The organism is Stutzerimonas sp. LR2 (assembly GCF_055755175.1).
Genome location: NZ_JBVTRR010000001.1, coordinates 1,179,135 through 1,236,308, shown reverse-complemented (window position 1 = coordinate 1,236,308; position 57,174 = coordinate 1,179,135). Strand labels below are relative to the sequence as shown.

51 protein-coding genes and 1 riboswitch (2 of these 52 running past the window's edge) are annotated in these 57,174 nt (G+C 64.1%); of the genes, 20 read left to right on the top strand and 31 right to left on the bottom strand.

The features are described 5' to 3' along the window. Nucleotides 1–362, bottom strand: the 5' portion of a protein-coding gene (nadD, locus tag ACVRRC_RS05665) for a nicotinate-nucleotide adenylyltransferase (RefSeq protein ID WP_013984174.1). 298 nt of this gene lie to the left of the window's left edge; only the first 362 of its 660 coding nucleotides appear in the window; its start codon is at nt 360–362; its stop codon lies off the left edge, out of view. Continuing rightward, nucleotides 362–1,627: a glutamate-5-semialdehyde dehydrogenase gene (locus ACVRRC_RS05660; protein WP_011914793.1), complete on the bottom strand. Its 1,266-nt coding sequence runs from the start codon at nt 1,625–1,627 to the stop codon at nt 362–364. The genes nadD and ACVRRC_RS05660 overlap by 1 nt, the downstream gene beginning before the upstream one ends. A gap of 215 nt (nt 1,628–1,842) precedes the next feature. Here ACVRRC_RS05660 and ACVRRC_RS05655 point away from each other — a divergent pair, with 215 nt between their 5' ends. Beyond that, nucleotides 1,843–3,162 carry a bifunctional DedA family/phosphatase PAP2 family protein gene (locus ACVRRC_RS05655; RefSeq protein ID WP_013984177.1) on the top strand — a complete coding sequence of 440 codons (1,320 nt, stop codon included), beginning with the start codon at nt 1,843–1,845 and terminating at the stop codon, nt 3,160–3,162. A 16-nt stretch (nt 3,163–3,178) separates the two neighbouring features. On the opposite strand, the gene ACVRRC_RS05650 is transcribed toward ACVRRC_RS05655, so the two are convergent. From ACVRRC_RS05650 to ACVRRC_RS05640, 3 genes are read right to left on the bottom strand one after another with little or no spacing between them, the layout of a single operon-like run. Then, nucleotides 3,179–3,763, bottom strand: a complete 585-nt coding sequence (locus ACVRRC_RS05650) for an LON peptidase substrate-binding domain-containing protein (RefSeq protein WP_011914795.1) — start codon at nt 3,761–3,763, stop codon at nt 3,179–3,181. Between the two features lie 10 nt (nt 3,764–3,773). Continuing rightward, a complete protein-coding gene (locus tag ACVRRC_RS05645; protein WP_472996763.1) occupies nt 3,774–4,484 on the bottom strand; it encodes an LrgB family protein in 711 nt (236 codons plus the stop codon). Between the two features lie 5 nt (nt 4,485–4,489). Then, nucleotides 4,490–4,852 carry a CidA/LrgA family protein gene (locus tag ACVRRC_RS05640; protein ID WP_011914797.1) on the bottom strand — a complete coding sequence of 121 codons (363 nt, stop codon included), beginning with the start codon at nt 4,850–4,852 and terminating at the stop codon, nt 4,490–4,492. 204 nt (nt 4,853–5,056) lie between these two features. Between ACVRRC_RS05640 and ACVRRC_RS05635 the strand changes: the two genes are divergently transcribed. From ACVRRC_RS05635 to ACVRRC_RS05625, 3 genes are all read left to right on the top strand, one after another. Beyond that, nucleotides 5,057–5,512, top strand: coding sequence for a MaoC family dehydratase (locus tag ACVRRC_RS05635; protein ID WP_013984180.1), 456 nt, complete (start codon nt 5,057–5,059; stop codon nt 5,510–5,512). A 77-nt stretch (nt 5,513–5,589) separates the two neighbouring features. Then, the gene (locus ACVRRC_RS05630; protein WP_472996728.1) at nt 5,590–7,263 is read left to right on the top strand and encodes a C13 family peptidase; all 1,674 of its coding nucleotides are present in this window, start codon (nt 5,590–5,592) and stop codon (nt 7,261–7,263) included. A gap of 19 nt (nt 7,264–7,282) precedes the next feature. After that, on the top strand, nt 7,283–7,924 hold the full coding sequence (locus ACVRRC_RS05625; protein ID WP_011914800.1) for an oxidoreductase: 642 nt from the start codon (nt 7,283–7,285) through the stop codon (nt 7,922–7,924). Nucleotides 7,925–8,030: 106 nt separating this feature from the next. Here ACVRRC_RS05625 and orn read toward each other — a convergent pair whose 3' ends face one another. Both orn and ACVRRC_RS05615 read right to left on the bottom strand, forming a co-directional pair. Further along, nucleotides 8,031–8,573, bottom strand: a complete 543-nt coding sequence (gene orn / locus ACVRRC_RS05620) for an oligoribonuclease (protein WP_011914801.1) — start codon at nt 8,571–8,573, stop codon at nt 8,031–8,033. A 28-nt stretch (nt 8,574–8,601) separates the two neighbouring features. Further along, nucleotides 8,602–9,408: a class I SAM-dependent methyltransferase gene (locus tag ACVRRC_RS05615; protein WP_013984183.1), complete on the bottom strand. Its 807-nt coding sequence runs from the start codon at nt 9,406–9,408 to the stop codon at nt 8,602–8,604. A 123-nt stretch (nt 9,409–9,531) separates the two neighbouring features. Here ACVRRC_RS05615 and rsgA point away from each other — a divergent pair, with 123 nt between their 5' ends. After that, a complete protein-coding gene (gene rsgA, locus ACVRRC_RS05610; protein WP_013984184.1) occupies nt 9,532–10,563 on the top strand; it encodes a small ribosomal subunit biogenesis GTPase RsgA in 1,032 nt (343 codons plus the stop codon). A 12-nt stretch (nt 10,564–10,575) separates the two neighbouring features. Here the strand turns inward: rsgA and motB are convergent, their stop codons facing one another. After that, nucleotides 10,576–11,586, bottom strand: a complete 1,011-nt coding sequence (motB, locus tag ACVRRC_RS05605) for a flagellar motor protein MotB (protein ID WP_017246541.1) — start codon at nt 11,584–11,586, stop codon at nt 10,576–10,578. Nucleotides 11,587–11,595: 9 nt separating this feature from the next. Then, on the bottom strand, nt 11,596–12,447 hold the full coding sequence (gene motA, locus ACVRRC_RS05600) for a flagellar motor stator protein MotA (RefSeq protein ID WP_011914805.1): 852 nt from the start codon (nt 12,445–12,447) through the stop codon (nt 11,596–11,598). Nucleotides 12,448–12,611: 164 nt separating this feature from the next. Here motA and ACVRRC_RS05595 point away from each other — a divergent pair, with 164 nt between their 5' ends. The 6 genes from ACVRRC_RS05595 (at nt 12,612) to ACVRRC_RS05570 (ending at nt 21,223) form a co-directional block, all read left to right on the top strand. Continuing rightward, nucleotides 12,612–14,135, top strand: a complete 1,524-nt coding sequence (locus tag ACVRRC_RS05595) for an HDOD domain-containing protein (protein ID WP_472996727.1) — start codon at nt 12,612–12,614, stop codon at nt 14,133–14,135. Between the two features lie 47 nt (nt 14,136–14,182). Further along, a complete protein-coding gene (locus tag ACVRRC_RS05590) occupies nt 14,183–14,998 on the top strand; it encodes a rhodanese-like domain-containing protein (RefSeq protein ID WP_472996726.1) in 816 nt (271 codons plus the stop codon). Nucleotides 14,999–15,009: 11 nt separating this feature from the next. Continuing rightward, entirely contained in the window at nt 15,010–15,903 is an 894-nt protein-coding gene (gene asd / locus ACVRRC_RS05585; RefSeq protein ID WP_011914808.1) for an archaetidylserine decarboxylase, read from the top strand. 144 nt (nt 15,904–16,047) lie between these two features. Then, nucleotides 16,048–17,889, top strand: a complete 1,842-nt coding sequence (locus ACVRRC_RS05580; protein WP_011914809.1) for a hypothetical protein — start codon at nt 16,048–16,050, stop codon at nt 17,887–17,889. Nucleotides 17,890–17,950: 61 nt separating this feature from the next. Then, nucleotides 17,951–20,017 (top strand): GGDEF/EAL domain-containing response regulator, encoded by a 2,067-nt coding sequence (locus ACVRRC_RS05575; RefSeq protein WP_014597845.1) that lies wholly within the window; start codon nt 17,951–17,953, stop codon nt 20,015–20,017. A gap of 132 nt (nt 20,018–20,149) precedes the next feature. Next, a complete protein-coding gene (locus ACVRRC_RS05570; RefSeq protein WP_472996725.1) occupies nt 20,150–21,223 on the top strand; it encodes an NAD(P)-dependent alcohol dehydrogenase in 1,074 nt (357 codons plus the stop codon). A gap of 48 nt (nt 21,224–21,271) precedes the next feature. On the opposite strand, the gene serB is transcribed toward ACVRRC_RS05570, so the two are convergent. Next, the gene (gene serB, locus ACVRRC_RS05565; RefSeq protein WP_026006670.1) at nt 21,272–22,486 is read right to left on the bottom strand and encodes a phosphoserine phosphatase SerB; all 1,215 of its coding nucleotides are present in this window, start codon (nt 22,484–22,486) and stop codon (nt 21,272–21,274) included. A 192-nt stretch (nt 22,487–22,678) separates the two neighbouring features. Here serB and ACVRRC_RS05560 point away from each other — a divergent pair, with 192 nt between their 5' ends. Beyond that, the gene (locus ACVRRC_RS05560) at nt 22,679–24,208 is read left to right on the top strand and encodes an AhpA/YtjB family protein (RefSeq protein WP_043942271.1); all 1,530 of its coding nucleotides are present in this window, start codon (nt 22,679–22,681) and stop codon (nt 24,206–24,208) included. A gap of 154 nt (nt 24,209–24,362) precedes the next feature. On the opposite strand, the gene ACVRRC_RS05555 is transcribed toward ACVRRC_RS05560, so the two are convergent. The 9 genes from ACVRRC_RS05555 to ACVRRC_RS05515 form a co-directional block, all read right to left on the bottom strand. After that, a complete protein-coding gene (locus tag ACVRRC_RS05555; protein WP_017246547.1) occupies nt 24,363–25,070 on the bottom strand; it encodes a PqiC family protein in 708 nt (235 codons plus the stop codon). 182 nt (nt 25,071–25,252) lie between these two features. Beyond that, nucleotides 25,253–27,505 (bottom strand): DNA topoisomerase IV subunit A, encoded by a 2,253-nt coding sequence (gene parC, locus ACVRRC_RS05550; protein ID WP_472996724.1) that lies wholly within the window; start codon nt 27,503–27,505, stop codon nt 25,253–25,255. Next, nucleotides 27,502–28,029, bottom strand: a complete 528-nt coding sequence (locus ACVRRC_RS05545) for a retropepsin-like aspartic protease family protein (protein ID WP_472996723.1) — start codon at nt 28,027–28,029, stop codon at nt 27,502–27,504. The genes parC and ACVRRC_RS05545 overlap by 4 nt, the downstream gene beginning before the upstream one ends. After that, on the bottom strand, nt 28,026–29,009 hold the full coding sequence (locus tag ACVRRC_RS05540; protein WP_472996722.1) for an esterase-like activity of phytase family protein: 984 nt from the start codon (nt 29,007–29,009) through the stop codon (nt 28,026–28,028). The genes ACVRRC_RS05545 and ACVRRC_RS05540 overlap by 4 nt, the downstream gene beginning before the upstream one ends. After that, a complete protein-coding gene (gene parE / locus ACVRRC_RS05535; protein ID WP_045633170.1) occupies nt 29,006–30,892 on the bottom strand; it encodes a DNA topoisomerase IV subunit B in 1,887 nt (628 codons plus the stop codon). Before parE ends, ACVRRC_RS05540 begins: the two co-directional genes overlap by 4 nt. 138 nt (nt 30,893–31,030) lie before the next feature. After that, a complete protein-coding gene (locus ACVRRC_RS05530) occupies nt 31,031–31,636 on the bottom strand; it encodes a YqiA/YcfP family alpha/beta fold hydrolase (RefSeq protein WP_017246552.1) in 606 nt (201 codons plus the stop codon). A gap of 116 nt (nt 31,637–31,752) precedes the next feature. Further along, complete coding sequence (cpdA, locus tag ACVRRC_RS05525; RefSeq protein ID WP_019405421.1) at nt 31,753–32,568, bottom strand: 3',5'-cyclic-AMP phosphodiesterase; 816 nt, start codon at nt 32,566–32,568, stop codon at nt 31,753–31,755. Nucleotides 32,569–32,720: 152 nt separating this feature from the next. Next, complete coding sequence (locus ACVRRC_RS05520) at nt 32,721–33,167, bottom strand: DUF1249 domain-containing protein (protein WP_011914821.1); 447 nt, start codon at nt 33,165–33,167, stop codon at nt 32,721–32,723. Then, nucleotides 33,164–33,781: an NUDIX domain-containing protein gene (locus ACVRRC_RS05515; protein ID WP_017246554.1), complete on the bottom strand. Its 618-nt coding sequence runs from the start codon at nt 33,779–33,781 to the stop codon at nt 33,164–33,166. Before ACVRRC_RS05515 ends, ACVRRC_RS05520 begins: the two co-directional genes overlap by 4 nt. A gap of 215 nt (nt 33,782–33,996) precedes the next feature. On the opposite strand from ACVRRC_RS05515, the gene ACVRRC_RS05510 reads away from it, so the two are divergent. Then, complete coding sequence (locus ACVRRC_RS05510) at nt 33,997–34,734, top strand: RsiV family protein (protein WP_472996721.1); 738 nt, start codon at nt 33,997–33,999, stop codon at nt 34,732–34,734. A gap of 65 nt (nt 34,735–34,799) precedes the next feature. On the opposite strand, the gene thiC is transcribed toward ACVRRC_RS05510, so the two are convergent. Further along, the gene (gene thiC / locus ACVRRC_RS05505) at nt 34,800–36,683 is read right to left on the bottom strand and encodes a phosphomethylpyrimidine synthase ThiC (RefSeq protein WP_472996720.1); all 1,884 of its coding nucleotides are present in this window, start codon (nt 36,681–36,683) and stop codon (nt 34,800–34,802) included. A 96-nt stretch (nt 36,684–36,779) separates the two neighbouring features. Further along, nucleotides 36,780–36,886, bottom strand: a riboswitch (TPP riboswitch). Nucleotides 36,887–37,061: 175 nt separating this feature from the next. Here thiC and ACVRRC_RS05500 point away from each other — a divergent pair. Next, entirely contained in the window at nt 37,062–38,516 is a 1,455-nt protein-coding gene (locus ACVRRC_RS05500) for a TolC family outer membrane protein (protein ID WP_045633175.1), read from the top strand. A gap of 118 nt (nt 38,517–38,634) precedes the next feature. On the opposite strand, the gene waaA is transcribed toward ACVRRC_RS05500, so the two are convergent. Beyond that, nucleotides 38,635–39,903, bottom strand: coding sequence for a lipid IV(A) 3-deoxy-D-manno-octulosonic acid transferase (gene waaA / locus ACVRRC_RS05495; protein ID WP_472996719.1), 1,269 nt, complete (start codon nt 39,901–39,903; stop codon nt 38,635–38,637). 112 nt (nt 39,904–40,015) lie between these two features. Between waaA and ACVRRC_RS05490 the strand changes: the two genes are divergently transcribed. The 4 genes from ACVRRC_RS05490 to ACVRRC_RS05475 all read left to right on the top strand — a co-directional run bounded on the left by ACVRRC_RS05490 (nt 40,016) and on the right by ACVRRC_RS05475 (nt 43,358). Next, nucleotides 40,016–40,348, top strand: coding sequence for a DMT family transporter (locus ACVRRC_RS05490; protein ID WP_472996718.1), 333 nt, complete (start codon nt 40,016–40,018; stop codon nt 40,346–40,348). Between the two features lie 55 nt (nt 40,349–40,403). Next, on the top strand, nt 40,404–41,579 hold the full coding sequence (locus ACVRRC_RS05485) for an NAD(P)/FAD-dependent oxidoreductase (RefSeq protein ID WP_019405427.1): 1,176 nt from the start codon (nt 40,404–40,406) through the stop codon (nt 41,577–41,579). Then, nucleotides 41,576–42,385, top strand: a complete 810-nt coding sequence (locus ACVRRC_RS05480; protein WP_019405428.1) for an aldo/keto reductase — start codon at nt 41,576–41,578, stop codon at nt 42,383–42,385. Before ACVRRC_RS05485 ends, ACVRRC_RS05480 begins: the two co-directional genes overlap by 4 nt. Nucleotides 42,386–42,470: 85 nt before the next feature. After that, nucleotides 42,471–43,358 (top strand): hypothetical protein, encoded by an 888-nt coding sequence (locus ACVRRC_RS05475; RefSeq protein ID WP_048330039.1) that lies wholly within the window; start codon nt 42,471–42,473, stop codon nt 43,356–43,358. A gap of 34 nt (nt 43,359–43,392) precedes the next feature. Here ACVRRC_RS05475 and hldE read toward each other — a convergent pair whose 3' ends face one another. The 4 genes from hldE to msbA form a co-directional block, all read right to left on the bottom strand. Further along, nucleotides 43,393–44,814 carry a bifunctional D-glycero-beta-D-manno-heptose-7-phosphate kinase/D-glycero-beta-D-manno-heptose 1-phosphate adenylyltransferase HldE gene (hldE, locus tag ACVRRC_RS05470; protein ID WP_017246577.1) on the bottom strand — a complete coding sequence of 474 codons (1,422 nt, stop codon included), beginning with the start codon at nt 44,812–44,814 and terminating at the stop codon, nt 43,393–43,395. 79 nt (nt 44,815–44,893) lie between these two features. After that, nucleotides 44,894–46,288, bottom strand: a complete 1,395-nt coding sequence (locus ACVRRC_RS05465; protein WP_472996717.1) for a PIG-L deacetylase family protein — start codon at nt 46,286–46,288, stop codon at nt 44,894–44,896. A 3-nt stretch (nt 46,289–46,291) separates the two neighbouring features. Next, the gene (locus tag ACVRRC_RS05460; protein WP_207238576.1) at nt 46,292–47,188 is read right to left on the bottom strand and encodes a GNAT family N-acetyltransferase; all 897 of its coding nucleotides are present in this window, start codon (nt 47,186–47,188) and stop codon (nt 46,292–46,294) included. Continuing rightward, on the bottom strand, nt 47,188–49,005 hold the full coding sequence (gene msbA, locus ACVRRC_RS05455) for a lipid A export permease/ATP-binding protein MsbA (RefSeq protein ID WP_472996716.1): 1,818 nt from the start codon (nt 49,003–49,005) through the stop codon (nt 47,188–47,190). The genes ACVRRC_RS05460 and msbA overlap by 1 nt, the downstream gene beginning before the upstream one ends. A 35-nt stretch (nt 49,006–49,040) precedes the next feature. Here msbA and ACVRRC_RS05450 point away from each other — a divergent pair, with 35 nt between their 5' ends. Next, a complete protein-coding gene (locus ACVRRC_RS05450; protein ID WP_061372931.1) occupies nt 49,041–49,682 on the top strand; it encodes a lipopolysaccharide kinase InaA family protein in 642 nt (213 codons plus the stop codon). Then, complete coding sequence (locus ACVRRC_RS05445; protein ID WP_472996715.1) at nt 49,645–50,490, top strand: BUD32 family EKC/KEOPS complex subunit; 846 nt, start codon at nt 49,645–49,647, stop codon at nt 50,488–50,490. Before ACVRRC_RS05450 ends, ACVRRC_RS05445 begins: the two co-directional genes overlap by 38 nt. A 31-nt stretch (nt 50,491–50,521) precedes the next feature. Here ACVRRC_RS05445 and ACVRRC_RS05440 read toward each other — a convergent pair whose 3' ends face one another. From ACVRRC_RS05440 to ACVRRC_RS05415, 6 genes are all read right to left on the bottom strand, one after another. Next, on the bottom strand, nt 50,522–51,259 hold the full coding sequence (locus tag ACVRRC_RS05440) for a glycosyltransferase family 32 protein (RefSeq protein WP_081104856.1): 738 nt from the start codon (nt 51,257–51,259) through the stop codon (nt 50,522–50,524). Between the two features lie 123 nt (nt 51,260–51,382). Further along, nucleotides 51,383–52,561: an O-antigen ligase family protein gene (locus tag ACVRRC_RS05435; RefSeq protein ID WP_081104855.1), complete on the bottom strand. Its 1,179-nt coding sequence runs from the start codon at nt 52,559–52,561 to the stop codon at nt 51,383–51,385. Further along, nucleotides 52,558–53,694, bottom strand: coding sequence for a capsular polysaccharide export protein, LipB/KpsS family (locus tag ACVRRC_RS05430; RefSeq protein WP_472996714.1), 1,137 nt, complete (start codon nt 53,692–53,694; stop codon nt 52,558–52,560). Before ACVRRC_RS05430 ends, ACVRRC_RS05435 begins: the two co-directional genes overlap by 4 nt. Beyond that, on the bottom strand, nt 53,691–54,938 hold the full coding sequence (locus ACVRRC_RS05425; protein ID WP_472996713.1) for a capsule biosynthesis protein: 1,248 nt from the start codon (nt 54,936–54,938) through the stop codon (nt 53,691–53,693). The genes ACVRRC_RS05430 and ACVRRC_RS05425 overlap by 4 nt, the downstream gene beginning before the upstream one ends. Before the next feature lie 7 nt (nt 54,939–54,945). Then, nucleotides 54,946–56,082 (bottom strand): glycosyltransferase, encoded by a 1,137-nt coding sequence (locus ACVRRC_RS05420; protein WP_472996712.1) that lies wholly within the window; start codon nt 56,080–56,082, stop codon nt 54,946–54,948. Next, on the bottom strand, nt 56,069–57,174 hold the 3' portion of the coding sequence (locus ACVRRC_RS05415; RefSeq protein ID WP_061372926.1) for a carbamoyltransferase family protein. Its footprint extends 649 nt past the window's final position; the window shows 1,106 of its 1,755 coding nt (coding positions 650–1,755); the start codon falls outside the window, past its right edge; it ends in the stop codon at nt 56,069–56,071. The genes ACVRRC_RS05420 and ACVRRC_RS05415 overlap by 14 nt, the downstream gene beginning before the upstream one ends.

Below are 57,174 nucleotides of genomic sequence, written 5' to 3'. Positions count from 1 at the left end.
GTCGGCAGCCCGCAGAAGGCATCCCAGCCCACCACCAGCAGCAACTGGTCATCCGCCGCCAGTTCGGCGCGCAGCGACATCAGCGTATCGATGGTGTAGGACGGCTTGTCCCGCTCCAGCTCGCGGGCATCGACGCACAGCGGCGGCAGATCCTGCACCGCCAGGCGGACCATTGCCAGGCGATCCTGCGCCGAGCAGTTGGGCGTATCGCGGTGCGGCGGCCGCGCATTGGGAATCAGCCGCAGCTCGTCGAGCCCGAACATCTCGGCCACTTCCAGCGCGCCGCGCAGGTGACCGATGTGCACCGGATCGAAGGTGCCACCAAGTATGCCGATGCGCCGGGCGCCGCCTGCGTGATTCATCAGGTACGGACGTGACCGTCGCCGAAGACCACGTACTTCTCGCTGGTCAGCCCTTCCAGGCCGACCGGACCGCGGGCGTGCAGCTTGTCGGTGGAGATGCCGATCTCCGCGCCCAGCCCGTACTCGAACCCATCGGCGAAGCGGGTCGAGGCATTGATCATCACGGACGCCGAATCCACCTCGGTGAGGAAGCGGCGGGCATCGGTGAAGTTCTCGGTGACGATCGCATCAGTGTGCTGCGAGCCGTAACGATTGATGTGTTCGATGGCCTCGTCCAGCGAGTCGAGCATGCGGATCGACAGGATCGGCGCGTTGTACTCGGTGGACCAGTCCTCTTCGCTGGCCGCCAGCACTTCGTTGCCGAGCAGGGCGCGCGTGCGCGGGCAGCCCCGCAGCTCGACGCCCTTGTCGCGGTAGATGGCGGCCAGCGGCGGCAGCACCTGCTCGGCGATGCCCTGGTGCACCAACAGCGTTTCCATGGTGTTGCACGGCGCGAAGCGCTGGGTCTTGGCGTTGTCGGCGATGCGGATGGCCTTGTCCACATCCGCCGCAAGGTCGACATAGACGTGGCAAATGCCGTCCAGGTGCTTGATCACCGGAACCCGGGCGTCGCGGCTGATGCGCTCGATCAGGCCCTTGCCACCACGCGGCACGATCACGTCGACATAATCCGGCATGCTGATCAGCGCGCCGACTGCGGCGCGGTCGGTGGTATCCACGACCTGCACGGCAGCAGCCGGCAGACCGGCTTCGGCGAGGCCGAGCTGGATGCAGCGGGCAATCGCCTGATTGGAATGGATCGCCTCGGAGCCGCCGCGCAGGATGGTCGCGTTGCCCGACTTCAGGCACAGGCTGGCCGCGTCGATGGTCACGTTGGGCCGCGATTCGTAGATGATGCCCACCACGCCCAGCGGCACCCGCATCTTGCCGACCTGGATGCCGGATGGCATGTAACGCATGTCGCGGATCGCGCCGATCGGATCAGGCAGCGTGGCGACCTGGCGCAGGCCCTCGATCATGCCGTCGATCACCTTTGGCGTCAGCGCCAGACGATCGAGCATGGCGGCGTCCAGGCCATTGGCACGACCGCCGGCCAGGTCCAGCTCATTGGCTCGCACCAGTTCGTCGCGAGCGGCATCGAGCGCCGCGGCGGCGGCCTGCAAGGCGCGGTTCTTCTGCGCCGTGCTGGCGCGCGCGAGCACCCGCGAGGCCTCGCGCGCGGCGCGGCCCAGGCGGGTCATGTAGTCGAGTACGGACTCGGTCATGGATCTAGCTGGCCTGACTGAAGGGAAAGCGGCTGATTATAGCCACGCTGCGCGCCCGCGCACAGCGGCGCCGGGCGAAAGGCATGCGGTGGCGCACGGCATTCGTCCGCCGCGACGGCAGCGTACGCATGGCAGTCCCGGCGAGTATGCTTTGCCGAGGAAACCCCGCGCCCTCTGCCCGGGTCGAAAGGCGGTCTTGCTTCAAGGAAACCGGCATGGGCCAATGGCTCGAAACCCTTACCCAATGGCTGGCCGCCAACCCCCAATGGCTGGGGCTGGCGCTCGTGATCGTCGCCTGCATGGAGTGCCTGGCGGTGGTCGGGCTGATCGTGCCGGGGACGGTGATGGTCTTCGCCATCGCGGTGCTGGCCGGCAACGGCGTGCTGACCCTGGGCGAAACCCTGGTGCTGGGCTTCATCGGCGGGCTGCTCGGCGACCTGCTGTCCTACGCCCTGGGTCGCCGTTATCACCAGGGCATCCGCAGCCTGCGCGGCCTGCGCGACCATCCCGAGTGGCTGCTACGTGCCGAGCATTACTTCCAGCGCTACGGCGTTGCCAGCCTGCTGGTCGGTCGCTTCATCGGCCCGCTGCGGCCGATGCTGCCGATGACCGCCGGCATGCTCGACATGCCGTTCGGGCGCTTTCTGCTGGTCAGCCTGTGCGCCGCCGCCGGCTGGTCGATGGCCTATCTGCTGCCCGGCTGGAGCGCTGGCGCGGCCATGCGTCTGCCGCTGGAGGAAGGTTTCTGGAGCGAGGCGGCGGTGGTCGTCGGCGCATTGCTGACGCTGATCGCCACCACGGCCTTCGGCAGTCTGCGCCAGCTGCGCTGGGTCACTGCACTGGCGACCGGCCTGAGCATCGCGATCCTGCTCGGACTGTTTCTGGGCTGGCCGCACCTCAAGGAGCTCGACGAAGGGCTGCTTGCGGTGATCCAGGGCGAACGCAGCATCACACTCGATCGGGTCATGGTGCTGATCACACGCGTGGGCGACTTCCAGACCCAGCTCTGGGCCGGCGTATTGCTGTGCGTGCTGCTCCTGGTCCTGCGCCAGTGGCGTGCCGCGATCTTTTCCATCCTTACCCTGCTGGGTACGGCCATGGCCAACGGCGCACTCAAGGCCTCCTTCGCCCGTGTCAGGCCGGAGGTGCTGATGGAGCCGCTGAGCAGCTACAGCTTTCCCAGCGGGCACAGTTCGGCCGCGTTCGCCTTTTTTCTCACCCTGGGCGTACTCGCCGGCCGCGACCAGCCGCCGCGCCTGCGCCTCGCCTGGCTGGTGCTGGCCAGCCTGCCGGCCACGGCGATAGCGCTTTCGCGGGTTTACCTGGGGGTGCACTGGATGACCGACGTCACCGCCGGTGCATTGCTCGCGGCGAGCATCTGCGCACTCAGCCTGACCCTGGTGCAATGGCGCGCACCGATGGCGGCGCTGCCGGCCAAGGTGTGGTGGCTGATCCTGCCGGCCTGCCTGGGCCTGCTCGGTGCGTTCAGCGTCTGGGCGCTACCGACGGCGATGCAGATGTATCGCTATCAGTAGTACGACGGCTCCACCGCTACGCCCCTTCTTGCAGCTGCTCGAGCAGGTTCTGAATCTGCGCCAGTTGCAGCTCCGGGTCGTCCAGCCCAAGCAGTTCGACCTTCTGCCGGGCCTCGAACGGCAGCAGATAGGCCAGCTGGCTGGCCAGCGCGGCCTGATCGCGCACCGGGCCGCCGAGCCCCAGAGTCTTCACCATGGGGTGCTGACCGAGCGCCTCGAGCAGCACCAGCAGGTCAGCGTGTTCCTCGGCCAGCGGCAGGGCATCGCCCTCGTTGCGCCAGGCGACCTGAGCGACGGTCAGCTGATCGCGCAGCACCTCGAAGGTCTGGACGTCGAAGCGGCGCCCACCCTCGACCCGGATGCCGAGCAGACCATTGGGCAGTTGCTGCCAGTCGCGAATCAGCGCTTCGCAGCCGACGCGCGCGAAGGACGCCGGCGCCGCGCCGACCTCGCTGCCGTCGAGGATATGCACGACACCGAAGCCGTGACCAGCCTTGAGGCACTGGCTGACCATGTCGAGGTAGCGCGCCTCGAATATCTGCAGATCAAGCATGCAACCGGGGAACAGCACGGTATCCAGCGGAAACAACGGCAACTTCATGCGGACTCCATCACAGCAGCAGGGCAACCGCCAGCGGCAGCAGTACCGCCGTCATCACCCCCATCAGGCTCATGGCCAGCGCCGCGAAGGCACCGCATTCGTCGCTTTCCTGCAGCGCCTGCGCGGTGCCCACGGCGTGGGCGGTCAGCCCCAGCGCAATGCCGCGGGCCGCAGGATGCTGAACGCCAAACCGGCGCAACAGTTCCGGACCGAGAATCGCGCCGAGCACGCCGGTGATCATCACGAACACCGCCGCCAGCGCCACCACGCCGCCGATCTGCTCGGCCACCAGCATGGCGATCGGCGAGGTCACCGACTTGGGCGCCAGGGTCATCAGGATCATCTCGTCCGCGCCGAACGCCCAGGCCAGCGCCATGCCCAACGCCGTGGCGAACACACCGGCGACGAGCAGGGTGATCACGATAGGCCCGAACAGCTCGCGAATGCGCCGCAGGTTCAGGTACAGCGGCACGGCCAGGGCCACGGTGGCCGGCCCGAGAAGCAGCGTCAGCCACTGGGCGCTGATGCTGTACTCCGCATAGTCGATGCCGCACAGCAGCAGAATGCCGACCACAAGCAGCATCGATACCAGCACCGGCTGCAGGAACACCCAGCGGGTCTTCTCGTAGGCGGCGAACGCCAGCTGGAATGCCGTCAGGGTGATGCCGACGCCGAACAGCGGATGATGGATGAGCGCCTGCCAGGCCGCGTGCCAGTGCAATTCCATCATGCGCCCTCCTGGCGACGCTGTTTGCGCCGGATCAGTGCCTGCATCAGCCAGCCGGTGAACACCAGCGAGATCAGCAACGAAATCACCAGCACACCGACGATGGCCCAGAAGTCGTCGAGAATCGCCTCGGTATAAGCCATCACGCCGACTGCCGGCGGCACCAGCAGCAACGGCAGGTAGCGCAGCAGGCTGCTTGCCGCCAGCTGCAGCGATTCGCTGGCGCGGCCGCGCGCCAGCAGGCCGGCGAACAGCAGCACCATGCCGATGATGGGTCCCGGCAGCATGGGCAGCAGCAACACGTTGAGAACGGTGCCGAGCAGCTGGAACGCGACCAGCCAGGTCAGGCCTCTGAGCAGCATGGGAGCCTCCCGCAAAATGGCGACAGTATAAGGGGCAATGTGCACAGGCGCCCGCGCTGCGCTATGGCGGCCCATTCGCGCTGCCGATGCTGGTTTGCCAGGGCTGCGCGCCGTGCTGATCTAGCCCGGTGCCAGGACGCGCTTCGGCGCGTGCCGCTCCCTACAGCCATCCATGCGGGATCACAAGAACAATCCGGAGGACACATGCCACAGGTACCCGTCGCGCAACTCAAGGACTACATCGGCAAGGAACTGGGCCATTCCGAATGGCTGACCATCGATCAGCAGCGCGTGGATCGGTTCGCCGACTGTACCGGCGACCACCAGTTCATCCATGTCGACCCCGAGAAGGCCGCCCAGACACCCTTCGGCGGCACCATCGCCCACGGTTTCCTCTCGCTCTCACTGCTGCCGATGCTCTCCGGAGACCTGCTGGTCGTGCCCGAGGGCACGCGCATGGGGGTCAACTATGGCCTGGACAGCCTGCGTTTCATTCAGCCGGTGCGCGTTGGCTCGCGGGTACGGCTGGGGCTGACGCTGATCGACGCTCACGAGAAAAACCCCGGTCAGTGGCTGCTCAAAGCCCGCGCAGTGATGGAGATCGAAGGCTCGGAGAAACCGGCCTACATCGCCGAAACGCTGGCCCTGTGCATCCTCTGAGCAGCGCGCCTGCGCGGATGTCGCAGGCCGTTGGGTTTGCGGCATACTGCGGGCCTCCTGCCTGAGCGGATGCCCGCATGCTGCGCTTCGTTCCCCTGCTGTTGATCGGCCTGCTCACCGCCTGCGGTGAGGGCGAGCCATTCACCCCTGCCGATGCGGTGCTGCCCGACGGCGGCCGCTACCGCGGGGAGATCGTCGACGGCCTGCTGCAGGGCAGTGGACGTATCGACTACCCGAACGGCAGCTACTACTTCGGCGAGTTCAAGGACGGCCAATGGCACGGCTTCGGCACCTGGAACGGCGCCACCGGCGATCGCTACGAGGGCGAGTTCAAGCACGGCCTGTTCGACGGCCTCGGCCGTTTCAGCTACGCCGAAGGCGGCGTCTATCAGGGTGAATTCCATGCCGGCCGCATGCACGGTCACGGTCGCTTCAGCCAGGACGGCACCGTCTACGAAGGCGAGCTTCGCAACAACCTCTACCACGGCATGGGCCGCCTGGACTATGCCGACGGCCTCAGCCATCGCGGCCAGTTCAGCCAGGGCCAGCCGGATGGGCCGGGCATCCGCCGCGACGCCGATGGCGAGCTCAGCGGCTACTTCAGCGCCGGCAGCCTGAACGGCGCCGGCAGCTACGTGACCGGCCAGGGCGAGCGCTACAGCGGCGAGTTCGAGAATGACCAGTTCCATGGCCAGGGCCGCTACGAGGATCTCGACGGCAACCTCTGGAGCGGCACCTTCGTCCGTGGCGAGCTCAATGGTACCGGCAGCCACATCGCCAGCGATGGCAGCCGCTACGTCGGCCAGTTCCGCGGCTGGCGCTATCACGGCCAGGGCCGCCTCGATCGCGCCGATGGCAGCTTCTATACCGGCGGCTTTCGCCTCGGACGCTTCGACGGTGAAGGCGTGCTGACCGCTGCCGACGGCAGCGAAATGCGCGGCACCTGGCGCAACGACCGACGCGTCCGCGACGAACAGGGCCGTGCCCTGCCCGATCCGCTGGAAATCGCCTTGCTGGAGCAGGGCGACCTGCTCGACAGGGCCATCGACGCCCTGCCGCCGTCCACGCCGGCGGCGGAGCTCTATACGCTGACGCTCGCCGGCGATGGTCGCCAAAGCGTGTTCATGCGCGAGGCGGATTACGTGCAGCGGCTGCTGGCCGAACGTTTCCATGCCCACGGCCAGCTCAGCCTGGTCAACCATCGCGACCACCTGGCCGACCGCCCACTGGCGACCCGGGAGAGCCTGGCACGTGCCATCCGAGCCCTGGCCGAGCGCAGCGGCGAGGAAGACCTGATCTTCCTCTACTTCACCAGTCACGGCTCGGCCGAACACGAACTGGTGCTGAGCCAGCCGCGCCTGAGCCTGAACGATCTGCCTGCCCGCGACCTTGCCGGACTGCTCGCGCCGCTGGCCGGGCGCAAGACGGTGGTGGTGATCTCTGCCTGCTATTCCGGGGGCTTCATCGAGCCGCTGAAGAACCAGCAGACCCTGATCATGACCGCCGCGCGCGCCGACCGCGTGTCGTTCGGCTGCTCGGAACAGAGCGACTTCACCTACTTCGGCCGCGCGCTGTTCGCCGAAGCCCTGCAGGAAACCGACGATATCGTGCAGGCCTTCACGCTCGCTTCGGCAAAGGTTGCCGAACGCGAGCAGGCCGACGACTATCAGGCATCGGAACCGCAATTATGGGCACCTGAACCGGTCGTCCAGCGCTGGCAGGAACTGCAGCAGCGGCGCGCCGCCCAATGATCGCCACAGGAGCACAACCATGTATTTGACGCCACAGCGCATTCTGCTTGCCGGCGCCACCGGACTCACTGGCGAGCATCTGCTCGATCGACTGCTCAACGAACCCACCGTCGAGCGCGTACTGGCGCCCACGCGCAAGCCGCTGGCCGCGCATCAGCGCCTGGAAAACCCGGTCGGCGAGCTGCTGGCGCTGCTGCCGACGCTGAGCGGCACGATCGACACGGCCTTCTGCTGCCTGGGCAGCACGCTCAAGCAGGCCGGCAGCCAGGAGGCCTTCCGCGCCATCGATCATGACCTGGTGCTGGCATTCGCCCGCCGCGCCAAGGAAATGGGGGCCCGCCATCTGCTGGTGATCAGCTCGCTCGGCGCCAACCCGGACAGCTCGATCTTCTACCTCAAGGTCAAGGGCGAGATGGAAGCGGCGCTGCAGCAGCAGGACTGGCCGCAGCTGACCATCGCGCGCCCGTCGCAACTGCTCGGCCCGCGTCTGGAAATGCGCCTGAGCGAACGCATCGCCGCGCCGCTGTCGCAACTCTTGCCAGGCAAGTACCACGGGATCGAAGCCTGCACCCTGGCGCGGGCGCTCTGGCGCCTGGCGCTGGAGGAAGGCGATGGCGTGCGCATCGTCGAGTCGGACGAACTGCGCAAGTTGGGGAAATAACAGGCGGGAAGCTGCAAGCGGCGTAGCGTGGATGTCGTTTCTCGCATCGACGCTACGCCCATCAGGTTTTTTCTGCGGCTTGTGGCTTGCCGCTGAAGCGGCTCTATCAGACCTTGATGAAATGCTCGCGGTAATGACGCAGCTCGGCGATGGAGTCGCGGATGTCGTCCAGCGCCAGGTGGGTACCGCCCTTCTTGAAACCTTCCATGATCTGCGGCGCCCAGCGTGCTGCCAGTTCCTTGAGCGTCGAGACATCCAGATTACGGTAGTGGAAGTAGGCTTCCAGCGTCGGCATCTGCCGGTAGAGGAAACGACGGTCCTGGCAGATGCTGTTGCCACAGATCGGCGACTTGCCCTTGGGCACCCACTGCTCAAGGAATTCCAGGGTCAGGCGCTCGGCCTCCGCCGTGGAAATCCGGCTCTCGCGCACACGCTGGGTCAGCCCCGAACCGCCGTGCTGGCGAGTGTTCCACTCATCCATGCGGGCGAGGACTTCGTCGCTCTGGTGCACGGCGATGACCGGTCCCTCGGCCAGCACGTTGAGCTGGCTGTCGGTGACGATGGTGGCCATCTCGATGATGACGTCGTTGTCCGGATCCAGACCGGTCATTTCCAGGTCGATCCAGATCAGGTTCTGCGGGTTCTGCATGAGGGGCTCCTTGGCTGTGCGGCGCAGTTTAGCCGCTCGTGCCGGTGCCGTCAGGTGGCGGGCCGGCCGGGTACCAGATCAGCAAACGTGAACCGCGCCAGTCGTCGATCGACAGCACCTCGGCCGGTTCCACGCCGGGCACTGCGAAACTGTTGCTGATCAGCATCGCACCGGGGCGCATTTCCGCCCGCGCCTTTTCCCACAGCGCCGCCATGGGTGCCGGTGACAGGAAACAGTAGACGACATCGTATTCGCCGAGGTCGACGCGCCACAGGCTGAGCGGGTGGACCTGGCAGTTGCGCCGCGGCAGGCAGCGCAGCCAGGACAGGGCGAAGGTCAGCGGCGCGGTTTCCACCCCGACGAAGCGCGCAGCCGGATATGCCCGCGCCAGCCGCACCAGGGTACCGGCCAGCCCACTGCCCAGATCGATGAGGCGAAAATCCGTCGGCAACACCGCCAGCCGCGCGCGCAACCGGCGCTCGGTCTGCGAGCCGGTCAGGTAGAGCGGCACCCGCTCGCCGAAGGCGTTCCAGTTGAGCAGCAAGAGCAGCGCGAAGCCGCTCAGCGGCGCCCATGCAGGCACGTCCAGGTCGCGGAACAGCAGCAGACCGGGCACGAACAGCAGGTTGATCGGCAGCCACCAGACCGACAGGCCGAGTCGCGCCCCAATCAGTGCGGCCAGGGCGCCCTGCGCGAACGCCGCGAGGAGCAGTCCCGGGCGCACGGCAAAGCTCCAGACCAGGCCGAGCGACAGCAGCCAGACGAGCGGCAGCGCCAGCAGCTGGGCCAGCAGCGCGCGCAGGACGGGCAAACGAGTGAGCGTGGTGACGGACATGGCCGGCAATCATCTAACCAGGGTCACCCAGTCTAGCCGCCTACCGACGCGCCATACAGGCCGCAGCCCGCCGGGTTCGGCATGCTAGACTCGCCGACCAAAACTCCGAGACAGCCCCAACCCATGGCCAAACGCCAACTCAACCGCCGGCAAAGCTGGCGCATCGAGAAGATCCAGGAAGAGCGCGCCGCCCGTGCCGCGCGTCGCGAGAGCCGTGCCCTCGAGGAGCTGGAGGGCGGAGACCTGGGCCCGGAACAGACCGGGCTGGTCATCGCGCATTTCGGCGTACAGGTCGAGGTCGAGGCACTGGAGGGCGAACACAGCGGGCAGGTGTTCCGCTGCCACTTGCGGGCCAACCTGCCGGCACTGGTCACCGGCGACCGCGTGGTCTGGCGCCCGGGCAACCAGGGCATCGGCGTCATCGTTGCGCAGCTGCCGCGGCATTCGGAGCTGTGCCGGCCGGACATGCGCGGTCAGCTCAAGCCCGTGGCGGCCAATGTCGACCTGATCGTCATTGTCTTCGCCCCGCTCCCCGAGCCGCACGCCAACCTGATCGACCGCTATCTCATCGCCGCCGAGCACGCGGGCATCGCGCCGCTGCTGCTGCTGAACAAGGCCGACCTGATCGACGAACACAACGAGGTGGCTCTGAACCGGCTCCTGGACGTGTACCGCCAACTGGATTATCCGCTGCTGGAGGTCTCGGCCCATGGCGGCGCCGGCATGGATGAGCTGAAGGCGCGCCTGGACGGCCATGTCAGCGTGTTCGTCGGGCAATCCGGGGTGGGCAAGTCGTCGCTGGTCAACAGCCTGTTGCCGGGCGTGGACACCCGTGTCGGCGCGCTGTCGGAAATGACCGGCAAGGGTACGCACACGACCACCACCGCGCGACTGTTCCACTTCCCCGGTGGCGGCGAGCTGATCGACTCACCCGGCATTCGCGAATTCGGCCTCGGCCACGTCAGCCGCGCCGATGTGGAAGCGGGCTTCATCGAATTCCAGGAGCTGCTCGGCCACTGTCGCTTCCGCGATTGCAAGCATGATCGCGAACCGGGCTGCGCACTGCTCAAGGCGCTGGAAGACGGCCGCATCCAGCCGCAACGCATGGCCAGCTACCGGCACATCCTCAGCAGCCTGCCGGAATCGGACTACTGATAAGCGGGCTGATCAGCGCGCACCGGGTTCACTGAACTTCAGCACGCCATCCTCGAAGATGTTCAGCCGCTCGCGCAGCTGTTGCGGCTGCAACGGCTCATTGAGCGCCGGCGCGCCACCGCCACCGCCGCTTGCTGGCGGCTGAGCCGCCTCGCCCGCATCGGACTTCTGCGACGCATCGGGCTGCTCGCCCTCGATGGAGCGCTGCGCCTTCTTGGTCAGCACAAGGATATCGATGCGACGGTTCACCGGATTGAACGGGTCCTTGCGATCGAACAGCGCAGAGGATGCGTAGCCGACCACCCGCGCGATCTGCTCTTCCGGATAGCCACCGTACACCAGCGTTCGCCGGGCCGCGTTGGCGCGGCTGGCCGACAGCTCCCAGTTGCCGAAGTCACCACGCCCGGAAAACGGCTTGGCGTCGGTGTGCCCGCTGATGCTGATCTTGTTCGGCACCGCGGCGATGGTGTCCACCAGCGCCAGCAGGATGTCCTCGAAGTAAGGCTGTAGCTGGGCGCTGCCGAGGGCGAACATCGGTCGGTTCTCGGCATCCATGATCTGGATGCGCAGGCCGTCCTGGGTGATCTCGAAGAGGATCTGGTCCTTGAACTTCTGCAGCTCGGGGTTCTCGTCGACCTTGTTCTGCAGTTCCTGCAACAGCAACTCCAGCCGCTCGCGCTCGATCTGCTCGGCGAACGTCTCGGCCTGCTGGGCGTCGATCTGCGCCTCGCTCTGCGCCGGCTCCAGCTCGGGATTGAGGGTGCGGTCCGGCGAAGGCGTCGGCGTGCCGCCCAGATCGATGACATGGGGGCTGGCGCTTTCGGTGAACCCGATGGGGTCCTGAAAATAGCCGGAGATGAGTTTCTTCTGTTCCGGCGTGGCCGAACTCATCAGCCACATCACCAGGAAGAACGCCATCATCGCCGTGGCGAAGTCGGCGAAGGCGATCTTCCAGGCGCCACCGTGATGACCGCCAGCGACCTTCTTGACCCGCTTGACGATGATCGGTTGGGTATTGTCCATGGCGAACCTTTAGCTGCCACGCATGGCTTGCTCGAGCTCGGAGAAGCTCGGGCGGTGCGCCGGATAGAGAACCTTGCGGCCGAACTCGACGGCCAGGCTCGGCGGCATGCCGGACGCCGAGGCCACCAGGGTCGCCTTGATGGATTCGTATACGTTCAGCTCCTCCTTGGCATCGTGCTCCAGCGCCGCCGCCAGCGGGCCGAAGAAGCCGTAGGAGGCGAGAATACCGAGGAAGGTACCCACCAGCGCCGACCCCACCTTGTAGCCGATCATCGCGTTGTCCGCCTCAGCGAGGATGGACATGGTGATCACGATACCCAGCACCGCCGCGACGATACCCATCGCCGGCAGACCGTCGGCCACCTTGCTGACCGCGTGGGCCGGATGATCGAGTTCCTCCTTCAGGCTGGTCAGCTCCATGTCGAACAGGCCTTCCAGCTCATGGGGCGCCATGTTGCCGGAAGACATGATGCGCAGGTAGTCGCAGGTGAAGGCGGTCATCCGCTCGTCCTGCAGGAAGCCCGGGTACTTGCTGAACAGCGGGCTCGCGGCCGGGTCCTCGAGGTCAGCCTCGATGGCCATCATGCCTTCACGGCGGCTCTTGTTCAGAATCGCGTAGAGCAGGCTGAGCACTTCCAGGTAATAGGCGTGGGTGAAGCGCGTGCTGAACATCTTCAGCGACTTCTTGAAGACGATCATGGTGGTGCTGCCCGGGTTGGCCTGCAGGAAGCCACCCAGCGCCGCGCCGCCGATGATCATCACCTCGAAGGGATGGATGAGCGCGCCGATCTTGCCGCCGGATAGTACGAACCCGCCCAGCACGCTGGCGAACACGACGATGATGCCGATGATTTTGACCATAGGAGGTACGTCTGGAACCTGATTACGAGCCGTTCGGACTGCGGCAACAACTGCCGCAAAACCCCGCCGTACGGCCTTGCAGAAGGAATGTTGGAAGAATTGTTCTGGTTATCGGAACTTTTGCGCCAGACTAAAGGCCATCCCGATGAAAAGCTAGTTCGGCCATGACCACCACACCCCCGCTGCCCCGTACGCTACCTGCCTGGATCAAGGCACTCGATGACGCTCCCCTGCCCGCCTTCGCCGCCGTTCATGGCAAGGTGCGCCTGGCGCTGCGCGACGCCAGCAAGTCGATGCGGCAGATTGCCGAGCTGATTCAGGACAGCCCGGTGCTGGCGCTGCGCTTCATTCAGGAAGCCAATCGCGGCATCGGCGATGGCCAGCCAGCGGAAAGCCTCGAGGTCGCGCTCAGCCGCATCGGCCTGCAACGCGCCGAGGCGCTGCTGGGTCGCATACCGGCGATGGAGGCCCAGGACATGCCGCGGCCGCTGCGTCAGGTGGTGCTGATCAGCCGGCATGCCAGCCAGCAGGCCAACGGACTGTTCGCCGCCCGCCTCGCACGGCTGTGGCAGGACATCCACTGGGGCAGCCTGCTGTTTCTCGCCCCGGCCTGGGCGCTGGTCGGCGCCTATCCGCATCTGCTGGACGCCTGGGAGCAGCGAGTGCTGGTCAAGGGCGAGCCGGCCAGCCGCGTCGAGCGCGAACTGCTCGGCGTTTCCCTGCTGGAGCTGTGCCTCGCGCTCGCCGAGCACTGGCGCCTGCCGGACTGGATCATTCAGGGCTACCGCCTGCTGGGCGCCGACCGGCGCAGGCTGATCAAGGCGCTGCACATCGCCCACGACAACGAGCACCCGCTGCACCAGCAGCAGATGCTCGACGCCGATCCGGAATTGCGGCGCTGGCTGACGCTGCCGAGCAACACCATCGTACTGGCCAACGGCCTGGCGCTGTCGGCGCACCACAGCTGGAGCGGCATCCACAGCCTGCGCTGGCAACGCCTGGCCGGGCTGTATCTGCAGGTCCCGCTGGGGGAATTGCAGCAGATGGTGCACCAGCAGGCAGTCATCAGCGCCCGCGATTTCGGCGCGACCGATCTCTGGCACCCCGCCCAAGGGTTGCTGTGGCCGAGTGGCAGCCGCTTCCAGGTGTTGCGCGAAGTACCCGCGGCCACATCTGCACCGACGGCCGATCTGACCGAATGGCGCGAACACTGCCGCCGCCTGCTTGCCGAACCCAGCCCGTTCAGCAACGTGCTGCAGCTGACCGCCACCGCCAGCCAGGCCCTGACTAGCGCCGGCATGCAACGCTCGCTGGTATTGCTGGTGGATCGCAAGCAGAACCGCCTCGTCGCCCAGCAATGCGTCGGCCTGCCCGGCGATGCCGCACGGTTGACGCTTGCACCGGAGCAGAGCCAGGTCGTGCGTCGCCTGCTGGAAAAACCGGCCCAGCTGCGTCTGCAGCCGGCCAACATGGCACAGTTTTCCGCTCTGCTGCCCGGCGGCCTCAAGGCACTGTTCGCCGGCGAACACCTGCTACTTCGCTCACTGGGCGTCGACGGTCGGGTATTGATGCTGGTCGTGGCCGATCAGAACGGCGCGCCGCTGTCCGACGCCAGCGTGCAAACATTCGCTAAAACATCACAATGCATCGAGCGCGCTTTGAGTCTGTTCGGCAGGCGCGGGGGCTGAGCTTTTTCGCTAGACTTCGCCCCTTCAACGACTAGTCGAGGCCTGCCGTGTCCGCCTTTTCCAATCTGCCACTGGTGATCGAGCCCGCCGATCTGGCCACCCGCCTCGATGCGCCCGAGCTGATCCTGGTCGATCTGACCAGTGCCGCCCGCTATGCCGAAGGCCACCTGCCGGGCGCCCGCTTCGTCGATCCCAAACAGACCCAACTGGGCCGACCGCCCGCACCAGGCCTGCTGCCCGAACAGGCGCAGCTGGAACGGGTGTTCGGCGCGCTGGGCCATCGCCCCGATGCGGTGTACGTGGTGTACGACGACGAAGGCGGCGGCTGGGCCGGACGCTTCATCTGGTTGCTCGACGTGATCGGCCACCGGCACTACCACTATCTCAACGGCGGGCTGCATGCCTGGCTGGACGAAGCCCGTCCGCTGAGCCGGGAGATACCCGAAGCGGCGACCGGTACACCACACCTGGTCGTGGACGACGCCCCGACCGCCACCCGCCACTACATCGAGAGCCGCCTCGGCGCCAACGACCTGGTGATCTGGGACGCCCGCTCGCCGGCCGAATACCGCGGCGAGAAGCTCTTCGCCGCCCGCGGAGGCCATATCCCCGGGGCGGTCAATTTCGAGTGGACCGCCGCCATGGACCCCGCCCGCGCGTTGCGCATCCGCGAAGACATCGCCGAGCGCCTGCTGGCACTGGGCATCGTTCCGGACAAGGAAATCGTCACCCACTGCCAGACTCACCACCGCTCCGGCTTCACCTACCTGCTGGCCAAGGCGCTGGGCTATCCCCGCGTCAAGGGCTATGCCGGTTCCTGGGCCGAATGGGGCAACCTGCCTGACACCCCGGTGCAGCAATGAAAAGGACACACATGAAAGACCGCCTGTTCGTCATCAGCCAGTATGTGCTGCCGCATCACCTGATTTCCCGCCTGGCCGGCTGCCTGGCCGAATGCCGCCTGCCCTGGGTGAAGAACACGTTCATCAAGTGGTTCGTCCGGCATTTTCAGGTCGACATGCGCGAGGCGCAGATCGAGGAACCGACGGCCTACGAACATTTCAACGCCTTCTTCACCCGCGCCCTGAAGGACGGCGCCCGTCCGCTGGACAGCACGCCCGGCGCGATCCTCAACCCCTGCGACGGCGCCATCAGCCAGCTCGGCAAGATCGAGCAGGGCCGCATCTTCCAGGCCAAGGGCCACAGTTTCAGCGCCATGGAGCTGCTCGGCGGCGATCATGAGCGTGCAGCACCGTTCATGGGCGGCGCCTTCGCCACGGTGTACCTATCGCCCAAGGACTACCACCGCGTGCATATGCCGGTCAGCGGCACGCTGCGGGAGATGGTCTATGTGCCGGGCCGGATCTTCTCGGTCAACACCGTCACGGCGCAGGGCGTGCCGGAGCTGTTCGCGCGCAACGAGCGGGTCGTCTGCCTGTTCGACACCGAGCACGGCCCCATGGCGATGGTTCTGGTGGGCGCGATGATCGTTGCCAGCATCGAGACCGTCTGGGCCGGGCTGGTGACCCCGCCCAAGCGCAGCCTGAAGACCTTCCGCTACGACGAAGCGGCTCGCGCGCCTATCCACCTGGAAAAGGGCGCGGAGATGGGCCGTTTCAAACTGGGCTCCACCGTTATCCTGCTGTTCGGGCCGGACCGCGTGCGCTGGGCCGAACAGCTCGGCCCGCTGAGCCCGGTGTGCATGGGCGAGTCGCTGGGCCAGGCGGCGATCACCGCAGCCGCGAGCGAGGCCATCGAGCTTCAGTAAAAGGCGGGGCGCGACATTTCGGTAGCCCTCGGCTGCCGAATGTCGGGTAATATCATCGAGCCATCATTTAGTCCTGCCCATGCCGGCAGATATTGATAGAGTTCACATTACCCATGCCCTGAGCCGCCGCGGAGTCCGCCCGTTTTGGATAGACAGAGCCATCATCTGCTGTTGCGCGCACCCGCACCGACTCGGCAGACCCTGTCCTTCTGTGACGCCAGCGTTCGCGGTGTGACCGGCTGGCTCGCCGGCCTGCCGAAAGCCAACATCGGCGAGACCGCGCGCCAGCTCTATCAAGCGCTGATCGAGCTCAATCAACTGCGCATCGCCTCCGACACCCGCCTGCAGTTGCTCGAGCTGCTGCGTCCGGATGTCGACTTCGTCTGCAACCAGCTGGAAAAACACTTCGTCAACCAGCCGATTGTGCTCAGCGAGCGCCCGCGCAAGGTCGCCGGGCTGTGCCAGGCGCTGCAGAACCACTTGGCGGTGGGCTACAAGCTGATCGTGATACGTGTGGTCTCGCAACCCGATCGCGAGCGTCACCAGCTGCTGTCCATCGCGCTGCAGCGGGCCATCCACTGCCTTGGCGCACTGCTGATCCGCTCGACCCAGCTTTACGGGCCAGCGGCACCCGGGCTATGGCTGGAGCTGCACCAGCTCTACCAACTGGCAGTGGAACAGGGCACCGAGCGCCTGCTCATCCGCGACCCGCTGGCCCGTCATGCCAAGGGGTTGAGCGCGGAACAAAGCTATCTGGCATCCCTGCTGCTCGGCTGTGCGCGCTGCAATCAGATGCGTCAGCAGAGTATCGTCAAGCTCGCCGCCGCGCTGGAGGCCTGGAGCGGCATGGCGCAGATCCAGGCGGTCGGTGCCGCCGGCAGCCTGTTCCTGTTTTCCCCGCTGGTCGATGGGCCACCGCGCTACCGCTCGCTGTTTCCCGAGCGGGAGCAGCAGAACCTGCTCGGTATCAGCACCCAGCCACTGGTGGAAGTCATCGAGGAGCATCTTCGTCTGGCGCCGGACAATCGCCAGCTGACCCGCCTGCCCGCGGCGGCGGGGCTGGACGATGACCTGCTGCGGCACCTCTGCTCCGCCTGGGGCGCAATTTCCGAACGCACCTTTCAGCGCATCCCTGCCCAAGGCAGCCTGACCCTGTGCATCGGCATGACCGCGCTGCACTATCAACTGGCCGGCCAACGCCCGTTCAACGAAGTCCTGGAGCTGCAAGGCACCTCCAACCGTGCGGTGTTCAAGCTGCATAACGGCGCGGCGGATGTCTGGGCGAATGCCTTCGACGCGCAGAGCAGTACCGTCGAGCTGCTGCCGACCCATGACCATATCGAATTCGTCAGCCCGAACCTGACGCGCACAGCCGCCGCCGTCAAAACCGCCGCGCCCGCCAGCGCTCAACCCAGGCGGCCGAGCGAGACGGAAAACCATCCCCTGTATCAGGTGCAGCTGGTCGACCACAGCCCCGGCGGCTACTGCCTGGCATGGGAAGGCGAAGTGCCCGGCCAGCTGCAGACCGGCGAGCTGCTGGGGCTGCGCGAGGGCAGCTCGCAGAGCTGGAGCATCGCCGTGGTGCGCTGGATACGCCAGGTGCGCGGCGGTAGCACGCAGATGGGGGTCGAGCTGATCGCGCCCCAGGCCCAGCCGTGCGGGTTGCGCCTGCTGCGCAAGGATGACCAGGGCAGCGAATACCTGCGCGCCTTGCTGCTGCCGGAGATCGGTGCGATTTCCCAACCGGCCATGCTGATCGCACCGCGCCTGCCCTTCCAGGAAGGCCACAAGGTCCTGATCAAGCGTGAGGGCGAGGAACAGCGCGCCGTGCTCAATCGGCGGCGCACCGGCACCGGCAACTACAACCAGTTCGAATATCGCTCGCTCGGGCAGGTGGCGCCGGAGCGAGAGACACCTGTCACAGGCTGGAAAACCCACACGGCGGGCGGGGATGAAGATTTTGACTCACTCTGGAAGTCGCTGTAGATTGCCGACTCTCGCATTCTTGCCTGCCCGCGCCGCACCGGCGCGCACTTAAGCTGTTGCCATGGCCCTGCAAAAGAAAACCATCCGCCTGCTGATTCTCGAAGACTCGCAGAACGAGGCCGAGCGTCTGGTCAGCCTTTTCCGCAATGCCGGACAGGCGACCCGGGTGCATCGACTGACGTCCAGCGACGACCTGGCCGAAGCTCTGACGCAGACCTGGGACCTGCTGATCAATGCACCGCAAAGCGAGAACCTCGACCCCAGCGAGGCGATCGGCGCCATTCGCCGGCAGGCCAAGGACATCCCGATCATCCAGCTGACTGCCGGCAACGATGCCGAAGCGATCACCGAAGCATTGATGCTCGGCGCCCAGGATGCGCTGCCGCAGGGCGAGGATGAGTGGCTCCTGCTGGTGGCCAACCGCGAGCTGGCCAACCTGGAAGAGCGTCGCGCACGACGCTCGGCGGAAGTGGCGCTGCGCGAGGCCGAAAAGCGCTGCCAGTTGCTGCTCGACAGCTCGGTGGATGCCATCGCCTATGTGCACGATGGCATGCACATCTACGCCAACCGCGCCTACCTCGAGCTGTTCGGCTACGACGACGTGGAGGATCTGGAAGGCATGCCGATGATCGACCTGATCGCCGGCACCGACCAGAGTCGCTTCAAGACGTTCCTGAAGAACTACCAGACCCTCGAAGGCGCCGCCGAGCTTGCCTGCGGTGGTGTGCGCGCCGACGGCGACACGCTAAAGACACGGATGATCTTCTCGCCGGCGGCCTACGACGGCGAGCCCTGCATCCAGGTCGTGATCCGTGCCGAGAACGACAGCGCCGAACTGCAGAAGCTGCGCGAAATCAGCAGTCAGGACCCCGTGACCGGCCTGCTCAACCGCAACAGCTTCCTCGAAGTGATGGATGCCGCCGTCGAGCGCGCCGTGAACGCCGGACAGAGCGCCAGCCTGGCCTATGTTCGCGTCGACCGCTTCGCCGCGCTGCAGGCGGACATCGGCCTGGCCGACTCGGATGAGCTGCTCAGTCAGCTGGCCACCCTGCTGCGCGGACACTTTTCCGGCGACAGCCAGCTGGCACGCTTCGCCGACGACGTGTTCACCGTGCTGCAGCCCGGTCTCACTCCGCAGCAGGCCGAACCCGAACTGCGCAAGCTGCTGAGCAAAGTCGAAGGCCATCTGCTAGACGTCGGCGGCCGCACGGTGCAGACCACCCTCAGCATCGGTGTCGCCGGCCTCGACGAAAAGACCGCCAAGGCGCAGGACGCCATCGAGCGCGCGCACCGCTGCGCCGATGACCTGAGCGACGGCAATGCGCTGAAAATCTACAACCCGGCCGACGAGCTGGCCGCCGCCGCCAACCGCGGCGACATCATCGCCATGCTCAAGCAGGCCCTGGAGAACAACAGCTTCCGCCTGCTGTTCCAGCCGATCATCAGCCTGCGTGGCGACAGTTTCGAACACTACGAAGTGCTGCTGCGCCTGCTCGACCCGCAAGGCGTAGAGGTACCGCCCAGCGAGTTCCTCAGCGTCGCCAGCGAGGCGGGCCTGGCCACCAAGATCGATCGCTGGGTCATCCTCAACTCCATCAAGCTGCTGGCCGAACACCGCGCCAAGGGCCATCGCACACGGCTGTTCCTGCACCTGTCGGCTGCCAGCATCCAGGACGCCAGCCTGCTGGCCTGGCTGGGCGTCGTGCTCAAGGCGTCGCGCCTGCCGGGCGATTCGCTGGCCTTCGAATTGGGCGAAGCCGACGCCGTGGCCTACCTGAAGCCGGCCAAGGCGCTGGCGCAGGGGTTGGCCGGGCTCGGCTGTCGCATCGCGCTGTCCCAGTTCGGCTGCGTGCTCAACCCGTTCAACACGCTCAAGCATCTGGACGCCGAGTTCATCAAGGTCGACGGCTCCTACACCCAGGACCTCACCCGCCAGGAGAACCAGGAAGCCCTGAAGGCACTGCTGGCCGAGCTGCATGAGCAGCAGAAGCAGAGCATCGTGCCCTTCGTCGAAAGCGCCACGGTACTTGCCACCCTCTGGCAGGCCGGCGTCAGCTATATCCAGGGCCACTACCTGCAGGGCCCGAGCCAGTCGATGGACTACGACTTCTCCTCCGACGAAGAATGACCTCCGGGCTGGCCCCGCCAGCCCGAAGACTGCCTCCTGCGCCAACTCGCCCTGACTTGATCGCGGTCATCCGCCGGCTTCCACGCTGGGCTAGAGTGTCCGGACGTCTTCACTTCCAGGAGGAGTCGCACCATGGCCATGATGAAAGCCGCCGTGTTCGTCGAGCCGGGCCGCATCGAACTGCAGGACAAGCCCATCCCCGAGATTGGTCCCAACGATGCGCTGCTGCGCATCACCACGACCACCATCTGCGGCACCGACGTCCACATTCTCAAGGGTGAATACCCGGTCGCTCCCGGCCTGACCATCGGTCACGAACCGGTGGGCATCATCGAAAAGCTGGGCAGCAACGTGAGGGGCTACCAGGAAGGCCAGCGGGTGATCGCCGGCGCCATCTGCCCCAGCTTCACCTCCTACGCCTGCCAGGACGGCCTGCCCGCTCAGGATGGCGGCTGCTCCTGCCATGGCTACAAGCCCATGGGCGGCTGGCGATTCGGCAATACCATCGACGGCACTCAGGCCGAATACGTGCTGGTGCCCGATGCCCAGGCCAACTTGGCGCCGGTGCCGGACGCGCTGACCGACGAGCAGGTGCTGATGTGTCCGGACATCATGTCCACCGGTTTCGCTGGCGCCGAGGCGGCCAATATCAAGATCGGCGATATCGTGGTGATCTTCGCCCAGGGCCCGATCGGGCTGTGCGCCACCGCCGGCGCCCGGCTGCACGGCGCTGGCACCATCATCGCGGTGGACGGCGTGGATGCGCGGCTGGATATCGCGCGCAAGATGGGTGCGGATGTGACGCTCAACTTCCGCAATGTGGATGTGGTGGAGGAAGTGCTGAAACTGACCGGCGGCCGCGGCGTCGACGCCTCGATCGAGGCGCTGGGTCTGCAATCGACCTTCGAAAGTGCGCTGCGGGTGCTCAAGCCGGGCGGAACCCTGTCCAGTCTGGGCGTCTACTCCAGCGACCTGAGCATTCCGCTGGGCGCCTTCCATGCCGGCCTGGGCGACAACAAGATCGTCACCTCGCTCTGCCCCGGCGGCAAGGAACGCATGCGCCGACTGCTCAACGTGGTGGCGTCCGGCCGCGTCGATCTCGCCCCGCTGGTCACCCATCACTACGCGCTGGACGACATCGGTGCCGCCTATGACCTGTTCGCCAATCAGCGCGACGGCGTGCTGAAGGTGGCGATCAAGCCCTGACGACCTTGTGCTGGCCGGGCGCGCCGTTCGCCGCCCGGCCGGTGCGCATCACTCCGAACCCTCGCGGTCGCGGAAGCCCAGCAGATAGAGGATGCCGTCCAGGCCCAGGGTGGAGATGGCCTGCTTGGCCGACTGCTTGACCAGCGGCTTGGCACGGAAGGCGACGCCGAGCCCGGCGAGGCCGAGCATCGGCAGGTCGTTGGCTCCATCACCCACGGCGATGGTCTGCTCCAGGCACAGTCCTTCCTGCTCGGCCAGTTGGCGCAGCAGATCGGCCTTGCGCTGGGCATCGACGATAGGCTCGACCGCCACGCCGGTGACCTTGCCGTTTTCGATCTGCAGCTCGTTGGCGAATACGTAGTCGATGCCCAACTTGGCCTGCAGCTGCTTGGCGAAATAGCTGAAGCCGCCGGAGAGGATCGCCGTCTTGTAGCCCAGGCGCTTGAGCTCGGCGAACAGCACCTCGGCACCCTCGGTCAGGCGCAGGCTGGCGCCGATGTCGGCCAGCACGTTTTCCGACAGCCCCTCGAGCAGCGCCAGGCGCTCCTTGAAGCTGGCGCGGAAATCCAGCTCGCCGCGCATCGCGCGCTCGGTGATCTCCGACACCTGTTCGCCAACGCCAGCGGCCTTGGCCAGCTCGTCGATGACCTCGGCCTCGATCAGCGTGGAGTCCATGTCGAACACGGCCAGGCGACGGTTGCGCCGGTAGACCGAATCGCGCTGGAAGGCGATATCGACGTTCAGCTCCTGCGCCACGCTGAGGAACTCGGCACGCAGTGCGGCCGTGTCGGCCGGCTCGCCGCGCACAGAGAGCTCGATGCAGCCCTTGCCCCGCTCTTCGGGCATGTCCAGCGGCATACGCCCGGACAGCCGATCGATGTGGTCGATGTTGAGCCCGTACTTGGCGGTGATCGAGCTGACCCGCTGCAGCTGCTCGGCGGTGACCTTGCGCGTCAGCAGCGTGACGATGTGCCGGGCCTTGCCTTGCCCCGCGACCCAGTGCTGGTAGTCAGCCTCGGAAACCGGCGTGAAGCGCACCTGCTGGTCGTGCTTGTAGCCCATGAAGAGCACGTCCTTGAGGACCGACGAAGCGCGCTCGTTATCCGGAATCTCGATCAGGATGCCGAACGACAGCGTGTCGTGGATCACCGCCTGGCCGATGTCGAGAATGTTCACGCCACCCTGGGCGAGCACGCCGGTAATGGCCGCGGTCAGGCCCGGGCGATCTTCACCGGTGATATTGATCAGGACGATTTCGCGCAAGGCGCAGCTCCCATGGCAGGCAATGAAGGCGGGCATTCTACATCAGCTGGCAAGGGGGCTGGACAGCCGCCACCGCCTCCGCACGCGCAGCGCCGGCGGCGCAATTCGTCAGCTTACCGTTGCAGACCTTTAGCGCCCCCCGCGCTATCCGTATACTGCTCGGCAATTTCCCGACGAGAAGAGCCGCGCTCTGTGAACCGGCCCGCATCCGTAAAGCCAGACAACTTCTTCCTCATGCTCTATCGCGCCGTGCGCCAGCACCGCGTGCCGCTGGTGTTGCGCATCGCCGCCCATACGCTGCTGTTAGTGGCGTTGGCGCTGATCATCTACGCCTGGGTGATCGGCATGCAGTTCAAGCACGCCATGGCGCAGCAGGCCGATGCCCTCGGCCAGAGCCTGGTCACGCAGACTGCCGCCTCGGCCACCGATCTGCTGGTGGCCAACGACATCCTCAGCCTGAACGTGCTGCTGAGCAATCTGGTGAAGAATCCGCTGGTCGCCCACGCGGCGATCTACAGCGTCGACAACCGCGTGCTGGCGGAGTCCGGCACGCGCCCGCAGAAGGGTCTGCTCGGCGATGACAGCGGCCTTTATTCGACCCCGATCAGCTTCCAGGAGGTAATCGCCGGCCACCTGCGCGTCAGCCTCGACATGCAGCAGTTCCAGCAGCCGATGACCATCAGCCTGCAGAGCATGGGCCTGCTCAGCCTGATCCTGCTGGCCCTGACGCTGATGCTGAGTCTGCGCCTCGGCCGCCAACTGGCGACACCGTTGATGCAGATGCGCCTCTGGCTGCGCGATCCGGACGATCCTGCGCCGGGTGCCGGGCGCCAGGACGAGATCGGTGACCTTGCGCGCCAGTTGCAGGCACGGCTGGTGCCGGAAAAGCCCGAGCCGGAACTCGACCTCAGCGATGCGCTCGATGACGATTATTTCGAGCAGGATGACGATCGCGCCATCCCGCAGCGCACGCAGTCTCGCCCCGAACGCTTCGACATCGATCTGGACGATGACGAGCCGCAGCGCCCGGCACGACTGTCGGCCAACTTCGACGACGACGAACTGGAGATCGCCGACGACGAACCGCCATTCGATAGCCCGGCGCCAGCCAGCAGCGCGCCGCAGCCTAGCGTTCCGCGTTCGACCCGTAGTGCCGTGCTGGCCATCCAGCTCGGCGCCCAGGACCAGCTGCGCCGCCTGCCGCGGCCTCGCCTGACCGAGCTGCTGCAGCGCTACCGCGATTGCCTGCAACAGGCCGCCACGCTCTACCAGGCCGAGCTGCACACGCTCAACGACGGCAGCAGCCTGATGCTGTTCCACAGCCAGGACGACGAGCAGAACTACCTGACCCATGCGATCTGCTGTGGCGAGCTGATGCGTGCGCTGGCTCATGCACTGCAGATCGACGTCGCCGACAGCGGCATCACGCTGCAGCTGCAACTGGGCCTGACCCAGGGTGATGGCCTGTTCGACCTGAGCCAGGGCGATCTCTTGCTCAGCGAGCCGGCACAGGCGGCACTGGACATGTCGCTGCACAGCCGCAACCTGTTGCTGGTCGAAAGCAGCATCAGCGAAGACCGGCTGATCCAGCAACGCGCCCGCATCCGCCCGATCGCCAGCCCCGAAGGTGCCTGCTGCGTCGAGCGCCTGCTGGACCCCTACCCTTCTTTGCTGGAACGCCAGCTGGCCCGGATGCACGAGCTGCGCAGCCGCACCTACTGACGCGTTCGCGGGCGAGCCCCCGCTGTCTGCAAGGCGGGCTAACGATTGGCGAAGGCGGCAGCGCATCTCGCCGGCCCCTTCCACCCGCAAAAAGAAAAGCCCGACCAGGATCACCAGTCGGGCTTTTTCAGTCGTACTTCACCACTCAGCGGTGTCAGAAGCGGAAGACTTCCAGGTCGGTTCGGATCGGCTCGGCCGCCGGAATGCGCGGTGCCGGCGGTTCGGCCGACTTGCTCACCTGTGGCTTGGCCGGCGCCGGCTTGGGCGGCGTCTTGGCGACCAGCGCGGGCTCGACCGCCCCGGCCACCATCTCGCTCAGGCGCTGCAGCAGGGCGCTCTGCGCGCGCACCTGATCGGCGGTGGTGCCGAGGTGCTCTTCCTGCAGGCGCACCAGACGGCTGCCCAGATGCTTGCCGGCCTTGTCGCGCAGACGCCACTGCGCCTCGAGTACCGCCGGGTACGCAGGCCCGGAATCGAGGCGGGTGATGGATAGCTCGATCTGTACCTCCGGCGCGAAGCCTTCGTCGGCGGGACCGAGCACCAGGCTTTGCGTATCCAGGCGCCAGGCCAACTGGCGCAGCATGAGCTGCTCGATATCGGCCTTGAGGCTGCCCGCCCAGCGGGCCTGCTGGTCATCGGCAGCCAGGCTGCCGTCGGCCAGACGCTGCAGCAGCGCATCGCGCTGCAGATAATCGGCAAGGGTAACCGGCGCCAGCAGCACGGCCGCGCCATCGATCCGCTCCGGCACCTCGGTGGTACCGCTGTCCAGGCGATACATGGGTGCCGGCTGCAGACCGACACAGCCGGTCAGGCCGATGCTGGCCAGCAACAACACAGTCGGAACACGCAGCAAGTTCTTCATTACCGTCATAACACCACAGTTCAGGCCACTGGCGACCCTCTCGGCCGCCGTCGCCTCGTGCCCATGTCGCGTCGGACAGCATGTCGTCGACGCGCAACTAGGCACCGGGCAAAACGCCGCAGGCTGGAAAGGCCGCTATCTTCCGTGAATCTGGCCGTCGATTCCAGCGCCAATGCACATTGTCACACTTCTACCAGCAGGCCTTCGACGCGCTGGAAGCCTCGCGGCAGCTTGTTGCCGCGCCTGCCACGTTCGCCCTTGTAGTGCTCGAGATCCTCGGCCTTGAGCGACAGCGTGCGCTTGCCTGCCTGCAGAACCAGGGTGGCGCCAGCCGGCAGCACGGCGAGATCGACCAGATACTCCTCGCGACTGGCCACCCGCTCCCCGGGAATGCCGATGATCTTGTTGCCCTTGCCCTTGCCCAGCTGCGGCAGATCGCGCACCGGGAAGACCAGCAGGCGGCCTTCGGTGGTGACCGCGGCAAGCCAGTCGTCCTCGCGGCTGGCCAATGGTCGTGGTGCGACGACGCGAGCGCCGGCCGGCAGGGAGAGCAGCGCCTTGCCAGCCTTGTTCTTGGCCTGAAGGTCCTCGCCCTTGACGACAAAACCATAGCCGGCATCCGAGGCGATCACATAGAGCGCATCATCGTCGGGCAGCAGCACGCATTCGAAGCTGGCGCCTGGCGGCGGAGTCAGCCGGCCGGTGAGCGGCTCGCCCTGGCCACGTGCCGATGGCAACGTGTGGGCTGCCAGTGAGTAGCTGCGGCCGGTGGAGTCGATGAACACCGCATACTGGTTCGAGCGGCCCGCCGCCGCCGCCTTGAAGTTGTCGCCGGCCTTGTAGGAAAGCCCGCCAGCATCGATGTCGTGACCCTTGGCGCAGCGCGCCCATCCCTTCTCGGAAATCACCACGGTAACCGGCTCGGACGGCAGCAGCTCGTTCTCCGTCAGGGCTCGGGCCTCGGCGCGCTCGACAATCGGCGAGCGGCGGTCATCGCCATAGGTTTCGGCGTCTTCCAGCAGTTCCTTGCGCACCAGCTTCTTCAGCTTGGCTTCGCTGCCGAGCAGTGCCAGCAGCCGCTCGCGCTCCTTGGCCAGCTCGTCCTGCTCGCCGCGGATCTTCATCTCTTCCAGACGCGCCAGCTGACGCAGGCGGGTGTCGAGGATGTAGTCAGCCTGAAGTTCGGACAATTCGAAACGCGCCATCAGCACCGGCTTGGGCTGATCCTCGGTCCGGATGATGTGGATCACCTCGTCGAGGTTGAGGAACGCCACCAAAAGGCCTTCCAACAGGTGCAGGCGCTTTTCCACCTTGTCCAGGCGGAACTGCAGACGACGGCGCACGGTACCGATGCGGTAGGTCAGCCACTCGCTGAGCAGGGTGCGCAGGTTCTTCACCTGCGGCCGGCCGTCGAGGCCGATGACATTGGCGTTGACCCGGTAGCTGGATTCCAGGTCGGTGGTCGCGAACAGGTGCTGCATCAGCGCCTCGACATCGACCCGGTTGGAGCGCGGGATGATGACGATGCGGCAGGGGTTCTCATGGTCCGACTCGTCACGCAGGTCGGCCACCATCGGCAGCTTCTTGGCCTGCATCTGCCCGGCGATCTGCTCGAGCACCTTGGAACCGGACACCTGGTGCGGCAACGCGGTGACCACGATATCGCCGTCCTCGACCCGGTAGACGGCACGCATGCGCACCGAACCACGGCCGGTTTCGTAGATCTTCAGCAGGTCCGCACGCGGCGTGACGATCTCGGCCTCGGTCGGGAAATCCGGCCCCTGCACATGCTCGCAGAGCTGCTCGACGCTGGCACTCGGCTCGTCGAGCAGACGCACGCAGGCGGCGGCGACTTCACGCAGGTTGTGCGGCGGCACGTCGGTGGCCATGCCCACGGCGATGCCGGTGGTGCCGTTGAGCAGCAGGTTGGGCAGCCGCGCCGGCAGGGTCGCCGGTTCGTCCAGGGTGCCGTCGAAGTTCGGCACCCAGTCCACCGTGCCCTGCCCCAGTTCGGACAGCAGCACCTCGGAATAGCGTGACAGGCGCGCCTCGGTGTAGCGCATGGCGGCGAAGGATTTGGGATCGTCCGGAGCACCCCAGTTGCCCTGACCGTCGACCAGCGTGTAGCGGTAGCTGAACGGCTGTGCCATCAGCACCATTGCCTCGTAGCAGGCGCTGTCGCCGTGCGGGTGGAACTTGCCGAGCACGTCACCGACGGTACGCGCGGACTTCTTGTGCTTGGCGTCGGCGTTCAGGCCGAGTTCGCTCATGGCATAGACGATGCGCCGCTGCACGGGCTTGAGGCCGTCGCCGATATGCGGCAGCGCGCGATCCATGATCACGTACATGGAATAGTTGAGGTAGGCCTGCTCGGTGAAGTCGGCGAGGGAGCGCCGCTCCACGCCGTCCAGGCTCAGGTCGAGGGATTCGCTCATGGTCGATCCGTTACATGCTGGCGCAGCACCAGGGTGCCGGCGCGCTGGGTGAATTCAAGTTGTTTCAGGGCGCTCATGCCGAGCAGAACCTGTTCGCTGCGAAAGCCGGGGGCGACGATGGCGCGCACGTCGCGCAGCACGATGTCGCCCAGGCTGAGGCTGTTCAACACGGTGCGATAGCCGGTGGTCTGGCCATTGGCGGTGTGCAGCATCACCGGCGCACCGCGGGACAGTCCCAGCCGCTCGGCCAGCTCGGCCGGCACGGCGACGTCCGTGGCGCCGGTGTCGAGCAGAAAGGTGACCGTTTCGCCATTGATCTTGCCGCTGGCGACGAAATGCCCCTGGACGTTGCCAGCCAGCTGCACCTCGATCTGCTCGCCCTGCAGCTGGGATACCGGCTGGCGGTTCGGGTTGAGGCGATTTTCCTCCCAGGCAGCGAAGAAGCGCGTCGCCAGATACAGCCCAACGCCCCAGGCGAGCACCAGCATCACCCGCCCGGCACGACGCCCGGCCGTCTGGCTCACGGCCGCGCCATCCAGCCACCGCCCGGTGCGGCGAAACGCCAGACGATGGGTCGCTTCTCGCCGTCGCCGCGCGCCTTGCCGTTGTTGTCGACGCCGATCCAGGCCCCTTCGGCGTCGATCCACAGCGCCTCGGCATTACCGAACGGCTCGCGGTAGCGGCGCTCCTCGGTCAGCGCCTCGGCGGCGAACGACCAGCAGCGTTCGACCGTCCCGTTCGCCGGGCTGCGCCGGCAGACCCGATATGCAGAGGGTTCCAGCACGAACAGCTTGTCGTTGAAATAGGCCAGGGCCGAGAAGCTGCGCGGCAGCGGCGTATCGCCGAGCGCCGCGGGCGGCTGCTGATGCCCGCCCTGCGCCATCAGCACACAACCGCCGGTGCACTGCCAGCTGCGCTGCTTGCGGTGCATCACCAGCAGCCCGCGGCGTTCGCGCTCGGCGGCCAGCCACATGCGTTCGGCTTTCGGGTCGACCGCAATGCCCTCGAACAGCGCGTTGAAATGCCAGAGCATGCCACTGGCCCGTGCCTGACGAACCAGGGACTCGGGCAGGCGCAGCCATTCCGCCGTGCCGGCCGGGCTCACCCGCAGCACGGCGGCATGCGCCTCGCTGACGACGTAGCGATTGCCCAGCGCATCGCAGCTCAGCCCTTCGAAATCGAGGTGGCCGCCGCGCACATGGCCACTGAGCCAGGCGCGCATGCGCATGCCCCAGGGCAAACCACTATTGGGCGGCGGGCCGGCTTCGAAGCGCTCCGGTTCGGCCTGCCAGGGCGAGACGCTGGTATCGAGCCGGTACAGTACGTCGTCTTCGCGGTCGGATACCGCCCACAGCGCATCTCCGCACCAGGCCATTCCGGACAGATTGCCGCCGCTCATGCCCTGCACGGGATGCTCGCTCAACAGCTTCAGCTCGGGCGCCGGTTCGTTGGCCCAGAGCGGTGCCGAAACCAGGCTCAGCAGCGCCAGCCCACGGCGGATCAAACCAGCACCTCCGCCAGGTTGCCCTTGGACTCGAGCCAGCTCTTGCGGTCGCCAGCGCGCTTCTTGGCCAGCAGCATATCCATGACTTCGCGGGTGCCCTCGAAATCATCCAGGGTCAGCTGCACCAGCCGGCGGGTGTTGGGGTCCATGGTGGTCTCGCGCAGCTGTGGCGGGTTCATTTCGCCGAGACCCTTGAAGCGCGTCACCTGCGGCTTGCCGCGGCGCTTCTCGGCCACCAGCCGCTCGAGGATGCCGTCACGCTCGGCCTCATCCAGCGCATAGAAGATGTCCTTGCCCAGGTCGATGCGGTACAGCGGCGGCATGGCTACGTAGACATGACCCGCCTCCACCAGCGGGCGGAAATGCTGGACGAACAGGGCGCACAGCAGGGTGGCGATATGCAGGCCGTCGGAGTCGGCGTCGGCGAGGATGCAGATCTTGCCGTAGCGCAGCTGGGCCAGATCGGTGGCGCCCGGATCGACGCCGATGGCCACGGCGATGTCATGTACTTCCTGGCTGGCGAGCACCTCGCCGCCGTCGACCTCCCAGGTGTTCAGGATCTTGCCACGCAGCGGCATGATCGCCTGAAACTCCTTGTCCCGCGCCTGCTTGGCGGAGCCGCCGGCCGAGTCGCCTTCGACCAGGAACAGCTCGGCGCGCATCGGGTCCTGCCCGGCGCAGTCGGCCAGCTTGCCCGGCAGCGCCGGCCCTTGAGTGATCTTCTTGCGCTCGACCTTCTTGCCGGCCTTCAGTCGACGCCCGGCATTGCTGATTGCCAGCTCTGCCAGTTGCATGCCCAGCTCCGGGTGGGCATTGAGCCAGAGGCTGAAGGCATCCTTGACCACGCCCGAGACGAACGCCGCCGCCTCGCGTGACGACAGGCGCTCCTTGGTCTGCCCCGAGAACTGCGGCTCCTGCATCTTCATCGAGAGGACGAAAGCGATGCGCTCCCAGATGTCTTCCGGGGCCAGCTTGAGCCCGCGCGGCAGGAGGTTGCGGAACTCGCAGAATTCGCGCATGGCGTCCAGCAGGCCCTGGCGCAAGCCATTGACATGGGTGCCGCCCTGAGCCGTGGGAATCAGGTTGACGTAGCTTTCCTGAACGCTCTCGCCGCCCTCCGGCAACCAGAGCAACGCCCAGTCCACCGCCTCGGTATTGCCCGCCAGGGCGCCGACGAAAGGCTCGTCGGGCAGGCGCTGGTACTCACTGACCGAGTCCACCAGGTAGGAGCGCAGGCCGTCCTCGTAGTGCCACTCGACCTTCTCGCCGGTGCTCTTGTCCTCGAAGCTGACGCTCAACCCTGGGCAGAGCACGGCCTTGGCCTTGAGCACGTGCTTGAGCCGGCTGATGGAAAACTTCGGCGAGTCGAAATACTTGGGATCGGCCCAGAAGCGCACGCTGGTGCCGGTGTTGCGCTTGCCGACGCTGCCGATCACTTCCAGATCACTGGCCTTGAAGCCGTCGGCGAAGCTCATGCGGTACTCGCTGCCATCGCGCTTGACGGTCACCTCGACACGGGTCGACAGCGCGTTGACCACGGAGATGCCGACCCCGTGCAGACCACCGGAAAACTGGTAGTTCTTGTTGGAAAACTTGCCGCCCGCGTGCAGCTTGGTGAGGATCAGCTCGACACCCGGCACCCCTTCCTCGGGGTGAATGTCCACCGGCATGCCGCGGCCGTCGTCGATCACTTCCAGCGAGTTGTCTTGGTGCAGGATCACCTGGACCGAGCGGGCATGCCCGGCGAGGGCTTCGTCGACACTGTTGTCGATGACTTCTTGGGCCAGGTGATTGGGCCGCGAGGTGTCGGTGTACATGCCCGGGCGCTTGCGCACCGGATCGAGGCCGGAAAGAACCTCGATGGCTTCTGCGGTATAAGACATCTGTCGGGTACGGTCCTTATGTTCTGAACAATCAGCCCGCTACGGGCTGCAAAAAACCAGCGCACCGGCCGGGCTCCACCGCTGCAGTTCTCCTGGCGAACCCGTTCGGGTCGCCTGGGCCCGCACCTCTATCCCGGCTCAGAGTTTTCCCAGCCAGGCCTGCGGCTCGAAGCCGGCGAACGCCAGCAGCGCCGGCAGGCGCTCGGCGAAGCCCTGGAAGCCGTGGTCGCCGCCGGCCTGGATGCGCAGTGCGCAGCCCCGGTAGAACTGCGCCGCGTCACGGTAGTCGAGCGTTTCGTCGCCGGTCTGCAGCCACACCTGATAGCGTTCGGCATCTTCGGGTGGCGCCGTTTCCAGCTCCGCCAGCGCGGTCACGTGATCCTCGGTAAGCTCCCAGACCTCGCCGCTGTACAGGTTGGTCTGTGGTCCGAGATAGCCGTCGAAACGGCGGTGTGGCATCACCGCCGGATTGATCAGCAGGGCCTTCAGGCCATGGCGCTCGGCAAGGTGCGTCGCATAGTAGCCGCCAAGCGAGCTGCCGACCAGCAACGGTCGCCCAAGCTCGGCCAGACAGGTCTCGAGTTGCCCAATGGCCTGACGCGGGTGGTGATGCAGGGCGGGAACCCGCAGACGCTCGGCCTGGCCGAGTCGCTCCAGCGCCGACGACAGCTGGCTCGCCTTCTGCGAGAGCGGGGAGCTGTTGAGCCCGTGGATATAGAGGATCGAAGGCGGATAACTGGACATGGATACAGTTCTTGAAAAAACCGCAAGGCTACTAGGCCCATGCTGCGCTCTGCAAGCGACCCGCCCAGGCGTCACGCCTCGCTCGCGCCACAGGTGTCGGCAGTCGCCAACCGCGATCAGTAGCCTTTAACGCTGTAGTCGATCTCGAAGTCGATGCCGCTGACGCGCGACACATCGGTCTCCAGCCGCCCATCGGCGTACAGGCGCAACCAGCGATAACCGGGTGCCGCGCTATCGACCTGGAAGTCTTCGCTCTGCGGCGTGAACTGCACGCCCGTCGACGGCGTGGCCAGCAGCCGAACCCCATTGCGCGACTGATCGAACGCCTGATGGATGTGGCCCCAGAGCAGCGCACGCACGTTGTCGTGGCGGTCCAGCACCTCGAACAGCGCCTCGGGGTTGCGCAGACCGATGCGATCCATCCAGCGGCTGCCGATGGACACCGGATGGTGGTGCAGGCAGACCAGATGGTGATGATCCGGCGCCTCGCTCAGCGCCCGCTCAAGCAACTCGAGCTGGTCGCCGCGCAGCATGCCGAATACCGAACCGGCAACCAGGGTATCGAGCATCACCACACGCCAGCCGCCGATTTCCAGCACCGGCTCCATCAGCGCACTACCACGGGCAGCCTCACGCATGGCACCGAGTTCGTCATGATTGCCGGGGCACCAGCGCGCGGGGGCCTCGATACGCTCCGCCAGCTGACGGAAACGCTGATAGGACGCCACCGAGCCGTCCTGCGAAAGGTCACCGGTGGCCAGGATCAGGTCGATGCGCGGCTGCTCGGCAACGGCCAGCTCGACGACGCGCGCCAGGCTATCGCCGGTGTTCAGGCCCAGCAGCTTGCCGTCCGCTTCGGCAAACAGATGGCTGTCGGTAAGCTGCACCAGCAGAACCGAATCTTCAACAGCAGTCACGGGCGCACCAGGCAAGGCCCTTCTCCTTGAGCTAAATCGCAACGGAATTATGGTAGGAGCCCGACGGGGGGGTAAACCTTGGGAAGTGGGCATGGGTCACAGAACCACATCGCGCACCTGAAGCAGGTCACGCAAGCCCAGCCCAGAAAAGCGCAGAGGGAACGGCGTTAGAGCACCGGTTCGAGTTCGTGGCCGCAGGCCAGGCAGTGTCCCAACCACTCGCCGAGAAAGAGATTGAGCTGGTTCTTCTCATCAGGCTGGTGCATCTGCGCGTTGGGGTAGTGGTAAATGCCACGAAAGCGCCGCGCGTTTTCGGCACGAACCACTTCGGCCATGCGCGCGTCGTGGTAGACGCGCACTTCCATCTTCGGCACCGGCAACCAGCTCAGGCAATGCTCCTGGCTCACCCGCACGGTGGTGGTATAGGGGCAGCTCTCCAGTACCTCGAGCACCAAGACGCCGAGCAACAGGTCACCCTGGCTGATCGCGATGCGCCGCGCCTCGCAACCGCTACGCATGCCCGGCAACAAACGCATCAGTCGCAGGTAGTTGGCTTCGCAGGCCGCCTGCAGTTCGAGCAGATCGACTCGGTATCGCTCGCGCGTCTTCCTCATACCCACTCCCCCCGCACCTGCTCGCGATTCAAGGCCAGCCACTGCAGTGCAATGATGCTGGCCGCATTGTCGATTCGACCGTCGGAAACAGCGCCCAGTGCCTCTTCCAGCGACCAGACATGCACCCGGATGTCCTCGCCCTCTTCGGCCAGCCCGAACACACCGTCGGCCCCTTCGCTGTCGCAGCGGCCTATATAGAGGTGTACGCGCTCGTCGCTGCCCCCCGGCGAAGGGAAATAGCGTGTGACCGGCCACAAATCGGCCAGCTCCAGCCCGGCCTCTTCCACCGCTTCGCGACGGGCGACTTCATCCGGTGACTCGTCCTTGTCGATCAGCCCGGCGACCAGTTCGATCAGCCAGGGGTTGTCGACCTTGCCCAGCGCCCCGACGCGAAACTGCTCGATCAGCACCACGCGATCGCGCTGCGGATCGTAGGGCAGCACGCATACGGCATCGTGGCGCACGAACAGTTCGCGGCTCAGCTCGTCCCCCATGGCACCACTGAACTGACGGTGGCGCAGGTGAACGCGCTCCAGCCGATAGAAACCGCTGAAGCATTGCTCTCGACGAAGGATCTGGACATCATCCGGACCGGGTTTGAAGGTCTCGCTCATGGGCACACTCAATATCGGTTTGATCCGCGCCTGGGCCGGCGGCGAATGACTGCAACCGTCACATCGTGAGCGGCTTCGCGATCATCCTAGCGCGCCATCGTCTCTGGCGCAGCCCTTTGCAGACCACCGTAACCGAAGCATACGCATCTGCCGCGTGCGCACGAACTTCACGAGCGAGCAACGATCGAAAGCGCACTGCCATGCCTGGACCAACCATGTATCCAACCGCACCCATCCGCAATCTCCTCATTATGGGCAGCCTTTTCGTGCTGCTGAACGGCTGTCAGCACTTTGTCTCGGAACCTCCTGTGAAGGTCGACCAGACGGTCACCGAGCATCGTCCTCAGGGCTGTGAGGGCGACAGCTGCCCACTGGTGAACGTCGATACTCTGACCTTTGCCGACGAACCTGAACTCAACCGCCTGATCGACGCACGGCTGCGGCGGATGACCATCAACGGCCCGGATGACCGCCTGCCCGCGTCGCTACAGGATTACCAGCAGCGCTTTCTGAGCACCGCCGAGCCGGGCTGGAGCAGCTACCTGCAGGCCAAGCTGCGCGAGCAGCACGGCGACATCCTGGTGGTCGAGTTTTCCAGCTACCTGTATGTCGGCGGGGCCCACGGCATGCCCGGGCGTGGCTTCATCAACTACGATCGCGAGCTGAACCGCGAGCTGCGCCTGGAGGACCTGCTGATTCCGGGACAGGAAGGTAACTTCTGGCGCGTCGCACGCCAGGCGCACCAGCGTTGGCTGGTGGAGAACGAACACGATCAGGACGCCGAGTTCGTGGAATTCTGGCCCTTCCAGCAGACCCCGCATATCGCGTTACTGAAAGATCAGGTGCTGCTCAAGTACGACGTCTACAGCATCGCGCCGTACTCCAGCGGCCACCCGGAGCTGCTCATTCCCTTTGAACAGCTCAAGGGCATTCTGAAAGCCGAATATCTCTGAGGATACGAAGCGGGCCGGCATCTGCCGGCCCGCTTTGGCTCAGGCGGTCGATCACAGCTCGCCGGTCACACCTGCTTGTAGATGACCGAGCCTTCGTCCTTGAACCGCGAGGACTGCTCGGCGAAACCCGCCTCGATGGCCTTCTGCTCGTCGGTCAGGCCGTGCTCGGCAGCATACTCGCGCACTTCCTGGGTAATCTTCATCGAGCAGAACTTCGGCCCGCACATGGAGCAGAAGTGCGCCACCTTCGCCGAATCCTTCGGCAGCGTCTCGTCGTGGAAGGCACGCGCGGTGTCCGGGTCGAGGCCGAGGTTGAACTGATCCTCCCAGCGGAACTCGAAGCGCGCCTTGGACAGCGCGTTGTCGCGGATCTGCGCGCCCGGATGCCCCTTGGCAAGATCAGCAGCGTGCGCGGCGATCTTGTAGGTGATGATGCCGGTCTTCACGTCATCCTTGTTCGGCAGACCGAGGTGCTCCTTCGGCGTGACGTAGCAGAGCATGGCGCAACCGAACCAGCCGATCATCGCCGCCCCGATGCCGCTGGTGATGTGGTCGTAGCCCGGGGCAATGTCGGTGGTCAGCGGGCCGAGGGTGTAGAACGGCGCCTCGTCGCAGCATTCGAGCTGCTTGTCCATGTTCTCCTTGATCATGTGCATCGGCACATGGCCCGGGCCTTCGATCATGGTCTGGACGTCGTGCTTCCAGGCGATCTTGGTCAGTTCGCCGAGGGTTTCCAGTTCGCCGAACTGCGCGGCATCGTTGGCATCGGCGATCGAGCCCGGACGCAGGCCGTCGCCCAGCGAGAAGCTGACGTCGTAGGCCTTCATGATTTCGCAGATTTCCTCGAAGTGGGTGTAGAGGAAATTCTCCTGGTGATGCGCCAGGCACCACTTGGCCATGATCGAGCCGCCGCGGCTGACGATGCCGGTCACGCGCTTGGCAGTCAGCGGCACATAGCGCAGCAAGACGCCGGCATGGATGGTGAAGTAGTCCACGCCCTGCTCAGCCTGTTCGATCAGGGTGTCGCGGAACAGCTCCCAGGTCAGGTCTTCGGCAACGCCGTTGACCTTTTCCAGCGCTTGGTAGATCGGCACGGTGCCGATCGGCACCGGCGAGTTGCGGATGATCCACTCGCGCGTCTCGTGGATGTGCTTGCCGGTGGACAGGTCCATCACGGTGTCCGAACCCCAGCGGATGCCCCAGGTCAGCTTGGCCACTTCTTCCTCGATGGAGGAGCCCAGCGCCGAGTTACCGATGTTGCCGTTGATCTTCACCAGGAAGTTGCGGCCGATGATCATCGGCTCCAGCTCGGTGTGGTTGATGTTCGCCGGGATGATGGCGCGGCCGCGCGCGACTTCCGAGCGGACGAATTCGGGGGTGATTTCCTTGGGAATGGCCGCGCCGAAGCTCTGCCCGGCATGCTGCTCGACCAGCAGGCCGGCTTCACGCGCCTCGGCGAGCTTCATGTTCTCGCGGATGGCGACGTACTCCATCTCCGGCGTGATGATGCCCTTCTTTGCATAGTGCATCTGGCTGACGTTGTGCCCGGCCTTGGCCCGGCGCGGGTTGCGCACATGGGCGAAGCGCATGGCGGAAAGTTCGGCATCGTTGAGGCGACGCTGGCCGAATTCGGAGGTCAGGCCCGGCAGCTTCTCGGTGTCGCCGCGGTCCTCGATCCAGGCACTGCGCACGTCGGCCAGGCCCTTGCGCACGTCGATGGTGACGTTCGGGTCGGTGTAGGGGCCGGAAGTGTCGTAGACGGTAACCGGGGCGTTGATCTCGCCACCGAAGTCGGTGGGCGTCACGTCCAGGCTGATCTCGCGCATGGGTACGCGGATGTCCGGGCGCGAACCCTGTACATAGATCTTTTGCGAACGCGGGAAGGGTTGAATGGACTGCTGGTCGACCTGGGCGGACTCACTCAGATTCTTGTTGCTTTGCACGCTCATCGGCTTCTCCTGGGAAATGTCGGAGCGAACCTGAGCAACACGGCGGATCAAGGGCGTCGGGCACCGCAACTGCGGTGGAGAGACTCGTCACGTTCGAGACGAGGACATCTTGTTCCCTACGCAGGCCTTAACCTGATCAGGTTCAACGGGATCCGGAACTTTCCGATCTCAGCCTTCGCTTCAAGGCACCCCGACAAGAACGCCGTCGAGTCTAATCAAGACCTTGGGCGAACACCATGGCAATGGCGAAACTAGTCGACCGTTCGGTCATTTGCCCGGACCGCCATCGCCGCCTCACACCACGGCGCACGCGCGCCTTGACCCCCTGACAGCTGCCGCTTAGCCTTGCCCATCAGCTCTATTCAGGATGGACCCAACATGCTGCGCAGACTCCCCCTGGCTCTCGCCGTGGCCACCCTCACTGCCGGAGGAGCCTGGGCGCAAGAGACCGTCCCCCTCGCCAGCAAGACCGATCTGGTCAGCGTCTACCAGCAAGCCGTCAACAACAACGCCGACCTGGCGGCGGCCCGGGCGCAGTTCCGCGCACGCCAGGAAGTGGTGCCACAGGCACGCGCCGGCCTGCTGCCCAACCTCAGCGCCGGCGCCGAGCTGAGCGACACCGAAACGGACGTCGACACCAGCATGGGCTCCACGTCGCTATCACGCAGTGGCACCGCCTATCAGGCGACGCTGAGCCAGCCGATCTTCCGTGCCGACCGCTGGTTCCAGCTCAAGGCTGCGGAAGCCGTGAGCGAGCAGGCCGCAATCGAATACTCCATCGCCGAGCAGGACCTGATCCTGCAGAGCGCCCAGGCCTACTTCGCCGTGTTGCGCGCGCAGGACAACCTGGCGGCGGTGAAGGCCGAGGAAGCCGCGTTCAAGCGCCAGCTCGACCAGGCCAACGAACGCTTCGAGGTGGGCCTTTCCGACAAGACCGATGTGCTCGAAGCCCAGGCCGGCTTCGACACCGCGCGCGCCAATCGCTCCATCGCCCAACGCCAGGTCGAGGACGCCTTCCAGGCGTTGTTCACCCTGACCAACCGCGAGTACGTGGCGCTGGAAGGCATCCGCCATACCCTGCCGGTGCTGGCGCCGGTGCCAAACGAGGCTAAGGCGTGGGTGGATACGGCGACGCGGCAGAACCTCAACCTGCTGGCGGTCAATTACGCCGTGACCGCCGCCGAGGAAACCCTGCGCCAGCGCCGCTCCGGCCATGCGCCAACACTCGACGCCGTGGCCTCGTACCGCAAGGGCGACAACGACGCGCTCGGCTTCAGCAACACCCAGAGCATCCCGGGCTTCGACATGCCGCGCTATACCGGCGACGTCGAGCAGCGCAGCATCGGCCTGCAGCTGAACATCCCGCTCTACAGCGGCGGGCTGACCACCTCGCAGAGCCGCGAGGCCTATTACCAGCTCAGCCAGAGCGAGCAGCAGCGCGAAAGCCTGCGCCGCCAGGTGGTGGAAGCCACACGCAACCTGCACCGCGCGGTGAACACCGATATCGAACAGGTCCAGGCCCGCCGGCAGTCGATCATCTCCAACCAGAGTGCGCTAGAAGCCACGGAGATCGGCTATCAGGTCGGCACCCGCAACATCGTCGATGTGCTCGACACCCAGCGGCGCCTGTATGCCGCGGTACGCGACTACAACAACGCCCGCTACGACTACATTCTCGACAACCTGCGCCTGAAGCAGGCGGCCGGCACGCTGAACCCGGACGACCTGCAGCAGCTGGCGGCCTACCTGAAACCCGATTACAACCCGGACACCGACTTCCTACCGCCGGATCTGCCGCAGACCATCGGTCAGCCGGTGCGGGTGGATTATTGAGCCAGGAGGCTCGCTTGAATCGTGGTTGGGTGGGCTAAAGCCCACCAGGCGCTCGCCCTTCAGACGGCGCAATGACGCCGACAGCTGATCCGGCCTCCTCGCGGACCAGACACACCGGCTAGCTGAGCAGCCTCGCCAGTCCTGTCAGCAGACGCTGCAAGGCGCCCTGATTGGCCTTGAGCACGCCCAGCCCGGCGTCACGCATCCGTTGCGCGGCAGCCGAATCGCGCCAGAGCTCACCGACAGCATCAGCCAGCTGATCGGCATCCTGCACTTCGCGCAGGGCGCCGGCATCGCGCAGCTGCGCGGAGATTTCGAGAAAGTTGAACAGATGCGGGCCACTGAGCACCGGCTTGCCCAACGCCGCAGGCTCCAGCAGGTTGTGTCCGCCATTGGGCACCAGGCTGCCACCGACGAAGGCCACGTCGGCCAGGGCATAGAGAAACAGCAGCTCGCCCATGGTGTCGCCGACCAGCACCTGCGTGCCGGCGCCAACCGTCTCGCCCGTCGAGCGGCGCACCGCGGCAAAGCCTTCCTTGCACGCCAGTTCATACACCGAGATGAAGCGTTCCGGATGCCGTGGCACCAGGAGCAGCAGGGCCTGCGGAAACCGCTCCAGCAAGCGTCGGTGCGCGGCCAGGACGATTTCGTCCTCGCCGGCATGGGTGCTGGCGGCGACCCACAGCGGCCGATCCTGCGCCGCCCATTGATCGCGCAAATCGGTCGCCCGCGCCAGCAGTGCCGGGTCGATGGCCAGGTCGAACTTGATCGAGCCAGTCACTTCGACGCATTCGTGGCGTGCGCCGAGCTGGCGAAAACGCTCGGCTTCAGTCTCTGTCTGCACAGCAATCAGGCTCAGCTCGGCCAGCATTGGCGCGGTCAGCCGGGCGAAGCGCGCATAGCCGCGGGCCGAACGTTCGGACAGCCGCGCGTTGGCCAGCGCCACGGGTATGCCGCGTCGGGCGCACTGATGGATATGGTTGGGCCAGAGCTCGGTCTCCATCACCACCGCCAGCTTCGGCTGCAGGCAATCCAGAAAACGCGCCGCGGTCCAGGGCAGGTCATAGGGCAGGTAGCAATGCTGCACGCTGTCTCCGAACAGCGCCTGGATGCGCTCGGAGCCGGTCGGGGTCATACAGGTGACGGTGATCGGCAGGTGTGGGTAGCGCGCCATCAGCTCGCGGACCATCGGCGCCGCGGCGATGCTTTCGCCCACCGAGACCGCATGCACCCAGATGCCACCCGGACGCAGCCGCGGCAAACCGAAGGCGAAACGCTCGCCGATACGACGGGAGTAGGCCGGGGCGCGCCAAGCGCGCCACAGCAGGCGCAGGAACACCAGCGGCAGGCCCAGGTGAAACAACAGGGTATAGAGGGTGCGATTCATGGGCGCGGAGCTTAGCAAGCCGCCTGCTCGCGAGCCATAACCGCCCTACCGGCGAACTTGTTGGCGAGGTCGGAACCGAACGAAGTTGCCCGCCCATAATCAGGATCTCGCCATGTCCGGCTATGTTTACCTGGCCATCGCCATCTGCGCCGAGGTGGTCGCCACCACCTCGATGAAGGCACTGGCCGGCTTCAATCGTCCGCTGCCACTGCTGCTGGTGGTGGCGGGCTACAGCCTGTCGTTCTGGATGCTCGCGCTGGTGGTACGAACCATCCCGGTAGGCATCGCCTATGCCATCTGGGCCGGGCTCGGCATCGTGCTGGTCAGCGTCGCCGCGGCGGTGCTCTATCGTCAGTACCTGGACCTGCCGGCGGTACTGGGCATGGGGATGATCATCGCCGGTGTGGTGGTCATCCAGTTGTTCTCCCGCAGTGCAGGCCACTAAGCTGCCGGCGGACTGCAGTTATACTGCGCGACCGTTTACCCAATGAGGTCTGCACATGCCCGAATCCCTCAGCACCGACGTCCTGATCGTTGGCGGCGGCGTCGCCGGTCTTTGGCTGAACGCGCGCCTGCGCCGACTGGGTTTTGCCACCCTGCTGGTCGACAAGGGAGCACTGGGCAGCGGGCAGAGCGTGAAGTCCCAGGGCATCATCCATGGCGGCACCAAGTACGCGCTGAGCGGCGCGCTCACCGGTGCCTCCGAGGCGATTGCGGACATGCCGCGGCGCTGGCGCGAAGCGCTCGAAGGCAAGGGCGAGCTGGATCTCAGCGGCGTGCGTCTGTTGTCCGACGCACACTACCTGTGGTCGCCAGGCACCCTGGCCGGTAACCTCACCAGCTTCTTCGCCAGCAAGGCGGTGCGCTCGCGGGTCGGCCAGGTCAAGGGCGATGAGCTGCCGCCTGCGCTGCAGCATCCACGGTTCAAGGGCAAGGTCTATCGGCTCAGCGAGCTGGTGCTGGACGTGCCCAGCCTGATCGCTCGGCTGGCCGAGCTGGCTGGCGACAGCCTGCTGGCCTGCGAGCGGATCGAACCGCTGCTCGACGACAACGAGCTGGTCGGGTTGCGCGTCGATGGTCGCGAGATCCGTGCCCAGCGCATCGTGTTCAGCGCCGGTGGCGGGACTGCCGAGCTGCTCGCGTCGCTCGGCCTGCAACAACCGGCCATGCAGCGCCGTCCGCTGCACATGGTCATCGTCAAGGCGCCCACGCTCAAACCACTCTATGCCCATTGCCTGGGCGGCGGCACCAAACCGCGGATCACGGTCACCAGCCATCCGACAGCGGACGGCGAGTGGCTCTGGTATCTCGGCGGCGACCTGGCCGAAGCCGATGGCGTGGCGCGCGACGAAGCCACTCAGATCGCCGCCGCGAAAAAGGAACTGGCCGAACTGGTGCCCTGGATCGACCTGTCCTCCGCGCAATGGGCCACGCTGCGTATCGACCGCGCCGAGCCTGCACAATCGGCACTCGCCCGTCCGGACAACGCCTTCCTTGCCGAGCAGGGCCGACTGCTGGTGGGGTGGCCGACCAAGCTAGCGCTGTCCCCCGACTTCTCCGACCGCGTCGAAGCCGCCCTCGCCCGTGACGGCATTCGTCCGGCCAACCATCCCGCACTACCTCAACTGCCACGTCCGCCGCTGACCGGGCCGTTCTGGGAAGGGCTGCTGCCATGAACGCGACGCTGCATGACCTGCACCGCCCGCTGGGCAGCACCGGCCTAAGCATTTCGCCACTGGGGTTGGGCACGGTGAAGCTGGGCCGCGATCAAGGGGTGAAGTATCCCAACGGTTTTTCCATCCCAGACGACGCCCAGGCTCGCCAGCTGCTGACCCTGGCCCGCGAACTGGGTATCAACCTGATCGACACCGCGCCGGCCTACGGCGTCAGCGAGGAACGGCTCGGCCCGTTGCTGGCCGGACAGCGCGAGGATTGGGTGATCGTCAGCAAGGTTGGCGAGGAGTTCGAGAATGGCCAGTCGCGTTTCGACTTTTCTGCCGCCCACACGCGCTTCTCGGTGGAGCGCAGCCTCAAGCGTCTGCGTACCGACCGCATCGAGCTGGTGCTGGTGCATTCGGACGGCAACGACCTCGATATCCTGCAGCACACCGAGGTCTACCAGACCCTGGCCGAACTCAAGCGCGAGGGCAAGATCCTCGCCTTCGGCCTGTCCGGCAAGACGGTCGATGGTGGGCTGCTTGCGCTGCAGCAGGGCGACTGCGCGATGGTGACCTACAACCTCAACGAGCAGGCCGAACGACCGGTCCTCGACTACGCTGCTGCACACGGCAAGGGCATTCTGATCAAGAAAGCCCTGGCCAGCGGACATGCTTGCCTCAAGCCAGGCGACGACCCGGTCCGCCGCAGTTTCGAGCTGCTGTTCGGTCACCCAGGGGTCAGCGGCGCGATCATCGGCACTATCAATCCGCAGCATTTGACGTCTAACGTAGCCACTGCTGCCGCCGTCCTGACGGGCGATTGACCTCGGAGGCGCAGCGTTCCGTTCGCTGCGCGGCAGCAGCCACCGGCGCCGCGCAGCGGCCCCGTTCGCCGTAAGGAGAGCCCGAATGCCTCGCGTTCTGGTACGCAAGAGCCCTGCCGCATTCAAGACCCTGCCGCTCTACGTCGAGGCTGGCCACGACAGCCTGAGCTACCAGAGCCTGGGCCGACCGCTGAATTTCGCCGAGGTCATCGAGCGCCGGCGCCCGGTGGAGGTGGCCGATCCGGGCCGCTTCGCCATCGAGCTGGCCAATCTGGGCGTCTCGGTCCGCCTGACCCTCTGCTGGCAGGGCCGGGAATACTGGGTGCTGGTCCGCCAGCAGCGCCTGGACCGCGGCGACGTGGTGCTCAAGCTGATTTCCGGGTACATCCCGGCACACGAGCTGAACCTGCCATTGCTCACCGCCATCCAGGAAATCGCCGAAGAATGCCTGCTGGAGACGCCCGAGGGCTGGATGGCCGGGCGCTTCGGCGACACCTGGCTACCCACGCCCTATCAGGCGAGCCTGCACTACCGCGAGGCGGTGCATTTCAAGCTCGCCTCGCAATCTGGCGCTACACGGCCGGTACAGTGCGGCAACATGGTGCTCATGGAACGGCCGCGCGCCTATGTGCACCTGCCGACGGCATCGTTGCAGCTGGTCTACGACATGCGCATGGAACTGCCGAAGGAGGTTCGCCAGCTCAGCCTGTACCATGTCGACGAGCGCCTGGAGGCGGACAAGCTGGTGGCGCGCCTGAACCGTAACAGGCCCGACCTCTACCTTGTTCCGCTGCACCAGGGACAACCGCAGGAGCAGCTGCTGCAGTTGCGTGATGGCCAGTTCAGCCCCGTCAATACACGGGGGCTGTGGCTGTCGGAGAGCTTTGCGCCGCAGGAGGGCTGGGTGGTGCGCGACGAGCGGGTACGCTGGAAGGACTGGTGGGCAGCCCGGCCAGCCGCCGTGGCGCGCTGAGTAGCCCGATCGCGCGGCACCTGACTGCCGTGGTTCAGCGGGCGCGGATCTTCTCGACGATGGCGGTCGTCGAGCTGTTTTCCACCAGCCCCAGCACCTTCACCACACCGCCGTAGGCCTTGACCAGATCGGCACCGACGACCTGATCGACGCCATAGTCGCCGCCCTTGACCAGCACATCGGGTCGCACCTGGGCCAGCAGGTTTTCCGGCGTGTCCTCGGAAAAGCACACCACCCAATCCACCGCTTCCAGACCGGCCAGCACCGCCATGCGTCGATCCACCGAGTTGATCGGCCGGCCCGGGCCTTTGAGGCGGCTCACCGAGCCATCATCGTTCACCGCCACCACCAGCCGGTCGCCCTGGGCCCGGGCCTGCTCGAGGTAGGTCACATGGCCCGCGTGCAGGATGTCGAAACAGCCATTGGTGAAGACGATCTTCTCGCCCTCGGCGCGGGCATCCTCGACCGCGGTGAGCAGCTGCTCGACGGTCATCACGCCACGCTCGGAGCCTTCCTCGCGTTGCACCGCGCGGCGCAGCTCCGGCGCGCTGATGCAGGCGGTGCCCAGTTTGCCGACCACGATACCGGCGGCCAGGTTGGCCAGTGCCACGGCCTGTGGCAGCTCCTCGCCAGCCGCAATCGCAGCGGCCAGGGTTGAAATGACGGTATCGCCGGCACCGGTGACATCGAACACTTCGCGGGCACGGGCCGGCAGGTGCAGCGGCGCGTGATCGGGACGCAGCAGGGTCATGCCGTGCTCGCCACGGGTGACCAGCAACGCATCCAGCTCGAGCCGGCTCATCAGCTCGGCACCCTTGCTGACCAACTCGGCCTCGTCGGCACAATGCCCGACGATCGCCTCGAATTCGCCCAGGTTAGGCGTGATCAGCGTAGCGCCGCGATAGATGTCGAAATCCTTGCCCTTGGGGTCGGCCAGCACCGGAATGCCACGGTGCCGCGCCGCCTGGATCAGCGCCTGATGGTTCTTCAGCGCGCCCTTGCCGTAGTCCGACAGCACCAGCACCTTGACCCCGGCCAGCAGCCCTTCCACCTCGGCCAGCAACGCGGCCGGATCGGTGTTGAACGGCTCCTCGAAATCCATGCGCAGCAGTTGCTGATGGCGACTCATCACCCGCAGCTTGACGATGGTGGGCTGGTCATCGATGCACTGGAAATGCGCCTGCACACCGGCAGCCGCGAGGCTGTCAGCCAGGCTCTGACGCGCCTCGTCCTCGCCGGTCACACCCACCAGCGCCGCGGCAGACCCCAACGCTGCGATGTTCAGCGCGACGTTGGCCGCACCGCCTGGGCGATCTTCGATCTGCTCGACCTTCACCACCGGCACCGGTGCCTCGGGCGAGATCCGCGACGTGCCGCCATGCCAGTAACGATCGAGCATGACGTCACCGACCACCAGAACGGCGGCTTGGTCGAAACGGGGCATGGACAGCTTCATTGGGGCTCCGATGACTGACAGAAAACGGCGGCGATCATAGCATGCGGGCCGCGCTGGTCCGGCCAGCGTGTCAACGCTGCTAGAGCTTGCGCACCCAGAATAGCTCGTGCCTGCGAACGGCCTTGCGGAAAAACTCGTCGTCGCCGGTGGACGGCCAGCGGCGACCGGCGAGGGCGGCCTGGATCAGGCGGCGCAGGCGCTTCTTGAGCGGCAAAGGACCCTGCAGATCGTGTTGCATCGCCAGCGCCATGGCCTTGTTCAGCCGAGCCTCGGAATCCAGCGTCGGGCTCCATAGGCGATCGGCCGGCAGCGGCTCGATGGCGGGCGGCAAAGCCACGCCGCCATCAGCCGGCCCCATCGGCCAGCGGTCGTTATCGTGCAGGTGGTTGGCATACAACAGCAGTGTTTCCGGCAGCCAGTCGCCCTCCTCCATGGCCTGATACAAGGCCCGGGTGGCAGCCACATGGTCAGCGTGAGGATCCAGTTCAGGGTGCGGTGTGACCACCACCTCAGGGCGAAAATGAGCGAGCAGAACCCGCAGATCGGCCTGCAGATTGTCCCAACTGGGCACACCGTCCACATCCGCGGGCAACAGCAGCGGATTGTGCCGGCGCACGCTGCGCACGTCCTGTTCACCGGATTCGCGCGAGCCGAACGGCGTCTGCGGATCGGCGGCCATGGCGGGCAGCTGCAGGCAGTAATAGCCCAGCTGGACGCACCGCGACTGCGGCACACCGCCCCACAATGGCACCGCCAGGCTATCCCATGTGCGCAACCGCCCCTTGAGCCTGGCGGCAGACGCATCGTCCAGACCCAGCCGACGGTATCTGTCGGCTTCGATCTCGCCCTGGGTCAGGGTCACGATGGCCACATCGCGCGCCTGACTGTACAGGCCGAAAGCGGCCAGCTCGGCATCGTCGGCATGCGGGGCGACGATCAGAACGCGGCGCTCGGAATAATCCGGGTTGCGCATCGCGAAGAGCGTCGCCTCGCCGGACAGGCGACAGAAGCGCCCGCTGACATGCAGCACACCCCCACTCAGCGGCTCATGCTGGCCGGACAGGTTGAGATAGCGCCGGCCGGCAACGCCCCGCTCGAAATCCTGACGGTCTTCGCCAACCCACACCTGCGGATCAAGCCACCGCCCCAGCCAGCTGGCCTTGAGCTCGATCTCGAGAATAAGCGTATCCGCGGCTTCGAAGCGCTCCGGCTGCGTGATTCGGCCGCCGTCGATCCGCACCGGATAACGCTGGGCATCGTCCGGGAAGACATAGTCGTAATCGTCCTGAGGGCTGTAGAACAGGTGGTCGGCAAACCAGGCCTCATGAGCGATCCAGCCCAACACCAGCAAGAGCGGAACCAACCACCAAGCAACCAGCGCGCCGAGCAGCAGCAGCGCGACCAGCGCGACCAGCAGGGCGATGCGTTTGTGCTTGCGGTGGCGTCTAAGCAACTGCTGCTTGCGTGCACTCATGGCTCACACCTGATAGACCGGAACTCGGTTGCACCAGCGATCCTTGTACTCACGATCCGCCCGGCCGAAGGAGTAACGCAGCGGTTTGCCCAGCGCCCGCGCCTCGGCCCAGGCTGCCTGGGTATTGACGAAGCTGAGCACGCTGCCTGGGCTGAAGTCCCGCTGCACCGGGTCGACACCGCCATTGATGTACTCGACGGACACCCACTTCGGCGACTCGACCCGATAGAGAACCTGGATGGCGATCGGCTGCTCGTCGAGAAACACCACCGAGCCGGTCATGAACTCGCGCAGCAGCTCGAACACCTCATGCAGATGCGCCTTGCCCGGCGCCTCGAAATTCCAGCGCCGTTGAAACAACTCAGCGTACATCGCCGCCTGCTCCGCCGCAGAAAAATCGAGCATGGGGCGCAGCGCACCGCCCGCCTCTTCCAGCAAACGCTGTTCGCGGCGCTGGTTGTAACGGAACTTCTTCGAGTACGCCTCCGGTTCGCGCGCCAGCGCCAGACCCTCCGGTTGCTCGCGCAAGGTGCTGATCGCGCCCGCATTGAGCTCTGACACGTAGCGCATGCGCTGGCGGACCGGAATCGCCGCCTGCTCAGCGACGGGCAGAATGATCTCGGCATTGCCCAGATCGAACAGCCCGCGCTTGCCGGTCTTTTTCAATACGTCCTTGGATAGCGCCAGATGGCGCCCCCAGCAGGGCACCGCGGCGATCAACTCGCCCTGCTGCTCCCAGGCCAGATAGCGCACCGGAATACCCGCAAGACCGGCCAGGCGCTCGACGACGGCCGGGTGAGTGGCAACGCTGCCGCCGTAGCGCTGCCAGATCTGCGCATAGGTGTCGGCATCGATCTCGCACCAGCCGCGCTCACGCCAACTTTTCAGAAGCTGCAGCATCAGGCGCCCTGCTCGTCCGATACATCGTCTTGGAACTGGGTCGCATGAAGCCTCGCATAGGCACCATTCGCCGCCAGCAGCTCGGCATGGGTGCCACGCTCGACGATGCGGCCCTGCTCCATCACCAGGATCAGATCGGCCTTCTCGATTGTGCTCAGGCGGTGAGCGATGACCAGCGTGGTGCGGCCCTGCATCACATGGTCCAGAGCCCCCTGGATATGCCGCTCGGACTCGGTATCCAGCGCCGAAGTCGCTTCGTCAAGAATCAGCACGGGGGCATTCTTGAGCAGTGCACGCGCAATCGCCAGGCGCTGCCGCTGTCCACCGGACAGCAGCACGCCGTTCTCCCCGACCAGCGTCTGATAGCCCTCGGGCATTTGCTCGATGAACTCGTCGGCGTAGGCATCGCGCGCGGCACGGCGGATGTCGTCCAGCGGCGCGCCGGCCAGATCGCCGTAGGCGATGTTGTTCGCCACGGTATCGTTGAACAGGGTCACCTGCTGCGTCACCAAGGCGATATGCCGGCGCAGGTTGCGCAACGTATAGGACTCGACATCCGCACCGTCGAGCAGGATATGGCCGGTCTCATGGTGGTAGAAACGCGGGATCAGATTGGCCAGTGTCGACTTGCCGCTGCCGGACCGACCGACCAGCGCCACCATCTGCCCGGGCTCCACGGTGAAGCTGATGTCGTGCAGCACCGGCTTGTCGCTGCCCGGGTAGACGAAATTGAGGTTGCGCACTTCCAGACGTCCGCTGACCGAGTCGCGCTCCAGCGTGCCAGTGTCGATCTCGGGCTGCTCGTCGAGCTGCTCGAAGATGCTCTCAGCGCCAGCGACACCTTTCTGAATGGTCGAACTGACTTCCGACAGCTGGCGAATCGGTTTGGGCAGCAAGCCGGCCAGCGTGATGTAAGCGACCAGATCGCCCGCCGACGCATCGCCTCGCAGCAGCAGCACAAGGAACATCAGCACCGCCATGGCGCTGTAGATCACCAGCTGCAGGCTCGGGGTGTAGACCGCATTGGTCTTGACCATGCGCAACTGCTTGGCCGTGTTCTCCGAACTCGCGCCAAGGAAGCGGTGCTGCTCGTACGGCTCGCCGCCAAAACTGCGCACCACGCGATAGCCCTGGATGGTCTCGGACGCCACATGCGTCACGTCGCCCATCGCCGCCTGAATCTTCTTGCTCTGCTTGCGGAATTTCTTGCTGGCACTCGAGACCATGAAACCGATCACCGGCAGGATCGCCAGCATCACCAGAGTGAGCTTCCAGTTCATCCACAGCAGCGTGGCGAACAGGAAAATCACCGTCATGCCCTCGCGCACCACGACCTTGATCGCATCGGTTGCCGCTCCAGTGACCATGGTCACGTTGTACGTGATCCGCGAGATCAGATGGCCGGAGTTGTGGCTGTCGAAGTAGCGGTTGGGCAGGGTCAGTAGGTTGTTGAACAGCGCGACGCGCAGATCGTGCACGAGCCCGAGAGAAACCTTAGCCAAGAAGAAATTGCCAAGGAAGGAGCCAATACCCTGCACCAACGCGATCAGAATGATCAGCAAAGGCACGGCCTGCAGCAATTTTAGCTCGGCCAGCCACCGCACCTCGTTGAGGTGCGGTACCTGGGAAAAGAAACTTGCGTCCGGGTTGTTCAGCCCGTCGACGAAGAACTTCAGGATGTAGCCCAGCGCGGGCTGGGTGGATGCGAAGAGCAGAAAGCCAGCGAGACTGATCGCAAACAGCCCCCAATAGGGGAGCACGTAGCGCAGCAATCGCAGATACACCGTGACACTGGATTGCTGGGTAGAATTGGCCATTCGGCAAGCCCCATACGACTGGCTAGAGGAACAAGATGCGGATTGTAACAGCGCAGGAACTGGAAAGCTGGCTGGCTGATGGCGTCGTGCTGGAGAGCGACGGCCGCGGGCCGAAAGTGGCTGCGCTATCGAATGGGTTGTACCTTAAGATATTTCATACCAGACGCGCGCAATGGCTTGCTCGCTTACGACCAGCAGCTATCCGTTTCGCGCGAAACGCACAGACGCTCGCTTTCCACCACATAGCCACGCCCGAAATCACCGAAACCTTTTGGCTAGATCACGACAAAGGCCTGACTGGTTGCCTTTATCGACCTTTACCCGGGCAATCTCTTGAGCGGCTGTTCCACGATTCACCGGAGAAGCTTGCAGCCATACTTCCTCGCTTGGCGGGATTTATCCGTGAACTTCACGCAAATAAAATCTATTTTCGGTCGCTACACATTGGCAACATCCTGATTTTGCCAAGCGGGGAGTTTGGCTTGATTGACTTCCTTGACTTGCAGAAGAAAACCTTCCCACTCAATGCTTGGCAAATCAGGCGAAACCTTCGCCATATGAAGAACCACCTCAAACGCAAAAAACTCGAAAACTTCCCATTCGAGATGCTTCAAGCTCTTTACTACAACAAGGATGTTCATGCGCTCGCCCAGAAGAGTCACCGGCATAAAACATGAAGTAAGTGCTCAGCAAGGCGACTTGATCGCCTTCAGCATAGGCAACTATGCAGCCCTTAATGGCAATCTTGAATGCATAGACGCGCTTATTTCGCAGCGAAAGCAAATGGGCCGCCAGCGCCTCGCCCAGCCGTGCTTTACTGACGATGGGCGGCAGGTGTTCGTAAAAACAACCTCTATCGAAAGTTACCCCTCACGCCTGCGCATCAGCTTTGGCCTCAAGCGCCGCTCTGGGGCATATGACTGGCCATTGGCCGAGCTGCGGAACAACGTAAGAGCAAGCGAAAAAACGGATATGATCCCACGATTGACCGGGCTTGGTTTTGCACGAAGCAAGCTTGGCTTGGTCAAAGAGGTATTTCTTACATTCGAGAATCTGACGGGATATGTTAACGGCCTCGACTGGATAAATAGCCGCCCCGAAAAAATTGAGCTTTTTATTCGAGCAGGGCTCGATGCAATCATGAAACTCAATTCACAAGGAATCTACCACCTTGATCTCTGGGCAGGAAATATCATGTTTCCAAACCACTCCCTGGAAGATGCTAAAGTAATTGACCTAGAGAACTGTTTTATCGGCTCAACCGCGTTCCATAACGAAACGGTTGGTTACCAACTGGCTCTTTTTTATCAACATTCCCTTGAAAGCTTAATCTCCGAAAAGAATTACGACGAAATAATCAAAAGCCATATGCACGATCGCCCTGAGTTACAGAGCAAATCCGGCCTGGAGTTCTACCAGCACTTCAAGCAGAACGGGGCGGGGCGCAAGTCACGTTACTTAATCCCGTTTCGGGGGCGGCGTTAGTAGATTTTCTTTGCTTGCCCCGAATGGGGCACTAACGGTATCTAACCCGTCGAAGTTTAGTTCGGAGCCGGTATATTTTCCAAGCCAACCAAGCGCCGAGCTGCTCCGGCAGCTTGCGCAAGCCTCTAGCCAGACGACTCGCTAAGCTCTTGCCTTCACGCCTGCGCCAACTCCCAACGTACAAATGGCGCGCAAGCGGCTTGACGCCCACCCTCTGCGAGTGAACAGCTTCGGCGAGCCGACCGACACCGAGCACTCGCTCGGTTCCACGAAGTTCTTCCTCGCCACTGCCAGTGAAGCCTCTCGCCAGCATCAGCCGGCTAACTTCATTTACATTCACCAGTTCGGACAAGCGTTTTTCATCGAATTGGACACGACCGTAATATTCAAGCATACGGACAGGAAGCCAATGTCCGACAGACGCCCCGATTACGGCTGTTGCGAACCGTTGACGATCCTCGAGCCCAATGAAGAACTCATTCTCCAGAAGCTCGTCAAAAGAGGCACAAACCTCCACATCGACGTCGAGATAGATCCCTCCTTCCTTAGCGAGCACGTGCATTCGCACATAATCGGCTACAAATGCATATTTTCCTGCCGAATGTGCCGCAGCAGTAAAGGGATGACTCGCCGGATCGAAAGACGCTTCATCCCAGCGAACCACCTCATAATCGGGGAGATGATAAGCCCATGAAGCGAGGCAACGTTTGGCCTGCAATGGCATAGGCTGCCCGCCAAACCAGCAATAGTGGATCCGGCGCGCTATCACTTAGCGCACCTTTAGCCGCAGCCCGCTCCACCGACGTCTCTTCACATAGGACATGGCGCTACTCCTTCTCATGGCGATGCTCGTCGAGTCCGCGAAAGTACAATAACCAAGAGATAGCCGCATTCACGCAATATGCTGAACGCCGATGTGCTCTTCAGCTTCAGCGTAGCGTGAACGCTGGGCCAGAACGAGGCCTAAACCAATGGGCAGCCAGGTAATCATCCAATCGGCGTTAGGCTTAAGCCAGAGCCCTATCCCGTCCGTCATCAAACTCAACGAAGAAAACACCCAGAGCATCAAAAGCGCCCGCCCAAGTGCTTCTCCACGAGCTTGCCAGGCTAGAAATGCGCAGCGAACCCATACACAAAGGAAAAGCAACAACCCAATAAGCCCGAGCCGTATGCCTGTATCAATAAATAGATTGTGGGGATGGTTATACAGCGTCTTCAGTCCAGGCACCGCCAGTTTGAAATCATGAAAACCCAAGCCCCAAAACGGACTCTCCATCAATAAAGCAACGCCCGCCCGCCAGAGTTCCGGTCGATAGGACAATCCCCTCTGTAATAGCAGATAGGCATCAAACCAGATGATTGTAGCGAGCGTCGCTGCTGCAGCGACCGTCACTGCGATCCTTACACGCCATGGCAATGACAAAAGAGCCAGCGCCATCACACCGGCTACCCCAAGCCATACCCCGCGCGTCTGGCTCGACAAAAGAAAAAGAGCACAGGCTCCAACTACAAAAACAACAATAGCCGAGCGACGCCACGTTTTCGGTTGTTTGAGAACCAGGCCAACACCAAGGACAGCCAAAGCGCCTACGGCGTGTGCGGCCATAATGACGGTATCCCAAATCCCGACGGCCAGAACACGATGCCGATAGGAGTGCTCCGTCAGCACGTAGAAGTCGATCCAAGACACCAGAGAACCGAGGCCGGCAACAAGAGCAGCTAGCATCACGACACGCTCTACGGCTGAATGAGCTGCGCGCGCTGCTAATAGCATTGCCACTAGGCTGAGGCCGACGTAGAGCACGACCTTGGCCTGGCTGACGGGCTCCCCTCCGCCATTGATCGCAATTACTAGCAGCGTCCAGCTTGCAAATGCACTGAGGAGAATTATGTCGAGTCGTGGCAGCTTTGGCCTTAGCTGAGAGAAGCCTAGGCTGATCAGCGCAGGCAGCCACATGAATAGGATCAACGCTTGATGATAAAGCTTATTAGATGGCATAGCCCACGGTGCACACAGCAACACCACTAAACCAAGCAAAGCCCAACGGGCAAGAACATCCGAACTGTTCAAACAGCTACTCCAGTACTCGATAAACTACAATTACCCGTCAGGCGGCGTACCGCTTCCTGCAAATGCTCCGGAGAAGCATCCTGCCATCGACCAGGCACACAATATTCCTTGGATAGATAATGCAGAAAGGCACGTCGCAAACGGTCGTTTGCAGACCAATTTGGAAACTCTTTCACTAGCTGTAATAGTTGCTCTAGCGAGTCGGCGTGCGCGGCTAGGCCTTCAATGTTAAAAAAGGCCTGGCCTAGCGTGAGCAGGGGCTTGCTGAGAAGCAAGGACTCAAGGCCAACAGTAGAGTTAAGGGTAATGACGAAGCTGCTAGCCTCAATCAGTTCCTGAGTAGAATTTCCATTCGCAAACCTCAGTCGATCACGGCAGCGACTGTGGAGGTCCCGGTAACTCTCCCGGCTTGACGGATGCTCCTTGAATACAACCTCCCAGCCAGTCTCATCGGCAATGCGCTCGCCTAATGCAAACAGGTCACGCATATTTCGCACCCAAGGTGAATGCAACCTAACCTGTGTATCCCGGTCATCCTGAAATGGAATAAAGATAAAGCGCTCTGGCAATGTTATCGGCGGAGGTCCCTCGCTGCGGGGTTTGCGAGGAATTAGGATAACTGGCACATCATCGGAAGGTAGACACACCCGGTCTGCATAATCTAGGTAAAAACTAGCATCACGAGGGACCGAGTTTAGGTAATTAACGCCTCGAGGGTCGAGCGTCGTGGTTCCGGGAAGCAAACCATTTTCGACAAAAAAGGTACGTCTGCCTGCTGGCAATAACGCTAACATGAGCTGGCAGTGGCGATTCGAGCCGTTCCATACTACTAAAGCGTCCGGCTCCTCCTTTTGTAAAATTGCAGCGCAGCGCAGCGCGGTTAAAAGCATTTCCAAACGAAGCAATAAACGAAACGCCACGCCTTGATATTTTCCTTTAACACGCCGCTCCTGGCACTTCTCCTCAACTAATTTCTTCCAATCGACCCGCCGCAAAACACTAAACAGCTGACCCAGCGCCGGCCAAGGCAGGTCCTGCATTTCAACTACCTGGCCATTCATGCCTGCACACGAAAGCAACTTTTTAAAATAAATTGACTGGTGTTTTGCCAAGGAGAAAAAGAGGAACTTCACTTCCCTAGCCTCTCCATGAGAGGCACACCAACACAGGTTTCACCTGACACTATATTTTCTAGAAGCGTCAAACAACTTTCCAAACCATTGCTCCCCTGAGCCAAATGATATTCAGCAAAAGACACAGACGCCGCTACTGCGGTCGAATAATTATTTTCTATTTCTTTTAACCGTTCAGAAATTTTTTCAGCAGTATCGATACATGGCCCAAAGAATCGCGCCTGTTCAAATATATCCGGGTCGCGACTAGCATTCACATGCAATACAGGACGCCGCGCCAAGGCGGCCTCGATGACCGCATTTGACATGATATTCACAACGATTGATACCCGCGCCAAGGCCTCAGCCAAGGTGCACTCTTTCGGAAGCACATGGACATTGCTGAGTTGCGTCGAGGCGTCTTGCCAGAACGGCACACAACTGCGCGGATGCGCCTTGACGAGCACCCGGTAGCCGGGGTTTGTAGCAGCCCAATTACGTAACAAATCATAAGTAGCACGATAACCACCTTCCTTTTCCTTGTCCGGACCTACTCCCAACACCAGTAATGTATGCAGGTGAGGATCTGCTATCGCCAGGTCGTAGCTATCGTCAATCATGTGCGAGCCAGCCAAAACGGCCAAGGAGCTCCCGAGTCGGAGATTCCTAGCGCGCAATGCGTCTAATGAGCTTTGCCCAAACAGGAAGTAAAAGTCGTAGTCATTCATGCCGAGCCGCCGAGAGCCTTCCACCGTTGTAGCGTGCGCTAGGTGTACTAAAGGTCGGTGGCAGGCGTTGAGAGCCAAACGAAGGAAGGGGGCATGCAAGCTACCGTTGCGGTCGTTGAGCAGTACTTTTGGCTGGTAGTGTTCAACTAGCCATTGCGCGTGAGCAGCTAGCCCAAAATAGCGGGTTGGCACGGAAAAAGGGGGGCGTCGGAGCATCGCGTTACGCAAGACAACCCGCGGAGGCTGTAACGCAGTTTCGGTAAGCGTATAGCCACGCTCCCGAATCCCAGCGATTAGCTTCTTTTTACGCTGAAAGGCCAACACCTTGGGTGCCGACTGCAAAAGCAAAAAGTCACAAGGTTGAACTTCGACACTCTTAGCAAGGCGCATCTTGGCGCGAACCCCAAACAGCCAATCGCCAATCGCCTCTCGCAAGAACCGCACACCACTACCGAACACGCCGTGCCGCTCACGCAGCAACATCCAACGGTAACGGTCTAAATCACGCGCTTTGGCGCTCCAGGGATTACTACCCATAGCCGATTCACTCCTTAGCTGCGGGCAGAACCGACAGATTCCAGAAACGTTGGCGCGAAGCCTGGTCGGAAAAAAATTCGGTCAAGCGAGCCATCATCATGCTGCGAAGGTGAAAGATGTCGTTGGCATTCGCCCGATGCTCAAGTGTCGCGGCTAATTCTTGTGCATCCTTTAACGCAAACAATTCACCAGCATTCCCAACCACCTCCTTTCCGCCACCGGAATCTGTGCATGCCACAGGGACACCCGCTGCCATAGCCTCCAACAGAACCATGCCGAACGGCTCATGATCTGAAGTAAGAATGAACACATCGAAGGCCTTGAAATACCGCCGCGCGTGCGGTACCTGCCCAAGAAAACGCACCGATGTGGCAACGCCCAGTTCCGCAGCCAGTGCCTTCAAGGGACCCGCCAGTTTTCCGCTGCCCATGATGGCCAGCAGGCTGCCACTCGGCAGCCGAGGCAACGCCTGCGCAAAGCCCCGAATAAGGGTTGTCTGATCCTTATCCGGATGCAGGCGGCCAACGTTGCCGACGATCCAGGCATCCTGGGGTAGCCGCAGAAATGTACGTGCCTCTTCACGGGAAACCTGTTCGGCCTGCACAGCAGCTATGTCAATGCGGTTGTACAGCGTTTGAACACGCTCAGCTGGCCAGTTCGGCAAGCAGGCTCGGATGTCATCCCGTACGGCGTTGGAAACACCGAGCAGGATGAGCCGCTTGCGATAATGATTGACGAACAGTTGACGTGAGCGGCGCTGGTAGTCACCGAAAGCATGGTGCACACCGATCACCGGCAGCACCGTTCCCAGCAGCGCCACATAAATCGGCTTGAAGCGATGCGCGATACAGAAAGCGAAATTGCGTGCCTTGGAGATCCTCCGGATATCGCGAATTGCGCGCAGTTTCAGGCCTCGCACCTCGCCACTGCTGTAATTAAGGAAGATCACTTCATCCGAAGCCGAGCCTTGCACCACTTCATCACTCGGTGCCCCAGTGAGATAGACGGTACAGACCTTGTACCGCGTCTCAACGAAAAGCGCGGCATATTGCCGCGCACAATCGAGAAATGGACCGTCATAGCCATGGCAGAACTGCAGCACCCATCGCTGCGTCTGATCAGGCAGCCGTTCAATTGTTGTCATACCAGTCCTTGCCGTCCTTGACCACGAGGATGTCCTCCATGATCAGGTACTGCAGGTCCGAGCCGTAGAACATGTTCAGCGCGTCGGTCGGCGAGCAGATCATCGGTTCGCCGCGGCGGTTGAGCGAGGTGTTCAGCGACACGCCATTACCGGTCAGCTTTTCCAGCTCCAGCATCAGGTCGTACCAGCGCGGGTTGTGCCGGCGCTCGAGAACCTGGGCGCGAGAGGTACCGTCTTCATGGACCACCTCGCCGACACGCTCCTTCCAGCCTTCGTTGACCTCGAAGGTGAATGTCATGAATGGGCTCGGATGGTCGACCTTGAGCATCTGCGGCGCCACGGTATCGAGCATAGACGGGCAGAAGGGTCTCCAACGCTCGCGGAACTTGATCTGCTCGTTGATGCGGTCGGCAACGCCCGGCACGCTCGGGCAGCCAATGATCGAGCGACCGCCCAGCGCACGCGGGCCGAATTCCATGCGCCCCTGGAACCAGGCCACCGGGTTGCCGTCGACCATGATCCTGGCGATGCGCTCGGGGGTGTTGGCGATCTGCTTGAACACTGGCTTGTTCGGATGCCGGGCACAGGCAGCGATGACATCTTCGTTTGAATAAGACGGGCCGAGGTAGACGTGCTCCATCTTCTCTACCGGAACGCCGCGCTGCACCGACACATAGGCCGCCGCACCGACAGCGGTTCCAGCATCACCGGAGGCCGGCTGGACGAACAGCTCCTTGACCTCCTCGCGGGCGATGATCTTCTGGTTGAGTTTGACGTTGAGCGCACAACCGCCGGCAAAGGCGATCTTGCCGGTCTCGCGGATGATGTCACCGAGGTAGTAGTCCATCATCTCCAGCGCAAGCTTCTCGAACAGCGCCTGCATGCTGGCCGCGTAATGAATATACGGGTCGTCGGCGATATCGCCTTCGCGCTTGGGTCCCAGCCACTCGATCAGCTTGGGCGAGAAGTAATAGCCCTTGCCCTTCTCCTTGTAGCGACGGAAGCCGATGACGTTGGCGTATTCGGTATTGATGGTCAGCTCGCCGTTCTCGAAGGTCGCCAGGCGCGAGAAATCGTACTTGGCCGCGTCAC

Coding starts and splice junctions, on each gene's coding strand:
- ACVRRC_RS05660 (WP_011914793.1), bottom strand. CDS start 1,627: ATGACCGAGTCCGTACTCGACTACATGACCCGCCTGGGCCGCGCCGCG.
- ACVRRC_RS05655 (WP_013984177.1), top strand. CDS start 1,843: ATGGGCCAATGGCTCGAAACCCTTACCCAATGGCTGGCCGCCAACCCC.
- ACVRRC_RS05650 (WP_011914795.1), bottom strand. CDS start 3,763: ATGAAGTTGCCGTTGTTTCCGCTGGATACCGTGCTGTTCCCCGGTTGC.
- ACVRRC_RS05640 (WP_011914797.1), bottom strand. CDS start 4,852: ATGCTGCTCAGAGGCCTGACCTGGCTGGTCGCGTTCCAGCTGCTCGGC.
- ACVRRC_RS05635 (WP_013984180.1), top strand. CDS start 5,057: ATGCCACAGGTACCCGTCGCGCAACTCAAGGACTACATCGGCAAGGAA.
- ACVRRC_RS05630 (WP_472996728.1), top strand. CDS start 5,590: ATGCTGCGCTTCGTTCCCCTGCTGTTGATCGGCCTGCTCACCGCCTGC.
- ACVRRC_RS05625 (WP_011914800.1), top strand. CDS start 7,283: ATGTATTTGACGCCACAGCGCATTCTGCTTGCCGGCGCCACCGGACTC.
- orn (WP_011914801.1), bottom strand. CDS start 8,573: ATGCAGAACCCGCAGAACCTGATCTGGATCGACCTGGAAATGACCGGT.
- ACVRRC_RS05615 (WP_013984183.1), bottom strand. CDS start 9,408: ATGTCCGTCACCACGCTCACTCGTTTGCCCGTCCTGCGCGCGCTGCTG.
- rsgA (WP_013984184.1), top strand. CDS start 9,532: ATGGCCAAACGCCAACTCAACCGCCGGCAAAGCTGGCGCATCGAGAAG.
- motB (WP_017246541.1), bottom strand. CDS start 11,586: ATGGACAATACCCAACCGATCATCGTCAAGCGGGTCAAGAAGGTCGCT.
- motA (WP_011914805.1), bottom strand. CDS start 12,447: ATGGTCAAAATCATCGGCATCATCGTCGTGTTCGCCAGCGTGCTGGGC.
- ACVRRC_RS05595 (WP_472996727.1), top strand. CDS start 12,612: ATGACCACCACACCCCCGCTGCCCCGTACGCTACCTGCCTGGATCAAG.
- asd (WP_011914808.1), top strand. CDS start 15,010: ATGAAAGACCGCCTGTTCGTCATCAGCCAGTATGTGCTGCCGCATCAC.
- ACVRRC_RS05575 (WP_014597845.1), top strand. CDS start 17,951: ATGGCCCTGCAAAAGAAAACCATCCGCCTGCTGATTCTCGAAGACTCG.
- ACVRRC_RS05570 (WP_472996725.1), top strand. CDS start 20,150: ATGGCCATGATGAAAGCCGCCGTGTTCGTCGAGCCGGGCCGCATCGAA.
- ACVRRC_RS05555 (WP_017246547.1), bottom strand. CDS start 25,070: ATGAAGAACTTGCTGCGTGTTCCGACTGTGTTGTTGCTGGCCAGCATC.
- parC (WP_472996724.1), bottom strand. CDS start 27,505: ATGAGCGAATCCCTCGACCTGAGCCTGGACGGCGTGGAGCGGCGCTCC.
- parE (WP_045633170.1), bottom strand. CDS start 30,892: ATGTCTTATACCGCAGAAGCCATCGAGGTTCTTTCCGGCCTCGATCCG.
- ACVRRC_RS05530 (WP_017246552.1), bottom strand. CDS start 31,636: ATGTCCAGTTATCCGCCTTCGATCCTCTATATCCACGGGCTCAACAGC.
- ACVRRC_RS05520 (WP_011914821.1), bottom strand. CDS start 33,167: ATGAGGAAGACGCGCGAGCGATACCGAGTCGATCTGCTCGAACTGCAG.
- ACVRRC_RS05515 (WP_017246554.1), bottom strand. CDS start 33,781: ATGAGCGAGACCTTCAAACCCGGTCCGGATGATGTCCAGATCCTTCGT.
- ACVRRC_RS05510 (WP_472996721.1), top strand. CDS start 33,997: ATGTATCCAACCGCACCCATCCGCAATCTCCTCATTATGGGCAGCCTT.
- thiC (WP_472996720.1), bottom strand. CDS start 36,683: ATGAGCGTGCAAAGCAACAAGAATCTGAGTGAGTCCGCCCAGGTCGAC.
- ACVRRC_RS05500 (WP_045633175.1), top strand. CDS start 37,062: ATGCTGCGCAGACTCCCCCTGGCTCTCGCCGTGGCCACCCTCACTGCC.
- waaA (WP_472996719.1), bottom strand. CDS start 39,903: ATGAATCGCACCCTCTATACCCTGTTGTTTCACCTGGGCCTGCCGCTG.
- ACVRRC_RS05490 (WP_472996718.1), top strand. CDS start 40,016: ATGTCCGGCTATGTTTACCTGGCCATCGCCATCTGCGCCGAGGTGGTC.
- ACVRRC_RS05485 (WP_019405427.1), top strand. CDS start 40,404: ATGCCCGAATCCCTCAGCACCGACGTCCTGATCGTTGGCGGCGGCGTC.
- ACVRRC_RS05480 (WP_019405428.1), top strand. CDS start 41,576: ATGAACGCGACGCTGCATGACCTGCACCGCCCGCTGGGCAGCACCGGC.
- ACVRRC_RS05475 (WP_048330039.1), top strand. CDS start 42,471: ATGCCTCGCGTTCTGGTACGCAAGAGCCCTGCCGCATTCAAGACCCTG.
- hldE (WP_017246577.1), bottom strand. CDS start 44,814: ATGAAGCTGTCCATGCCCCGTTTCGACCAAGCCGCCGTTCTGGTGGTC.
- ACVRRC_RS05465 (WP_472996717.1), bottom strand. CDS start 46,288: ATGAGTGCACGCAAGCAGCAGTTGCTTAGACGCCACCGCAAGCACAAA.
- ACVRRC_RS05460 (WP_207238576.1), bottom strand. CDS start 47,188: ATGCTGCAGCTTCTGAAAAGTTGGCGTGAGCGCGGCTGGTGCGAGATC.
- msbA (WP_472996716.1), bottom strand. CDS start 49,005: ATGGCCAATTCTACCCAGCAATCCAGTGTCACGGTGTATCTGCGATTG.
- ACVRRC_RS05450 (WP_061372931.1), top strand. CDS start 49,041: ATGCGGATTGTAACAGCGCAGGAACTGGAAAGCTGGCTGGCTGATGGC.
- ACVRRC_RS05445 (WP_472996715.1), top strand. CDS start 49,645: ATGCGCTCGCCCAGAAGAGTCACCGGCATAAAACATGAAGTAAGTGCT.
- ACVRRC_RS05425 (WP_472996713.1), bottom strand. CDS start 54,938: ATGGGTAGTAATCCCTGGAGCGCCAAAGCGCGTGATTTAGACCGTTAC.
- ACVRRC_RS05420 (WP_472996712.1), bottom strand. CDS start 56,082: ATGACAACAATTGAACGGCTGCCTGATCAGACGCAGCGATGGGTGCTG.